General features: G+C 63.8%; 51 protein-coding genes (2 of these 51 cut by a window edge). 24 read left to right on the top strand and 27 right to left on the bottom strand.

What is annotated here, in order from left to right; all coding sequences use genetic code 11:
* Window positions 1-193, top strand: partial view of a type II toxin-antitoxin system HipA family toxin gene (locus AC1DN0_RS10465; RefSeq protein ID WP_477145695.1) — the final stretch only. The gene continues 1,109 nt to the left of window position 1, outside the view; only the last 193 of its 1,302 coding nucleotides appear in the window; its start codon lies beyond the left edge, outside the window; it ends in the stop codon at window positions 191-193.
* A gap of 26 nt (window positions 194-219) precedes the next feature.
* Here AC1DN0_RS10465 and hutG read toward each other — a convergent pair whose 3' ends face one another.
* The 6 genes from hutG to AC1DN0_RS10495 form a co-directional block, all read right to left on the bottom strand.
* Window positions 220-1,161: a formimidoylglutamase gene (hutG, locus tag AC1DN0_RS10470; RefSeq protein ID WP_477102729.1), complete on the bottom strand. Its 942-nt coding sequence runs from the start codon at window positions 1,159-1,161 to the stop codon at window positions 220-222.
* A complete protein-coding gene (locus AC1DN0_RS10475) occupies window positions 1,158-1,919 on the bottom strand; it encodes an amino acid ABC transporter ATP-binding protein (RefSeq protein ID WP_441629467.1) in 762 nt (253 codons plus the stop codon). Before AC1DN0_RS10475 ends, hutG begins: the two co-directional genes overlap by 4 nt.
* Window positions 1,916-2,584 carry an amino acid ABC transporter permease gene (locus tag AC1DN0_RS10480; protein WP_441629468.1) on the bottom strand — a complete coding sequence of 223 codons (669 nt, stop codon included), beginning with the start codon at window positions 2,582-2,584 and terminating at the stop codon, window positions 1,916-1,918. The genes AC1DN0_RS10475 and AC1DN0_RS10480 overlap by 4 nt, the downstream gene beginning before the upstream one ends.
* Window positions 2,585-2,598: 14 nt before the next feature.
* Window positions 2,599-3,348: a glutamine ABC transporter substrate-binding protein gene (locus tag AC1DN0_RS10485; protein WP_441629469.1), complete on the bottom strand. Its 750-nt coding sequence runs from the start codon at window positions 3,346-3,348 to the stop codon at window positions 2,599-2,601.
* Window positions 3,349-3,424: 76 nt separating this feature from the next.
* Window positions 3,425-4,192, bottom strand: a complete 768-nt coding sequence (locus AC1DN0_RS10490; protein WP_441629470.1) for an IclR family transcriptional regulator — start codon at window positions 4,190-4,192, stop codon at window positions 3,425-3,427.
* A 290-nt stretch (window positions 4,193-4,482) separates the two neighbouring features.
* Window positions 4,483-5,199 carry an SDR family NAD(P)-dependent oxidoreductase gene (locus AC1DN0_RS10495; protein ID WP_441629471.1) on the bottom strand — a complete coding sequence of 239 codons (717 nt, stop codon included), beginning with the start codon at window positions 5,197-5,199 and terminating at the stop codon, window positions 4,483-4,485.
* Window positions 5,200-5,486: 287 nt separating this feature from the next.
* Between AC1DN0_RS10495 and AC1DN0_RS10500 the strand changes: the two genes are divergently transcribed.
* Window positions 5,487-7,586, top strand: coding sequence for a TonB-dependent siderophore receptor (locus AC1DN0_RS10500; RefSeq protein WP_441629472.1), 2,100 nt, complete (start codon window positions 5,487-5,489; stop codon window positions 7,584-7,586).
* Window positions 7,587-7,593: 7 nt separating this feature from the next.
* On the opposite strand, the gene AC1DN0_RS10505 is transcribed toward AC1DN0_RS10500, so the two are convergent.
* Window positions 7,594-8,490, bottom strand: a complete 897-nt coding sequence (locus AC1DN0_RS10505; RefSeq protein WP_441629473.1) for a LysR substrate-binding domain-containing protein — start codon at window positions 8,488-8,490, stop codon at window positions 7,594-7,596.
* A gap of 120 nt (window positions 8,491-8,610) precedes the next feature.
* Here AC1DN0_RS10505 and AC1DN0_RS10510 point away from each other — a divergent pair, with 120 nt between their 5' ends.
* Window positions 8,611-9,186 (top strand): NAD(P)H-dependent oxidoreductase, encoded by a 576-nt coding sequence (locus tag AC1DN0_RS10510; protein WP_441629474.1) that lies wholly within the window; start codon window positions 8,611-8,613, stop codon window positions 9,184-9,186.
* A gap of 151 nt (window positions 9,187-9,337) precedes the next feature.
* Window positions 9,338-10,222, top strand: coding sequence for an EamA family transporter (locus AC1DN0_RS10515; RefSeq protein ID WP_477102734.1), 885 nt, complete (start codon window positions 9,338-9,340; stop codon window positions 10,220-10,222).
* A gap of 1 nt (window position 10,223) precedes the next feature.
* Here the strand turns inward: AC1DN0_RS10515 and AC1DN0_RS10520 are convergent, their stop codons facing one another.
* Window positions 10,224-10,835: a GNAT family N-acetyltransferase gene (locus AC1DN0_RS10520; RefSeq protein WP_441629476.1), complete on the bottom strand. Its 612-nt coding sequence runs from the start codon at window positions 10,833-10,835 to the stop codon at window positions 10,224-10,226.
* A gap of 88 nt (window positions 10,836-10,923) precedes the next feature.
* Here AC1DN0_RS10520 and AC1DN0_RS10525 point away from each other — a divergent pair, with 88 nt between their 5' ends.
* Entirely contained in the window at window positions 10,924-11,427 is a 504-nt protein-coding gene (locus AC1DN0_RS10525; protein WP_441629477.1) for a winged helix-turn-helix transcriptional regulator, read from the top strand.
* A gap of 50 nt (window positions 11,428-11,477) precedes the next feature.
* Here the strand turns inward: AC1DN0_RS10525 and AC1DN0_RS10530 are convergent, their stop codons facing one another.
* From AC1DN0_RS10530 to AC1DN0_RS10545, 4 genes are all read right to left on the bottom strand, one after another.
* Window positions 11,478-11,609, bottom strand: coding sequence for a hypothetical protein (locus tag AC1DN0_RS10530; protein WP_441629478.1), 132 nt, complete (start codon window positions 11,607-11,609; stop codon window positions 11,478-11,480).
* A gap of 85 nt (window positions 11,610-11,694) precedes the next feature.
* Window positions 11,695-12,741, bottom strand: a complete 1,047-nt coding sequence (locus tag AC1DN0_RS10535; RefSeq protein WP_441629479.1) for a DUF1254 domain-containing protein — start codon at window positions 12,739-12,741, stop codon at window positions 11,695-11,697.
* A 374-nt stretch (window positions 12,742-13,115) separates the two neighbouring features.
* Window positions 13,116-13,595, bottom strand: coding sequence for an SRPBCC family protein (locus AC1DN0_RS10540; protein WP_441629480.1), 480 nt, complete (start codon window positions 13,593-13,595; stop codon window positions 13,116-13,118).
* Between the two features lie 2 nt (window positions 13,596-13,597).
* On the bottom strand, window positions 13,598-14,704 hold the full coding sequence (locus tag AC1DN0_RS10545; protein ID WP_441629481.1) for a saccharopine dehydrogenase family protein: 1,107 nt from the start codon (window positions 14,702-14,704) through the stop codon (window positions 13,598-13,600).
* A gap of 712 nt (window positions 14,705-15,416) precedes the next feature.
* Between AC1DN0_RS10545 and AC1DN0_RS10550 the strand changes: the two genes are divergently transcribed.
* From AC1DN0_RS10550 to AC1DN0_RS10575, 6 genes are all read left to right on the top strand, one after another.
* Window positions 15,417-15,815, top strand: a complete 399-nt coding sequence (locus AC1DN0_RS10550) for a VOC family protein (RefSeq protein WP_441629482.1) — start codon at window positions 15,417-15,419, stop codon at window positions 15,813-15,815.
* A 452-nt stretch (window positions 15,816-16,267) separates the two neighbouring features.
* A complete protein-coding gene (locus AC1DN0_RS10555; RefSeq protein WP_276287139.1) occupies window positions 16,268-17,587 on the top strand; it encodes an MFS transporter in 1,320 nt (439 codons plus the stop codon).
* Window positions 17,588-17,655: 68 nt separating this feature from the next.
* The gene (gene nirB, locus AC1DN0_RS10560) at window positions 17,656-20,205 is read left to right on the top strand and encodes a nitrite reductase large subunit NirB (protein WP_477145696.1); all 2,550 of its coding nucleotides are present in this window, start codon (window positions 17,656-17,658) and stop codon (window positions 20,203-20,205) included.
* Between the two features lie 45 nt (window positions 20,206-20,250).
* On the top strand, window positions 20,251-20,622 hold the full coding sequence (nirD, locus tag AC1DN0_RS10565; protein ID WP_045236818.1) for a nitrite reductase small subunit NirD: 372 nt from the start codon (window positions 20,251-20,253) through the stop codon (window positions 20,620-20,622).
* A complete protein-coding gene (locus AC1DN0_RS10570) occupies window positions 20,619-21,848 on the top strand; it encodes an NAD(P)/FAD-dependent oxidoreductase (RefSeq protein ID WP_428178847.1) in 1,230 nt (409 codons plus the stop codon). The genes nirD and AC1DN0_RS10570 overlap by 4 nt, the downstream gene beginning before the upstream one ends.
* 73 nt (window positions 21,849-21,921) lie before the next feature.
* Window positions 21,922-24,714 (top strand): molybdopterin-dependent oxidoreductase, encoded by a 2,793-nt coding sequence (locus AC1DN0_RS10575; protein WP_441629484.1) that lies wholly within the window; start codon window positions 21,922-21,924, stop codon window positions 24,712-24,714.
* Between the two features lie 24 nt (window positions 24,715-24,738).
* On the opposite strand, the gene ppk2 is transcribed toward AC1DN0_RS10575, so the two are convergent.
* The 6 genes from ppk2 to AC1DN0_RS10605 form a co-directional block, all read right to left on the bottom strand.
* The gene (gene ppk2, locus AC1DN0_RS10580) at window positions 24,739-25,551 is read right to left on the bottom strand and encodes a polyphosphate kinase 2 (RefSeq protein WP_441629485.1); all 813 of its coding nucleotides are present in this window, start codon (window positions 25,549-25,551) and stop codon (window positions 24,739-24,741) included.
* Window positions 25,548-27,341, bottom strand: a complete 1,794-nt coding sequence (ftsH, locus tag AC1DN0_RS10585; protein ID WP_477145709.1) for an ATP-dependent zinc metalloprotease FtsH — start codon at window positions 27,339-27,341, stop codon at window positions 25,548-25,550. The genes ppk2 and ftsH overlap by 4 nt, the downstream gene beginning before the upstream one ends.
* 486 nt (window positions 27,342-27,827) lie before the next feature.
* Window positions 27,828-28,073: a hypothetical protein gene (locus AC1DN0_RS10590; RefSeq protein ID WP_441629487.1), complete on the bottom strand. Its 246-nt coding sequence runs from the start codon at window positions 28,071-28,073 to the stop codon at window positions 27,828-27,830.
* Window positions 28,074-28,249: 176 nt separating this feature from the next.
* Window positions 28,250-28,813, bottom strand: a complete 564-nt coding sequence (locus tag AC1DN0_RS10595) for a TetR/AcrR family transcriptional regulator (protein ID WP_477145697.1) — start codon at window positions 28,811-28,813, stop codon at window positions 28,250-28,252.
* An 18-nt stretch (window positions 28,814-28,831) separates the two neighbouring features.
* Complete coding sequence (locus AC1DN0_RS10600; protein ID WP_441629489.1) at window positions 28,832-29,233, bottom strand: nuclear transport factor 2 family protein; 402 nt, start codon at window positions 29,231-29,233, stop codon at window positions 28,832-28,834.
* A 94-nt stretch (window positions 29,234-29,327) separates the two neighbouring features.
* On the bottom strand, window positions 29,328-30,176 hold the full coding sequence (locus AC1DN0_RS10605; protein WP_477145698.1) for an alpha/beta fold hydrolase: 849 nt from the start codon (window positions 30,174-30,176) through the stop codon (window positions 29,328-29,330).
* A 150-nt stretch (window positions 30,177-30,326) separates the two neighbouring features.
* Between AC1DN0_RS10605 and AC1DN0_RS10610 the strand changes: the two genes are divergently transcribed.
* A complete protein-coding gene (locus AC1DN0_RS10610) occupies window positions 30,327-31,103 on the top strand; it encodes an SDR family oxidoreductase (protein ID WP_477145699.1) in 777 nt (258 codons plus the stop codon).
* Window positions 31,104-31,119: 16 nt separating this feature from the next.
* Here AC1DN0_RS10610 and AC1DN0_RS10615 read toward each other — a convergent pair whose 3' ends face one another.
* Entirely contained in the window at window positions 31,120-31,986 is an 867-nt protein-coding gene (locus tag AC1DN0_RS10615; RefSeq protein WP_441629492.1) for an SDR family NAD(P)-dependent oxidoreductase, read from the bottom strand.
* Window positions 31,987-32,247: 261 nt separating this feature from the next.
* Between AC1DN0_RS10615 and AC1DN0_RS10620 the strand changes: the two genes are divergently transcribed.
* The 5 genes from AC1DN0_RS10620 to dmpG all read left to right on the top strand — a co-directional run bounded on the left by AC1DN0_RS10620 (window position 32,248) and on the right by dmpG (window position 38,086).
* Window positions 32,248-33,810, top strand: coding sequence for a DUF1302 domain-containing protein (locus AC1DN0_RS10620; protein WP_477145700.1), 1,563 nt, complete (start codon window positions 32,248-32,250; stop codon window positions 33,808-33,810).
* A 55-nt stretch (window positions 33,811-33,865) separates the two neighbouring features.
* Window positions 33,866-35,236, top strand: coding sequence for a DUF1329 domain-containing protein (locus AC1DN0_RS10625; RefSeq protein WP_441629494.1), 1,371 nt, complete (start codon window positions 33,866-33,868; stop codon window positions 35,234-35,236).
* 84 nt (window positions 35,237-35,320) lie between these two features.
* On the top strand, window positions 35,321-36,103 hold the full coding sequence (gene dmpE, locus AC1DN0_RS10630) for a 2-oxopent-4-enoate hydratase (protein WP_441629495.1): 783 nt from the start codon (window positions 35,321-35,323) through the stop codon (window positions 36,101-36,103).
* A 35-nt stretch (window positions 36,104-36,138) separates the two neighbouring features.
* Window positions 36,139-37,050, top strand: a complete 912-nt coding sequence (locus tag AC1DN0_RS10635; protein WP_477145701.1) for an acetaldehyde dehydrogenase (acetylating) — start codon at window positions 36,139-36,141, stop codon at window positions 37,048-37,050.
* A 10-nt stretch (window positions 37,051-37,060) separates the two neighbouring features.
* The gene (gene dmpG, locus AC1DN0_RS10640) at window positions 37,061-38,086 is read left to right on the top strand and encodes a 4-hydroxy-2-oxovalerate aldolase (protein ID WP_441629496.1); all 1,026 of its coding nucleotides are present in this window, start codon (window positions 37,061-37,063) and stop codon (window positions 38,084-38,086) included.
* A gap of 211 nt (window positions 38,087-38,297) precedes the next feature.
* On the opposite strand, the gene AC1DN0_RS10645 is transcribed toward dmpG, so the two are convergent.
* The gene (locus AC1DN0_RS10645; protein WP_441629497.1) at window positions 38,298-39,089 is read right to left on the bottom strand and encodes a TetR/AcrR family transcriptional regulator; all 792 of its coding nucleotides are present in this window, start codon (window positions 39,087-39,089) and stop codon (window positions 38,298-38,300) included.
* 52 nt (window positions 39,090-39,141) lie between these two features.
* A complete protein-coding gene (locus AC1DN0_RS10650; protein ID WP_441629498.1) occupies window positions 39,142-39,912 on the bottom strand; it encodes an SDR family NAD(P)-dependent oxidoreductase in 771 nt (256 codons plus the stop codon).
* A 266-nt stretch (window positions 39,913-40,178) separates the two neighbouring features.
* Between AC1DN0_RS10650 and AC1DN0_RS10655 the strand changes: the two genes are divergently transcribed.
* From AC1DN0_RS10655 to AC1DN0_RS10665, 3 genes are all read left to right on the top strand, one after another.
* Window positions 40,179-42,470 (top strand): arylsulfatase, encoded by a 2,292-nt coding sequence (locus tag AC1DN0_RS10655; protein ID WP_477145702.1) that lies wholly within the window; start codon window positions 40,179-40,181, stop codon window positions 42,468-42,470.
* Window positions 42,471-42,715: 245 nt separating this feature from the next.
* A complete protein-coding gene (locus tag AC1DN0_RS10660) occupies window positions 42,716-44,185 on the top strand; it encodes an acyl-CoA reductase (protein ID WP_477145703.1) in 1,470 nt (489 codons plus the stop codon).
* A 24-nt stretch (window positions 44,186-44,209) separates the two neighbouring features.
* Window positions 44,210-45,628 carry a long-chain-fatty-acid--protein ligase gene (locus tag AC1DN0_RS10665; RefSeq protein ID WP_441629501.1) on the top strand — a complete coding sequence of 473 codons (1,419 nt, stop codon included), beginning with the start codon at window positions 44,210-44,212 and terminating at the stop codon, window positions 45,626-45,628.
* A 135-nt stretch (window positions 45,629-45,763) separates the two neighbouring features.
* Here the strand turns inward: AC1DN0_RS10665 and AC1DN0_RS10670 are convergent, their stop codons facing one another.
* The 4 genes from AC1DN0_RS10670 to AC1DN0_RS10685 form a co-directional block, all read right to left on the bottom strand.
* Window positions 45,764-46,558: an SDR family oxidoreductase gene (locus AC1DN0_RS10670; RefSeq protein WP_441629502.1), complete on the bottom strand. Its 795-nt coding sequence runs from the start codon at window positions 46,556-46,558 to the stop codon at window positions 45,764-45,766.
* Window positions 46,559-46,904: 346 nt separating this feature from the next.
* The gene (locus AC1DN0_RS10675; RefSeq protein ID WP_441629503.1) at window positions 46,905-47,150 is read right to left on the bottom strand and encodes a hypothetical protein; all 246 of its coding nucleotides are present in this window, start codon (window positions 47,148-47,150) and stop codon (window positions 46,905-46,907) included.
* A gap of 289 nt (window positions 47,151-47,439) precedes the next feature.
* Complete coding sequence (locus AC1DN0_RS10680; RefSeq protein WP_477145704.1) at window positions 47,440-49,569, bottom strand: oxidoreductase; 2,130 nt, start codon at window positions 49,567-49,569, stop codon at window positions 47,440-47,442.
* A gap of 152 nt (window positions 49,570-49,721) precedes the next feature.
* Entirely contained in the window at window positions 49,722-50,324 is a 603-nt protein-coding gene (locus AC1DN0_RS10685) for a TetR/AcrR family transcriptional regulator (protein ID WP_441629505.1), read from the bottom strand.
* Window positions 50,325-50,598: 274 nt separating this feature from the next.
* Here AC1DN0_RS10685 and AC1DN0_RS10690 point away from each other — a divergent pair, with 274 nt between their 5' ends.
* The 3 genes from AC1DN0_RS10690 to AC1DN0_RS10700 all read left to right on the top strand — a co-directional run bounded on the left by AC1DN0_RS10690 (window position 50,599) and on the right by AC1DN0_RS10700 (window position 54,640).
* Window positions 50,599-51,216, top strand: a complete 618-nt coding sequence (locus AC1DN0_RS10690; RefSeq protein WP_477145705.1) for an FAD-binding protein — start codon at window positions 50,599-50,601, stop codon at window positions 51,214-51,216.
* Complete coding sequence (locus tag AC1DN0_RS10695) at window positions 51,183-52,196, top strand: FAD-binding protein (RefSeq protein ID WP_477145706.1); 1,014 nt, start codon at window positions 51,183-51,185, stop codon at window positions 52,194-52,196. Before AC1DN0_RS10690 ends, AC1DN0_RS10695 begins: the two co-directional genes overlap by 34 nt.
* Window positions 52,197-53,011: 815 nt before the next feature.
* Window positions 53,012-54,640, top strand: a complete 1,629-nt coding sequence (locus AC1DN0_RS10700; RefSeq protein WP_441629507.1) for a hypothetical protein — start codon at window positions 53,012-53,014, stop codon at window positions 54,638-54,640.
* A gap of 294 nt (window positions 54,641-54,934) precedes the next feature.
* On the opposite strand, the gene AC1DN0_RS10705 is transcribed toward AC1DN0_RS10700, so the two are convergent.
* Complete coding sequence (locus AC1DN0_RS10705; protein ID WP_441629508.1) at window positions 54,935-56,011, bottom strand: 3-ketosteroid-9-alpha-monooxygenase, oxygenase component; 1,077 nt, start codon at window positions 56,009-56,011, stop codon at window positions 54,935-54,937.
* 326 nt (window positions 56,012-56,337) lie between these two features.
* Between AC1DN0_RS10705 and AC1DN0_RS10710 the strand changes: the two genes are divergently transcribed.
* Window positions 56,338-57,468 carry a formylglycine-generating enzyme family protein gene (locus AC1DN0_RS10710; RefSeq protein ID WP_441629509.1) on the top strand — a complete coding sequence of 377 codons (1,131 nt, stop codon included), beginning with the start codon at window positions 56,338-56,340 and terminating at the stop codon, window positions 57,466-57,468.
* 78 nt (window positions 57,469-57,546) lie between these two features.
* Here the strand turns inward: AC1DN0_RS10710 and AC1DN0_RS10715 are convergent, their stop codons facing one another.
* Window positions 57,547-57,671: the final stretch of an NADH:flavin oxidoreductase gene (locus tag AC1DN0_RS10715; RefSeq protein ID WP_441629510.1), read on the bottom strand. It continues 1,126 nt past the right edge of the window; the window shows 125 of its 1,251 coding nt (coding positions 1,127-1,251); the start codon falls outside the window, past its right edge — the gene reads right to left on this strand; its stop codon occupies window positions 57,547-57,549.

The raw sequence follows: 57,671 nt of genomic DNA on the forward strand, positions 1-57,671 counted from the left end.
CCTGCAAACCTACCGCGAGTTCGCGCGCGAGGCGAAAATCGCCGGGCGCATCGCCACCGCCGCCGTCAAAGATGCGGTGGCCATGGCCCACGAGCGATGGCCCGCCTTGCTGGAACAACTACCGGCTCCGGCGGGCATGCGCGCGGTGGTGCTGGAGCGGCTGGCGACGCTACCGCTGGCACGGCGCAAATAGACGGCACTCGAAAAGCGGACCCCGCCTCAGGCCAGCAGCCGGTACGCCAGCCGTGCCGCCACCCGCGCGCCCTGATGATCGCGGTCGTAGTTGGGGTTGTACTCGGCCAGGTCGGCCACGCGCAACTTGCCGCTGCGCCGCACCTCGCCCACCAGCGCCTCGACTACCGCCAGCGGCACGCCAAAGGCAGCAGGCGCCGAGACGCCTGGCATGACGGCGGCCGGCAGCGCATCCAGATCGATGGTGAGATAGACATGCCCGGCCAGGGCCATGCGCTCCCTCAACGCGGCCAGGCGAGCATCGAGATGCCGTTCCTGCAAGTCGACATCCTCGACGTAAGACACGCCCAGTTCGTCGGCCCGGGCAAACAGGGCCGGGGTATTGGCGAGACGGCTCACGCCCAGGCAGACATAGTCGAACGGCTGCCCGCGGCGCGCACTCTCGCACGCGATCTGGTCGAACGGCGTTCCGGAACTTGCTGGCCGGCTGGTACGCAAGTCGAAGTGTGCGTCGATATTCACGATCAGCAGGCGGCCGTCGTCGCCGGCGGCATCCAGATGCGCCCGCAACCCCTGCCAGCTGCCCCAGGCGACTTCGTGGCCGCCGCCCAGCACCAGCGGCAAGCCGCCGCCATCCAGCACGGCACGGACCGCCCCCGCCAGGCGTTCCTGGGCGGCTTCCAGTGCATCGTCTTCGCAGATCACGTTGCCGGCATCGTACAAGGCCGGCAGTCCGTGCGCCGGCACATTGGCCAGGGCGCGGCGGATTGCATCCGGCCCCTGCGCCGCGCCGGCGCGGCCTTGGTTGCGCAGCACGCCGGCATCGCAGGCGAACCCAACCAGCACCGGCGATCCGGCCGGCAGCGGCGCGCCCGCGGCGCGCACAACATGGAACAAGCGCCTGGTATCGCCACGCTCGCCGGCGTCGGTACGGCCCTGCCAAAGAGACTCTGTCATTGCCATGCTCATTGCCGCGTCAGCACGGCTTGCAGGAAACCGCGCGTGCGCTCCTGCGTGGGCGCGGAGAAGATGACGGACGGCGGACCGGCTTCGATGATGCCGCCGCCGTCCATCACCACCACGACATCGGCGACCTCGCGGGCAAAGCCCATCTCGTGCGTGACCACCACCATCGTCATGCCTTCGGCGGCCAACACCTTCATCACTTGCAGGACCTCGCCCACCAGTTCGGGATCGAGCGCGGAGGTGGGCTCGTCGAACAGCATCACACGCGGCGCCATGGCGAGCGCGCGCGCAATGGCCACGCGCTGTTTCTGCCCGCCCGAGAGGCTGGCCGGCATGGCGTGCGCTTTATGTGCCAGGCCCACTTTCTCCAGCAGCGCCATCGCCTTGCGCTCGGCGTCGTCGCGCGAGGCGCCGCGCAGCATGCGAGGACCGAGCGTGACATTGTGCAGCACGGACAGGTGGGGAAACAGATTGAAGGACTGGAACACCATCCCGACTTCCGTGCGCAAGCGGTTCAGTTCAGGGTCGGCGATCAGCTGCCCCTGATCGAGCAGCCTGGTGCCACAGATCTCGATGGTGCCGCTCTCAGCCTGCTCCAGGCCGTTGCAGCAGCGCAGGAACGTGCTTTTGCCCGAGCCGCTGGGCCCGATCACAACCACCACTTGCGACGGCTCCACATCGAAATCGATGCCCCTCAGTACCGTATGGTCGCCGAAGGATTTGCCCAGATTGCGGATCCGGATGATTGCGGAATCGCTCATTGCACCATGCCTCCCATACGCAGCCGTTGCTCCATGTGCCGCAGGAACAATCCCGCGGCGCTAGTCAGCAGCAGATAGACCAACGCGATCGCCAGGTACACCTCCAGCGAGCGGTAGGACACACTGATGATCTTCTGCCCTTCGTGCATCACGTCGTGAATGGTCAGCAGCGATACCAGTGCGGAGTTCTTGATCAATGCGATGAACTCATTGCCTAGCGGCGGAATCATGCGCACGATCGCTTGCGGCAGGATCACCGCGCGCATCGCCTGGCCTGACGACATGCCGATGGAACGCGCGGCTTCCATCTGACCCTTGTCGACAGACTGGATCGCGCCCCGCACAATCTCGGAGACATAGGCGCCGGAATAGATGCCCAGGCCGATCACGCCGCAAACGAATGCCGGTAGCAGGATGTCAAATTGCGGCAGCCCGAAGAACAGCAAGAACAGTTGCACCAGCAAGGGCGTGCCACGAATCGCGGTCACGTAGGCGGTACAGATGCCATACACGACGCGGCGCCGCGGATCGAGCCGGCCGATGCCAACCAGCAAGCCCATCACGCACCCGAGCACCAGCGCGCAGGCTGTCACCTCGACCGTGACCACGGCGCCGCGCACCAGGTCGGGCCAGCCGGCCCAGACCGGCGAGAAGTCCAGTTCCATGATGTCTTCCCGCCTTACTTATGCGCGGCGCCGAACCATTTCTGGATCAACTGCGCATAGGTGCCATCGGCCTTGAGCTTGGCCAGGGCGGCATTCACCGCGCGCGTCAGCTCCGGCGTATCCTTGCGCACCGCCATGCCGTACTCCTCGGTGGTCAGGGCTTTCTCGACCACGCGCATACCGCCGCGCGCCTTGACATATTGCATTGCGGCGGGCTTGCCGGTCACTGCCGCATCCGCGCGGCCAATCTCGACCAGGTTGAACATTTCCTGGTTCTTTTCGACTTCCACGCGCTGGACCTGCGGATAGTTCTCGCGCAGGAAATTGACTGACTTGGTACCGACCTGCACGCTTACCTTCTTGCCATTGAGATCCGCCGGGGTATTGATGGCGGTATTGCCAGTTTTAACCAGCGCGACCAGGCCTCCGGTGTAGTAGGGATCGGTGAAATCCACCACCTTGCGGCGTTCCTCGGTGATGTAGATGCCGGACACCGCCATATCGAAGCGGCGCGAGATCAGGCCGGGGATCAGCCCCTTGAAATCGATGTCGGTCCATTCGACGCGCTTGCCCATCGTCTTGGCGAGCGCTTCGACCAACTCGACATCGAAGCCCGTGCGCTTGCCGTTCTCGACGAATTCCATTGGCGGGAAGGTGGCATCAGTGGCCACCCGCAGGACTGCATTGTCCTGGGCTCGCGCCAGGCCGGTGGCCAGGCTGAGGCCCATCAGGCCAATAAGCAGGCATTTGCGTCGAAGATTCATCAGTCGCTCCTCTCGTAGGTATTGGATTTCGTACTGGTTATTGCGTATTCGGTACCGGGCGCCAGGGTGCCGGGTACTAGAAGGCCTGGAGTCCGGCCGAGACTCTTCCTGCGGCCGACCTCGTCATCTCGATCAGGAGCGGCTCGCGCCCCTGCGTGCGGGTGGCCGGCGCCATCAGCGTGATGGAGCCGACCGCCGCTGTCTTCTCGCGCCGGCGGAACACCGGCACGCTGACGCCCCATACGCCGGCATCCACCTCGCCCTGGCTGACTGCATAGCCGGCCCGCTCGATGCCAGCAAGTTCGTCCAGCAATTGCTCTGCCTGCATGGCGTCCATATCGGGCAGGCCAAGCACGATGCGCCGGCGTGCGTCCTCGTGCATGAACGCAAGCAGGGACTTTGCCGACGCCCCCGCTCGCAATGGCACGCCGCGCCCCTTTTCAAATGAGCAACGCAGCGACTGCCGGCTCTCAATCATTTCCAGGCAAACCGCCTGATCCTTGGCCGCCACCACCAGCCCTACGCTCTCGCCGGTTTGCTGTGCCAGCCATTGCATTTCCGGCTGCGCTTCGCGCGCGAGGTGCGAGGCCATGTCAAAGCCAAGCGCCAGCTGCAGGCTGATCGGACCGGGCGCATATCGTCCGTCCGACTCCAGCACGAAGCCCCATTTCTTGAGCAGCACCAGTTGGCGATACAGCGTGCTCTTGGGCAAGCCGGTGGCAGCGCCCAGTTCGCGCACGGTCATCGGCTTGCCCTGCTGGGCCAAGGCGGCGAGCACGAACAGCACGCGATCCGCGCCAGCGGCGGGGTAGTTGGTTTCGGGGGCGTCGGTTTCGATCTGCATGGGACGAGAGCATGCGCGCGTTTTCCCGAATATCAAAACTGCGATTCCCAGCTCTTGGGAAAACGTGCCTAGGATTTACCCTAGCATCGAAATGGTTCTCCGCTTGCGTCCTCACCGGGGTTCTCCCGGATCCACTTCCCATGCCATGTACACGTCAAGCGCCAATCGCGGCGAAGAACGACTACCTGCGCGACATGGACGCAATGTCCCGGGCAGGCCTTGCGCCTGCCGGGTCAAGGGAACCCCTGTGGCAAGCCTCGCACCGCGCCGGCCCACGTGCCGGCCGCGGATCAACTCAACCCGTCCAGCACCAGGTGCTGTCCATGGATAGCCTGCGCGGCGTCCGAGGCGAGGAAGGCAATGGCGCGCGCCGCCGCCGCGGTCGAGACCCAGTCGCTCGGGTCGGCGGCCGGCATGGCCGCGCGGTTGGCATGGGTGTCGAGGATGCTCGGCGCGATGCTGTTGACGTTGACGCCGCCCCTGCGCACCTCGTGCGACAGGCTTTCCACCAGACGCTGCAGCGCGCTCTTGGACGCGCAATAGGCCCCCATCGCGGCGGCCCCGCTGGCCGCGCCGCGCGCCGTGACCGCCACCACCTTGCCTGCGCCCTGGGCAAGCATGGCGGGCACCAGGTGCTGCGTGACGGCAACCAGCGACCAGGCGTTGAGATCCATCATCCGCATCCAGGACTCCCGGCTGAGCGCATGGACGGACTCTCCCATCTCGAAGCCGCCAGCCACGTGCACCAGTACGTCGATACCCCCAAACGCATCGAGGATGGTGCGTGCCGCCACCGCCATGCTGTCCGGCGAGGTCACGTCGGCCGCCAGCAGCAAATGCCAGTCGGCGGCCTCGGGCACCGGTGGTTGTGCCCGCAGGGCGTCCACGCCCCGGTCGATCAGGGCTAACCGGGCCCCCTCGTCCGCGAACGCCTGGGTGACGGCCCGGCCTAGCGCACCGGCTGCGCCCGTGATCACGATGCGGCGCGGGGATGCTGACGAATCCATGGTGTTCTCCTGTGTCGTCGGGTAACGGATAGAGACAGACAGAGAGCGAGATGCCAAGGGCAGGCCCTGGCCGGACCGGCACCGGCTCCGCGCGCCCTCTCCAGCCTCCTAGTCACCATAGACCGCCGGCCTTCGCCTGGAAACCCGGCCCTGCACATTCGGGATGCCCACCCCCTGGCAGGCGGGCCGGACGCCACTGGACAACCCTGTCCGGAAACGTTGCAGAATCTTACAAACGATAATCATTATCATTTACAATTCGCCGCTTTAGCCACTCCCGCAGTACGATGCTCTCTCGCCAACTGATTGCCCCCGTTACCCTGGGTTGCCTGCTCTCCCCCGCCATGGCGCAGACCGCCACGGACGCCGTGCCCACCTTGCCATCCGTCACCGTCAGCGCCGCCGAAGATCCGCGCACCGATACCGGTTTTGCCACGCGCAGGGCGGCGAGCGTGACGAAGTCCGGCACCTCGGCGGCAGACAGCGCGCAATCGATCACCATCATCACGCGCGACCTGATGGACAGCCAGCAGGCGCAAACCCTGGGCGACGCACTGGGCAATTCCGCCGGCGTGGTCACCAACGTCTACGGCCGGCGCGGCTGGGACGACTTCATCATCCGTGGCCAGCGCGCGTCGGAATCCGTGTTCGTCGATGGCCTGCTGGTCGAGAGCAACAACCGCGTGGCGCAGGAACTGTTTGGCGCCGAGCGCGTGGAAGTGCTGAAAGGCCCTGCCTCGGTGCTGTTCGGCAAGGTGCAGCCGGGCGGCATGGTCAACATCGTCAGCAAGCGCCCCAGGCCCGAACTGTTCGGCGAACTGGGGCTCACGGTCGGCAACTACGGCCTGCGCCAGGTCACGGCGGACGTCGGCACGCCCTTGTCGGAAAACGGCAAGGCCGCGCTGCGCGTAAACGCCCTGGCGATGAACAGCGACGACCCGACCGACTACGTGTACTACCGCAACCGCTATATCGCGCCGTCGCTGTCGCTGGACCTTGGCGCGCGCACCGACCTGACCCTGCTGGCGAGCCATAACGAGCGGCAATACGTGCGCCAGCAAGGCTTGCCCGTGAACGGCACGCTGACCGCCAACCGCAACGGCACCCTGCCCAACAGCCGCTTTATCGGCGAGCCCGGACTGGCCCCGTACGACGGTGAACAGAACCGGCTGGGCTATGCGCTGACCCACCGCTTCGATTCCGGCTGGACGCTGAACCAGAATTTCCGCTGGCAGACGCTGTCGCTGACCGGCACGCTGGTCTCGGCCGGGACCATGGCTGTCAACAGCCAGTTGCTGAACCGCAGCGGCACGCAGCAGGACTTCTCCGGCACCACCATCGGCGTGGATACCAACCTGCAGCGGCGCTTCGACCTGACCGGCACGCAACACGAGATCACGCTGGGCGTGGACTACAACCGCAGCACCGAGAGCCGACTGCAGCGCACCTGCAAGGTCGCGGCGCTGAACGTCTACCGGCCGGTCTATGGCGCGGCCGTCAATTGCCCCAGCGCCTATAGCCTGAGCGCTGAAGACAACGTCAGCGCGCTCGGATTCTACGTGCGCGACCAGATGCGGTTTGCCGGGCGCTGGCTGCTGACGGCCGGCCTGCGCCACGACACGGCCCGCACCGGCAGTACCGACCGCCTGCTCGGCGCACGCACGGAAGACACCGCGCGCGCTGTCACCGGCAACGCTGGCCTGATGTTCGACCTGACCACCTGGGCGCGCCCCTATATCAGCTACGCCACCTCCTTCCTGCCGAACAGCGGCACCGACGTCAACGGCGGCACCTTCAAGCCCGAGACCGGCCGGCAGGCCGAGCTTGGCATCAAGTTCGACCTGCCCAACAAGAGCGGACTGCTGACGCTGGCGGCATTCGACCTGACACGGCGCAACGTACTGAGCTCCGACCCGGTCAACACCGGCTTCAGCATTGCCACGGGCGGGCAGCGCACGCGCGGGCTGGAGGCCGAGCTGACCGCCGATCTCGGCGGCGGCTGGAGCCTGGCCGGCGCCTATGCCTATATCGCCAGCGAGGTGACGGAAGACACGGTCGCGGCCAATGTGGGCCAACCGCTCAACAATGTGCCGCGGCATAGCGTTTCCCTGTGGGGCACCAAGCATTTCCGCGGGGCGCTGGCGGGCTGGTATGCCGGCGCCGGCATGCGCGCCGAGAGCGCCAAGCGCGGCTACAGCTTCAACTACACGGTGCCCGGCTATGCGGTGGCGGACCTTGCCGTGGGCTACGCGGCATCGCACTGGAAGGCCGCGCTCAACGTCAAGAACGTATTCGACAAGGCGTACTACGCCGGCGGTCTCAACAACAATGTGCTGCCGGTGGGCAATCCCCGCACGGTCATGCTCAACATCGGGCTCAACTACTAAGCGAGCGCTACGCCGCCAGCAGGTTTTCGATCAGGACCGCCACATGCCGCACGGCCACATCGTCGTCGCGGCGGATATGCCAGGCCAGGTGGAGGGCAAACCCCTCCACCGCCACAGGCGGCGCGAAGGTTGCCAGCGCTTGTGCGGGACCCGCCGGCAGGCAGCGGCTGGGCAGCATGGCGATCAGGTCGGAATCCGCCAGCAGCGGCGGCACCATCATGAAACTCGGCACCACCATGCCGACGCGCCGCGACAGGCCCAGCGCGGCCAGCGCATCGTCCAGCGGCGTGCGGCTCTCGCCACGGCCGGATACCAGCACGTGCGGAAAGTCCAGCCAGCGAGCCAGGCTGAAGCCGGCGGCGGCCGGATGGCCGGCGCGCATGGCTACCACATAGTGCTCGCGCAATAACGGGCGACACCGGAAATCCGTGCCCGGCGCGGGAAACACCGATACGGCCAGGTCGCTGTCGCCCCGCGCCAGGGATTCAAGCGCGGCGTCCGCGCCCTGCCAGGGCTGGAGCACCAGGTTCAGGCCCGGCGCGCTCGCGGCCAGCTGACGATGCAACTGCCTCGCCACCAGCACGGCGGGATGGTCCGCCATGCGCACGCGCACGGTCTGCGACAAGCTCGCCAGATCCACCTCCGGCGCGCCGATCACCGCGGCCACCGACGCCAGCGCCTGCTTCAGCGGCGCCCGCAAGGCCTGCGCCCTGGGCGTCAGTTGCATGCCGCCGGGAGCACGCTCCAGCAAACGGTCCTTGAACAGGTGGCGGCAACGCTCCAATGCGCTGGAGGCAGCTGGCTGGGACAGGCCAACGCGCTGGGCGGCCCGCGAGACGTGAGCCTCGTCGAGCAACGCATCCAGCACCGTCAGCAGGTTGAGATCGATCGCGCGTAAATTCATGAAACGGATAATAAAACATACAAACTATCCATTGGAGTAATTTCACTCCGGGCGCCATTCTTGCGGCATGGCCACTGCATCGCCACTGCATCGCCACGGCAGGACCAACCGGAGCCAACCATGCCCAAGACCCTGATTCTCCTGTTCCACCCCCGCTTTGCCCATTCCAAGGCCAATCGCGCCTTATGCGCTGCCGCCGCCACGGTCCCCGGCGTGGAAATCGCCGACCTCTACGCCTGCTACCCGGACGGCGCCATCGACGTGGACGCCGAGGTGCGCCGGCTGCGCAACGCGGACCGCATCGTGTTCCAGTTCCCGGTCCAGTGGTACGCCACGCCCTCGCTGCTCAAGGCCTGGCAGGATGCCGTGCTGACCCGCATGTTCTATCTCGCCTACGACACCGAAGGCCGCGCGCTCGAAGGCAAGCCCCTGCTGGTGGCGGCTACCGCCGGCAATGTGCCGCACGCTTATACGCCTGCCGGCGTGAACCTCTTCCCGCTTGCGGAACTGTTGCGTCCCTTGCAGGCAACCGCGCATCGCTGCGGCCTGCCGTGGACGGAGCCCTTCCTGCTGTTCGAGGCCGGCAAGCTGGGCAGCGATGCGCTGGCGGCCGCGGGCGAACGCTACGCGGCACGATTGGAGCAGTGGGATTTCGGGTGCGGGACGGATGCCCCGTCCCGGTGCAGAGCCGCCTAGCCAGCGGGCCCAAGATCGTTCAAGATGCGGGCTCGCCGCCCGCCGTAGCGTACGGGCGGCCATTCCCCCCAACCCCAACGACGCGGGCCGGCGGCAGGGATCGCCCTCGCCCGCCCGCTCGTTGGCACGCTTGAACGCCTGAGAGTCGCAATTGCCGCTGAACCGCCTGAAACAGAGTGCCACCCTGATCGCCGTGCTGGCGCTGATCGGGTCGATGGCTTCGCTTTGCATCGGCACGTCGTTTGCCAAGAGCCTGTTCACCGCCGTGGGCGCGCAGGGCACCACGGCGCTGCGGGTCAGCTTTTCGGCGTTGATCCTGCTGTGCGTGTGGCGGCCCTGGCGAATGCCGCTGAGCCTGGCCAATGCGCGCGTGATCGCGCTATACGGCGCCGCGCTGGGCGCCACCAACCTGCTGTTCTATATGTCGCTGCGCACCGTCCCGCTCGGGCTGGCGATCGCCATCGAGTTCACCGGGCCGCTGGCGGTCGCGGTATCGTCGTCGCGGCGGGCCATCGACTTCCTCTGGATCGCCTTCGCCGTGGCGGGCCTGCTGCTGCTGTTGCCGCTCGGGCAGAACGTGGCCAACCTGGACCCCGTCGGCATTGGCTACGCGCTGGCAGCGGGCGTGGGCTGGGCGCTGTACATCATCTTCGGGCAGATGGCCGGCAACGCGCACGGCGGGCAGGCCACTTCGCTGGGGCTGACCATGGCATCGCTGGTGGTGCTGCCCTTCGGGCTGGCGCATGCCGGCACCGCCATGTTCAGCCCCTCGCTGCTGCTGGCCGGACTGGCCGTGGGCCTGCTCTCCAGCGCCATCCCCTATTCGCTGGAGATGGTGGCGCTCAAGCGGTTGCCGCGCCGGACTTTCGGCATCCTGCTCAGCATGGAACCGGCCATGGGCGCGCTCGCCGGGCTGGCGTTCCTGCATGAGACCTTGAACGCGCAGCAATGGCTGGCCATTGCCAGCATCATCACAGCTTCGATCGGCTGCACACTGACGGCGGGCTCGCGCAAGCGCGCCACCGCCGAGGCCTAGATCAGGCCACCGCCGCCCGCGGCTCGCCGACAGCCTGCCCGCTTAGCGCCAGGCGCACCTCATAGAGCAGGACGTCCTCCGGATTGCGCCGGGCGGAGAAACCGAACTCGCGCATCAGCGCCAGCATGCGGCGGTTTTCGCTCAGCACGTCGCCGCGCAGCAGGCGCAGCCCGGCGCCAATGGCGGCATCCCGCAGGCGCTGGATCAGCCGGCGGCCGATGCCCTTGCCCTGCCAGTCGTCGGCCACCGCCACGGCGAACTCGCCAACCGCGTCACCCGTCACCACGTAGTTGCCATTGGCGACGATCACCGGCACCCCGTCCGCTTCCGCCGTGACCACCAGCGCCAGGCCGGCTTCATTGTCGAGGAACAGGTCGATCACCTCGTCCGACACGCGTCCGCCGGTCAGGAAGCGGTAGTACCTGCTCTCGCGCGACAAGGCCTGGACAAAGGCCCGCTCCCGCTCCGCATCGCCTGCGCGCACCGCGCGAACCACCACCCGTTCACCGCCGCTCAGCAGCCAGGTTTCCGCGCATTCCGGGCACGCTGCGTGCGGGCCGCTCACRGACGGGCGGGCTTGGCCGGCCAGGCTGAGGTGGTGGATGGGTTGCATGTACGGCTCCTAACTTCATATTTCATAGCCAGGAGTATAGGCAATACCCTGACTATTGCAAATGAAGTTAGCCTGCTATGCTGAATCCATGGATCTCACTGCCCAAGAACTCCGCAACTGCTCGATTGCCGCGACCCTTTCGCTGATTGGAGAGAAGTGGACGATCCTGATCTTGCGCGACGTCTTCCACGGCGTCCGGCGCTTCGACGAATTCCTGGAGCGCCTGCAATGCTCCCCCGCCGTGCTGTCCGCAAGGCTTAAGACGCTGACCGAGGCAGGCATCCTGCGCAAGGTGAGCTATCGGGAACCCGGCGAGCGCGAACGATTTGAATACCGGCCCACGCGCGCTGCGGTGGAGTTGCTGCCGGTGATCATTGGACTGATGCAGTGGGGCGATCGTCACATGGCCGCCAGCGGCAAGGGGCCGGTGGAGTTGCACACCCGCCCGGAGCGGCGTCAGGTGCGTGCCGCGCTGGTGGATGACGCGGACCAGCTGGTGCGGCCCAACGATATCGAGATTTCGCGCGCCAGCCGGCAGGCAGAGTCTGCGGCTGACGTCAAATCCCTGGAAACGCCAGCAGCGCGGGCATAGGCCTTGGCACCGGGCGCGGGGGAAAGCGGCCCGGTCAGCAGCGCCGGCCGTCAATCCTTCAGCCACCAGTCCAACAGCGTTTCGTCCTCGGGATTGTCGAGATTCCTGTAGATGTTCGCGTAGTACCACTGAATCCCGGTCTGCTCGCAAAACCGGTCAAAGACATCGCCGATTCGATTCATTCCGCTTTAGCTGCACGGATCAAGCGGCTGCCCAGGTCGACGAGCCGCTGTCGCCTTCGGTAGAGCCGATAGTCAAGCTGCCAGCTCAGTTGACCGGCCGGGGCTCGGGGAAGGTCCAGGCACCCGAGAGAATCTCCGCGCGAGGCCGGTACAGGCGCACCGTGTAGTTCCAGCCAGCGACAATCGGCACGCAGTTGGGCACCTGCGTGTCGCAGCCGCCGAACTGGATCGGGATCGAACCATCGCTGCCTTTCTTCGCCGTGAGGTTGTTGATCGTATAGGCGCTGGCGGGATTCTTCTGGAAGTAGCCCTCGGCGTTGTAGACGCTCACTGACCAGAACGCATCCACTGGGACATCCTTGACATTGAGCTGATAGACGGTCCCGCCGTCATTCCTGGCGGGGGTGATGTTGAGATAGGTGGCGTCCTTGTCGGGATTGCCGCCCCAGGCTGCCGCTGTGCCGATCAGGCGCCGTACCGGATCGACCTCCTCCTTCGTGCCGAACGCCTTCTTGAAGTCCGGCATCGTCGAAGACAGTACCAGGAGGGCATCGCGGACTTTCTTCTGGCTGACCGGATCCCAGTTGGGCGTTTCGAGCTTGCCAGGCGCTTTCTGGCTGACCTTGATAGCGTCCTGCAGGGCGTGGACTTGCTTGATGTCGTTCGGGCTGCTGGGGTCGACGAGTGTGCGGATCGCGGTGACCACGTAGCGCGTGCCGACGTTCTCGCGAGTCAGGGTATGGGTGCCCGCGCCGTAAAACACGTTCGGCACGTAGTGGTCCTCATTGATGACCTGCATGGACATGAAGCGCTTGCCCGGGTCCGGCAGGGTGATGGTCACAGGGCCGGCGTCAAGGTCAAAGACGCCGGACGAATAGAGGGTGTCGCGATTGAGGCGGATCACCGTCTGATGGTCGATCGACGCAGGCTCCCGGCGATGAAGCAGCTTGCCCACACCGCCCTGCCTGGCAAGTCCCCCGACATACATATCGGTCTCCGCACGGATGAAGTTGTCGACCGTAACGGGAACAGGGGCGCCACCGGGGTGCGTCGCCGCAGGCTGCGATTGCGCGGTGCCAAGCGTGGCGAGGGTGGCGCATATGGCGCAGGCGGAGGTTAGTGTTGCTCTCATGAAAGATTCCATTCGTTTGTTCGCGATCGTACATTTACTTAACGGCAGCGCCACTATCGAACCTGGTCACGCCTCATCAATCGACCCGCTTCAATTGTCGTCCTGAAGCGCTTCCTGGCTGCCGTCTCCGTGCCGCAAGACCTCACAGAAGAAGCCCCATCTTCGGTGGATACCCCATAGGTATGCCGACCAAGTGGACTCGCGCCGCTGTCGGCGGAGCGAACTGGCAATCATCCATGAGCGTACCGGAAGACGAAGTCGCCCGTAGTCAGCGTTTTCGCGGACCGAATTAGATTTTCTTGCAGGCAGCGGAATGCTGGCCCGAACAAAGAAAGTCCAACCTGCGGCCATCTGCACAGTCGAATTTGCTTCGCTCAACATGCTCCGTCATCTGGTTTGCGTTGTCGCCGCAAGTAACTAGCCATTGCCGCAAAACGACGGCGCGTTTCCAGTTCGAATATCCGCGCGGCGACAGGATCCAGAACCCGACCAAGAAATTGAGGCCGTAGCCTGATATTGAATGTGTAAGTGAGCTCCGACATGCCATCCGCAAGATCGCGGTGCCGCATCGACGCAGCCCAAAACGCGAAAGGACCAGTGGGAGCAACGATGACCGCTGCTGCAATGCTGGGCGGAGCATAGCTGACAAATCGCGTTCGCATTCCAAGGAGTCTCTTCCAGCCGCAGCCAAGGTTCGTCGTTACCGCTCCGACGTAGGGATGGGTGCCTCCGCCTTCCACATATGCCACCGACAACAAGGTGTCCCATAACAGCCGCTTCTCGTGATTGTGAAAAGCCTCGAATGCTGCGGCGGCCGATGCCGGCATCGTCAGCACCATGCGACGCTGAGCCATTTTCAGGACTCCTCGATTGTCGTTCGGATTCCCCACCGCTGAAACAGCGGTCCAAATTCCGAGAGGTGAAGAAACCCGGTGCAAGCGAAGGCACCGCGCGCAGTGAGTTTCCCTGCAAGGATTTTTCGCGCGACAAGGATAGCTGCCATGCAGGGTATTTCCGGACCGCTTCTGTCCGGCGCGCACAAATGCCACTCAGACTCGCCCGCGGTGCCATCGAGGCGGGTTCCGGTGACCCTTACCAGCATGCCGCCGTTTTCGCTGCCGAATCGATCAAGGAGGCTGATGGAAACCCGATTGAGCCAGGGCGCACTCCGCTCCAGTGGAATCCGCATCCCGCGCCTGCGCATTGCAGCCGCCAGCCACAACGCCATATGCTGGATTCGCAGCTCAAGCGCGGCGTGAAACTCCACAGTGCGGACACTGGGGTAGCGTAGCGGGAACAGTTCGAGGTCCGGGACATCGCATGCCGCCGCCCAACGGGTTCCCAGTCCGGGAAATCTGAGCACGCGTAGGTCTTGCCAGCCGTGCGCGGCTTGCCAAACGCCTTCCTTCAGGCGACCGATCGGCGAGCCAGCATAGCTGAAGACGGCCTTGAGCGTCGCCGTGCCCCTGGGCGCCTGCTGACCTGGCGCGATTGCCATGCTGATGCTGTCGACGCGGGAGTAGCGCGCGGCAAGCATGTCTGTGACCGCGGAGGACAGGGCAGGCACGCTGCTGGCACCGCTAATCGCACAGACTTCTGCTGCGCGCGCTCTGGTATCAAGGCATTGTGCGAAGTTCGCGACGAAACGCCTGCCGTCGGAGAGGTCCACATAATGCGCGCCGACGGCACAAGCCGATTCGGCAACGCGGTAGTCCTGCCCCTGGAACGGTCCGGCGCAATGTATCACGAGCTCTGGTTGCAGCTTCGCAAGCTTGTCCGGAAAGTCGTCGGCCTGGATGTCGATTTGCGCGGTACGGACAGACGCACAGTTCACTGTGATCGTGCTTGCGGATTGGGTGGCATGCCGTCCGGCAGCAATAATCTCATGACTTTCGTCTTCTGACAGGCTTCTGCAGATTCGCGCGCCAAAGTTGCCTAGCCCACCTAATACAACGACCCGCATGATGTCGCTCCTGGCTCTTACCCGGCGTCAGCCCATTTCGTCCTCCAATGGAGGATGCATCGTTCGGCAATTGATGTCAGGTCCATGCCTGATAGGTTAGTTATGCCAGTAATTTCTGTCAATAGAGAAACAAATGGCAGGAAATGGTCAGTCAACGCCCGGCCATGAGGATGCACTTCATTTGCACCGAATCCAGCTAGCCAACGGCGGATTGTTCGGTTTATCTCACCTTCGCTAGATGAAAGGTTAGCGGCCGGTTGAATCCACAGCCGGTTGCAGCCGTCCGATCCAGCGGCAGTTCACTGAGCGGCGGGTAGCAGTTGCGAATGTTGAATCGACGTAGACGGTATCGTCGGGCTCGGAGAGGCATTTTTTGGTCCACGTAGACTTTCCCGCCCCCTGCACGCCAAAGACCATGACGATTCGTCGCGGGCGGCCTTTGATCGCCGTGGACAAATCTATATACAACCGCTCCCAGGCCGCGGCGTTGCGCTCGGCTGTAAACCCCGGCCAGCATCGGTCTGCAAGTAGTGGTCGGGATTGAGGTGCATGGCACGCCTCCATTCTCGGCATTGAAACTTCCTGATCTGCTCACGGGCACCAGGATAACCGAGGAGGATTCGTGACTGGCGACGCCTCAAAAAACGATTGCCAGCAATTCACGGGGGGGTGGCTAAAATAACCGCCCGAGGACTGACTGGAGCAAACATCAATGCAACTTCTCGATCATGCTTCGATAGGCGTGCCCGACCTGGCCGCAGCGCGTCCGTTCTACGACTCGGTCATGCGAGCGTTGGGGGCAAGGAAGGTCTATGACCGCCCTGATGCGCTTGGCTACGGCGAGCGCTGCACGTCCGGCGATACGGTATCGACGTGCGTTGCGGTCTCTCTGGACCCGGGCAGGATCGAAGCAAACAAGCGGCACTGGTGCTTCAAGGCCGCGTCCCGCCGACAAGTGGACGAATTCTTCGCGGCAGGCATCGCCGCCGGGGCACGTTCGGATGGCGATCCGGGCCTCCGGCCTGACTACCATAGCGAATACTACGCAGCATTTCTCTTCGATCCGGCGGGCAATCGCGTGGAGGCGGTGTGTCATTCGGCCTCGGATTGACAGCGGTGCCTGCAAAAGCGGGGAGTGAGGGCCAAACATCACATGATGTAAAACACCGTCGGGCGACTGGAACATCATTTGGCGCACCGCGCAGGGGCCGCATCGCCCTGCTCCAGCGCTGAAATGAGCCTGGACGGCCTCAAGCCGCCCATCCCCTGCACCATCCCCACGCACCGCCCCGCCCATTGCACTGCACCATGACCGTGCCGCCCCGCCCCACCTCGGCGCATCCGGTACCCGCCTGACGCGCCCTCGCAGCGCAAAACCCCCTGCATCCATCACAAACCGCCCTGGCACACCGCTTGCGTAACAAGACCCGAGCGGACCAACGGCGGCCCGCTCACCCCACACAGGGTAGCAGCGGTCTTCACCGCTGCCACCAGGACAACGGCGTCCCCTGACCCGGTCTTATGACCGGCTCGCGGGACGCCATTTGTTTTTATGGAGCCATGATGACCGGCAAAGCCACCCGCATCGAACTGCTAAGCCTGCGCACCCCGCAGATGCGTGCCTTCCACCTGACGTGGATGGCGTTCTTCGTATGCTTCTTCGCGTGGTTCGCTTGCGCGCCGCTGATGCCCGTCCTCAAGGGCGAGTTCGGCCTGACCCCCGACCAGATTGCCAATATCAATATCGCCGCAGTCGCGGTGACCATCCTCGTGCGCCTGGCCATCGGCCCGCTGTGCGACCGCTTCGGCCCCCGCCGCGCCTATACCGGCCTGCTCGCGCTGGGCGCGATTCCCGTGCTGGGCGTGGCGATGGCGCAGAGCTACGAGGCCTTCCTGTTCTTCCGCCTGCTGATCGGCGCGGTGGGTGCCAGCTTCGTCATCACGCAGTACCACACCTCCGTCATGTTCGCCCCCAACGTGGTGGGCACCGCAAACGCGGCTGCGGCTGGCTGGGGCAATGCCGGCGGCGGCGCCGCGCAGGCGCTGATGCCGCTGCTGCTGGGCGGCGTCCTGATGCTGGGCGTGAGCCACACCATGGGCTGGCGCCTGGCGTTGCTGGTGCCGGGCGTGCTGATGCTGATCATGGCGGTGGTCTACTGGCGCTTCACGCAAGACTGCCCGCAAGGCGACTTCAAGGACCTGCGCGCTCGCGGCATCGCCATCGACAGCGGCAAGAAAGGCGGCTGGGCCAGCTTTGTCGCCGCTGCCGCCAACTACCGTGTGTGGATGCTGTTCATCACCTACGGCGCCTGCTTCGGCGTGGAGATCTTCATCCACAACGTGGCCGCCACCTATTACGTGGATCGCTTCGGCCTGTCGCTCAGCAGCGCCGGCCTGGCCGCCGCCAGCTTCGGCCTGCTCGCCCTGTTCGCCCGCGCCCTTGGCGGCTGGCTGTCGGACAAGGCAGCGCTGCGCCGCGGCCTGGACGCACGCTCCACGCTGCTGTTCGCGCTGATCCTGGGCGAAGGCCTGGGCCTGCTGTGGTTCGCCCAGGCGCATAGCGTCGCGGCGGCCATCGTTGCCATGCTGGCCTTCGGCCTGTTCACCCACATGGCCTGCGGCGCCACCTACGCGCTGGTGCCCTTTATCGATCGCAAGGCGCTCGGCGGCGTGGCCGGGATCATCGGTGCCGGCGGCAATGTGGGCGCGGTGGCGGCCGGCTTCCTGATGAAAGGCCTGGGCAACCTGCAGCAAACGCTGACCGTGCTGGGCGCGGTGGCCATCGTCTCGGCCCTGTGCGCCATCGCCGTGCGTTTCTCGGCCGAGCACAAGGCCAGCGAGCAGGCGCTGTTCGACAACGCCCTCGCCGGCTCCGGCTCCTGAGCCGTACCGACGCAACGATTCTCCTAAAAAGTACAAGCACAGCGGCCTCACAGAACAAGGAAATCATCATGAAACTGATCATCATCGGCCACGGCATGGTCGGCCACAAATTCCTGGAATGCCTGGCCGAGGCAGGCTCGCAAGATATCGAAGTCACCGTGCTGTGCGAGGAAGCGCGCCCGGCCTATGACCGCGTGCATCTATCCGAATTCTTCGCCGGCAAGTCCGCCGAGGAACTCTCGCTGGTGGAAGCCGGCTTCTTCGAGCGCAGCAACATGCTGCTGCGCCTGAACGCCCGCGCCACCGGCATTGACCGCGCCGCCAGGACGGTGACGGTTTCCACCGGCGAGACGCTGTCCTACGACAAGCTGATCATCGCCACCGGCTCCTACCCCTTCGTGCCGCCGCTGCCGGGCAAGGACCGCAAGGATTGCTTCGTCTACCGCACCATCGAAGACCTGGAAGCCATGCAGGAGTGCGGTGCGCGCTCGAAGACCGGGGTGGTCATCGGCGGCGGCCTGCTGGGCCTGGAATGCGCCAAGGCGCTGCGCGACATGGGCCTGCAAACCCATGTGGTGGAATTCGCCCCGCGCCTGATGGCGGTACAGGTGGACGACGGCGGCGGCGCCATGCTGCGCCGGAAGATCGAAGAACTCGGCGTCACCGCGCACACCCGCAAGAACACCGTGGAAATCGTCGACGGCGAAGACGGCACCCACCGCATGAACTTTGCCGATGGCAGCCACCTCGACACCGACATGATCGTGTTCTCCGCCGGCATCCGCCCGCGCGACGAACTGGCCCGCGCCAGCGGTCTGGCCATTGGCGAGCGCGGCGGCATCACGGTGGACAACCAGTGCCTGACCTCGGACCCCGACGTTTACGCCATCGGCGAATGCGCGCTGTGGGACGGCAAGATCTACGGTCTGGTCGCCCCCGGCTATGAAATGGCCCGCGTGGCCGCCAAGCACCTGCTGGGCCACCAGGCCGAGTTCTCCGGCGCCGACATGAGCACCAAGCTCAAGCTGATGGGCGTGGACGTGGCCAGCCTGGGCGATCCGCACGGCAACGCACCCGGCAGCCGTTCCTACCAGTTCACCGACGAGCGCAAGCAGGTCTACAAGAAGCTGGTGGTTTCCGAMTGCGGCAAGTACCTGCTSGGCGGCGTGCTGRTGGGCGATGCCGAGGAATACGGCACCCTGCTGCAGATGATGCTTAACAAGATCGAGTTGCCCGAGTCGCCGGAATTCCTGATCCTGCCGTCCTCCGATGGTCAGGCCAAGCCAGGTCTGGGCGCCGACGCGTTGCCGGAGTCCGCGCAGATCTGCTCGTGCAACAACGTTTCCAAGGGTGATATCTGCGCTGCCGTCTGCGATGGCGCCACCACCATCGGCGAGCTGAAGCGCTGCACCAAGGCCGGCAGCACCTGCGGCGGCTGCGTACCGCTGGTCACGCAGGTGATGAAGGCCGAGATGAAGAAGCAAGGCCTGGCGGTCAACAACCACCTGTGCGAACACTTCGCCTACTCGCGCCAGGAGCTTTACCACCTGGTCCGCGTGGGCGGCTTCAAGACCTTCGGCGATCTGCTGGCGGCGCATGGCAAGGGCCTGGGCTGCGACGTCTGCAAGCCGACCGTGGCGAGCATCCTCGCCTCCTGCTGGAACGAGTTCGTGCTCAAGGAAGAGCACGCCAGCCTGCAGGACTCGAACGATTACTTCCTGGGCAATATCCAGAAGGACGGCACCTACTCCGTGGTGCCGCGCATGCCGGGCGGCGAAGTCACGCCCGACGGCCTGATCGCGGTGGGCCAGGTAGCCAAGAAGTACGGCCTCTACACCAAGATCACGGGCGGCGCCCGGGTCGACATGTTCGGCGCCCGCGTGGAAGAGCTGCCGATGATCTGGGAAGAACTGATCGCCGCCGGCTTCGAGTCCGGCCATGCCTACGGCAAGTCCCTGCGCACCGTGAAATCGTGCGTGGGCTCCACCTGGTGCCGTTACGGCGTGGACGACTCGGTCGGCCTGGCCGTCGAGATCGAAAACCGCTACAAGGGCCTGCGCGCGCCGCACAAGATCAAGTTTGGTGTTTCCGGCTGCACCCGCGAGTGCGCCGAAGCCCAGGGCAAGGACGTGGGCATCATCGCCACGGAACGCGGCTGGAACCTGTACGTGTGCGGCAACGGCGGCATGAAGCCCCGCCACGCCGAACTGCTGGCCAGCGACCTGGACCGCGAAACCCTGCTGCGCTACGTGGACCGCTTCCTGATGTTCTACGTGCGTACCGCCGACCGCCTGCAACGCACCAGCGTGTGGCGCGACAACCTCGAAGGCGGCCTGGACTACCTCAAGGCCGTGGTGCTGGAAGACAGCCTGGGCATCGGCGCCGAACTGGAAGCGCAGATGCAGCATGTGGTGGACACCTACGAAGACGAATGGAAGGCCGCCGTGACCAACCCGGAAACCCGCAAGCGATTCCGCCACTTCGTCAACAGCGACRTGCGCGACGACAACCTGGTCTTTATGGAAGAGCGCGGCCAGATCCGCCCGGCCACGCCGGAGGAACGGAACTTGCATAAATCCCGGCTTGAGCAGATCCCCGTGATCGTCAAGGCAGCCTGAACCGTCCCGACCCAACATCTCGCGCCAACGCCCAAGGAAGACATCATGAGCCACACTCACCATACCGAAGCCTGGACCGCCGTTTGCAGCCTGCGCGACATCGTGCCCAATACCGGCGTGTGCGCACTGGTGGACAAGGCGCAGATCGCCGTGTTCCGGGTCGGCCCCGGCCACAGCGACGATCAGGGCGGCAACGGCGACCAGGTGTTCGCCATCTCCAATTACGATCCCAATTCCAACGCCGCCGTGCTGTCGCGCGGCCTGGTGGGCAGCCTGGGCGAGCGCATCGTGGTGGCGTCGCCGATCTACAAGCATCACTTCGACCTGCAGACCGGCGAATGCCTGGAAGCGCCCGAGCACTCCATCGCGGCGTATCCGGCCCGCGTCTATGACGGCAAAGTCTGGGTGGCCGCATGACCACGCCCCCCAAACCCCGCCTGGTGGTGGTCGGCAACGGCATGGCCGGCATGCGTACGGTCGAGGAGTTGCTCAAGCTCGCGCCCGACCTCTATGACATCACCGTGTTCGGCGCCGAGCCGCACGGCAATTACAACCGCATCCTGCTCTCGCCGGTGCTGGCGGGCGAGAAGACGGTCGCGGACATCATGCTCAACACCCGCGACTGGTACAAGCAGAACGGCATCGAACTGCTGGCCGGCGATCCGGTGGTGGCGATCGACCGCCGCCGCCGGCTGGTGCGCTCGCAGTCCGGGCGGGAAGTGGGTTACGACCGCCTGCTGCTGGCGACCGGCTCCAAGCCGTTCATCATCCCCGTGCCGGGCCACCAGCTTGATGGCGTGATCGCCTTTCGCGACATCCAGGACGTGGAAACCATGCTGGCAGCGGCCCGCAACCATCGCCACGCCGTGGTGATCGGCGGGGGCCTGCTCGGCCTGGAAGCCGCCAACGGCCTGATGCGCCAGGGCATGGAGGTCAGCGTAGTGCACGTGGCCGACAGCCTGATGGAGCGCCAGCTCGACAAGCCCGCCGCCGCGTTGCTCAAGCAGGCGCTGGAGCGCAAGGGCCTGCGCTTCCTGCTCAATGCCAATACCAGCGGCATCCTTGGGGAAGACCGCGTGACCGGCGTATGCTTTAAAGACGGTACCCGGATCCCCGCCGACCTGGTGGTGATGACCGCCGGCGTACGCCCCAATATCGAACTGGCCCAGCAGGCCGGGTTGCGCTGCGAGCGCGCCATCGTGGTGGACGACACCTTGCAGACCTTCGATCCGCGCGTGTACGCCGTGGGCGAATGCGTGCAGCACCGGCAGGCCACCTTCGGGCTGGTCGCGCCGATCTGGGAACAGGCGCGCGTGGCCGCCGCGCACCTGGCCGGCGCCGGGCATCGCCGCTATGTGCAGCAGGCCACGGCCACCAAGCTCAAAGTGACTGGCGTGGATCTTTACTCCGCCGGCGACTTCATCGGCGGCGAAGGCAGCGAGGATCTCGTCATGCGCGATCCGCGCCGCGGCATGTACAAGCGGCTGGTGCTGCAAGGCGGGCGGCTGGTCGGGGCGGTACTGTACGGCGACGTGCAGGACGGCCCCTGGTACTTCGACCTGATCCAGAGCGGCGCCCCGGTGGGCGCCATGCGCCAGCGGCTGCTGTTCGGCAAGGCGCAGTGCGAGGCCATGGCAGCCTGACCGATCTAACGCTTGAACGATTCAACGCTTGAACGATCCAGTCCCCGATTGACCGCCAGCAACGAGCGCTAACGTGAACCTGTCCGATATCCCCGTCATCCTCTCCACCGGTTCGCCCACCCTGCTGTCCGCCGACGCCGCAGTCACCGTCACCGATACCACCTGCCCGTATTGTGGCGTGGGCTGCGGCGTGCGCGCCACCCGCCATGCCGACGGCAGCGTGGAGGTGGCCGGCGACGCCAGCCACGGCTCCAACCAGGGCCGCCTGTGCGTGAAGGGCTCGGCCCTGGCCGAAACCGTTGGCCTGGAAGGCCGCCTGCTGCACCCGCAAGTACGCGGGGCCGACGGCGACTTGCAGCAAGTGTCCTGGGAGCACGCGCTGGACAAGGTCGCCCGGGGCTTCAAGGACATCATCGCCGAGCACGGCCCCGATGCCGTGGCGCTCTACGTCTCCGGCCAGTTGCTGACCGAGGACTACTACGTCGCCAACAAGCTGATGAAGGGCTTTATCGGCAGCGCCAATATCGACACCAATTCGCGGCTGTGCATGTCGTCGGCGGTGGCCGGGCACAAGCGCGCCTTTGGCGAGGACCTGGTGCCGGGCAACTACGAAGACCTGGAACTGGCCGACCTGGTGGTGCTGGTCGGCTCCAATACCGCCTGGTGCCACCCGATCCTGTTCCAGCGGCTGTTGAAAGCCAAGGAAGCCCGGCCCGATATGAAGCTGGTGGTGATCGACCCGCGCCGCACCGCAACGTGCGAGCTGGCCGACCTGCACCTGCCGGTCAAGCCGGGCACCGATGTGTGGCTGTTCAATGGCCTGCTGCACTACCTGGCGCAGCATGGCGCGCTGGACCAGTCGTTCATCGATGCCCATACCAGCGGCCTGGATGCCGCGCTGGCCGCGGCTGGCCCGGACTGCACCGATGTCGCCAAGGTGGCCAAAGCCTGCAAGCTGGACCCCGAAGCCCTGCGTGGTTTCTATGCGCTGTTCGCTGCCACGCCGAAGGTGGTGACCGGCTTCTCCCAGGGCGTGAACCAATCGTCGGCAGGCACCGACAAGGTCAACAGCATCATCAACTGCCACCTGGCCACTGGCCGGCTGGGCAAGCCGGGCATGGGCCCCTTCTCGCTGACGGGGCAGCCTAACGCGATGGGCGGCCGGGAAGTCGGCGGCCTGGCCAACATGCTGGCCGCGCACATGGAACTGGCCGACCCGCTGCACCGCGAGATCGTGCAAGCGTTCTGGGGCTCGCCCGCTATCGCGGACAAGCCAGGCCTGAAGGCGGTGGAGCTGTTCGAGGCCATCGAGCAAGGCCGGGTCAAGGCCGTGTGGGTGATCGCCACCAACCCGGTCGTCAGCCTGCCCGATGCCGACCAGGCCCGCCGCGCGCTGGCCAGATGCCAATTGGTGGTCAGCTCCGACATCATGCTGCGCACGGATACCAACGACGCGGCGCACGTCCTGCTGCCGGCGCTTGGCTGGGGCGAGAAGGACGGCACCGTCACCAGTTCCGAGCGCCGCATCTCGCGCCAGCGCGCCTTCCTGCGGGCGCCCGGCGAAGCCCGCGCCGACTGGCGGATCCTGTGCGACGTTGCCACGCGCATGGGCTTTGAGGGATTCCGCTTTGCCGGACCGCACGAGATCTTCGACGAGCACGCACGGCTGAGCGCGTACCGGAACGCGGGCAGCGGCGATCAGGCCCACGCGCCACGCCTGTTTGACCTCGCCGGGCTGGCTGGCATGAACCAGCAGCAATTCGACGCGCTCGCGCCGGTGCAATGGCCGGTGATGGCCGTGCCATCCGGGAGCCTCGCCAACGCGTCCGGCGGCACTGCGCGGCTGTTCGCCGACGGCCATTTCGCCCATCCCGATGGCCGCGCCCGCTTTATCGCCACCGCGCCGCGCGCGCCGTTCCACGCCACCGACGACGAGTTCCCCCTGGTGCTCAACACGGGCCGCGTGCGCGACCAGTGGCACACCATGACCCGCACCGGCAAATCGCCAAAGCTGGCCGACCACATCGCCGAGCCCTTCGTCGACATGCACCCGCAGGACGCCCTGCTTTGCGGCGTCAGCGAAGGCAAGCTGGCTCGCGTGACCACGCGCTGGGGCGCCATGGTGGCGCGGGTGCAGCACAGCGGCGGCATTGCGCGCGGCAGCGTATTCGTGCCGATCCACTGGAACAGCCAGTTCAGCTCCGATGCGCGCGTTGGCGCGCTGGTCAACCCGGTGGTGGACCCGGTCTCGGGCGAGCCCGAGTTCAAGCACACGCCGGTGCGCGTGGAAGAGTTCCGCGTGTCGTGGCATGGCTTCGTGTTGAGCCGCGAGGACCTCCGGGCGGACGCACTGACCTACTGGACGCGCATCCAGGGCCGCCATTTCCAGCGCTACGAATTCGCCGGCCGCGAGACGATCACCGACCGCGCCGCGTGGGCCCGCCAGTTGCTCGGCATCGATGACCCCAGTGCGGACTGGATCGAGTACGAAGACCGCACCGCCGGCGTCTACCATGCCGGCCATGTGGTCGACGACCGCCTCCAGGCCTGCATCTATGTGTGCACGCGCCCCGAACTGCCCTCGCGCGCGTGGCTGTCCACGCTGTTCGCCAAGGAGCGCCTGGAAGACGCCGATCGCATCGGGCTGCTGCTGGGCCAGCCGATGGAAAAAGGCGCCGACGCCGGCCCCACCGTGTGCTCCTGCTTCGGCGTGGGGCGCAACACCATCTGCGACGCGGTGCGCAAGCACGACCTGAAGACGCCGGCCGAAGTCACCGCCTGCGTGAAGGCGGGCGGCAATTGCGGGTCTTGCGTGCCGGAGTTGAAGAAGCTGCTGGCGGAGATACGGGTGGCGGAAGTGGCTTGATGGCGGCTTCATGGCGCCCGACAATCAAGCCGCGATAGCACCGTTCTCCAGACATGGCGCGTCATAGGTGAATACGACCTCCCGACTGGGGCGTATCAGCATGTCGTCCTTGTCGGCATAGTGCAGGCGCGTCAGCAAGTCCTTGATCAGGTTAAGGCGCGCCAGGCGCTTATCGTCGGCGCGCACCACGGTCCATGGCACCGCGGCGCTCGTGCGAGCAAACATCTCGTTGCGGGCCTCGCTGTATTTCTTCCACAAGCGCACCGCCTGCTGGTCGATCGGGCTGACCTTCCATTGCTTCAGCGGATCGCGCCGCCGCTCCGCAAGGCGCTTCCTCTGTTCCTCCTTGCTGATATCGAGGTAGTACTTGATCAAGCGGATTCCCGAGCGAACCAGCATGCTTTCAAACTCCGTGACGCTCGACATGAACTCCTCACGCTCTGCGTCGGTACAAAAACCCATGACGTGTTCAACGCCCGCGCGGTTGTACCAGCTACGATTGAACAGCGCGAATTCCCCGGCAGCCGGCAGGTACGCCACATAGCGTTGGAAGTACCACGAACCACGGTCCCGGTCGGAGGGTCTTCCCAGCGCCACCACCCGTGTCTCGCGCGGGCTGAGATACTCGACGATGCGCTTGATGGTGCCATCCTTGCCGGCTGCGTCGCGGCCTTCAAGGATCACCAGGATCTTGTCCTGGCAACCAATGAAGTGTTTCTGCAGCTTCACCAACTCTATCTGCAGCAGGCGTAGATCTTCCTCATAGCCATCGTGCCCATCGTGCGACGGGACGCCGTTCTCGTCTCCCGACAGATATCCATGCCGCCTCTTACTCATGATTCCGCTCCTACCGGCCGTCCGCTGCCCGGCATTTCGCCAGGCTGGGCGCTCTCCGGCACCAGCGCCTTACCCGACAGCAACTGATCCAGCGTTGCGCGATCCACAACTTCCTTCTTGAGCAGCAGTTTCGCCAGTCCTTTCAGCGTCTCCCGATGCTCCAGCAAGGTTTGCTGCACGCGCAGGCTCGCCTCCTTCAGCAATTGCCTGACCTCGTCGTCGATCATTTGCGCCGTGCGCTCGCTGTACTCTTTTCGATCGTGCGGGAGCATGGCGGCGCCCGCGAACATGGGATTGGGCATGGCCTCGTAGGTAGCCAGCCCGAGTTGCTCGCTCATGCCGTATTGGGTAATCATCTGCCGGGCGATGTCGGTGGCGCGCTGCAAGTCATTCTGCGCGCCGGTGGAAACATCGGAAAAAATGATCTGTTCGGCAACGCGCCCGCCCAGCAATACGTCGAGCCGGTCGAGCAACTCGCTTTTCTTGAGAAGATATCTATCCTCGGTCGGTGTCTGCTGCGTATAACCCAGCGCCGCGACGCCACGCGGAATAATGGAGATCTTCGAGACCCGGTCGGCATTGGGGCGATGTTCCGCAACCAGCGCGTGACCCGCTTCGTGAAACGCGATGGTTTCCTTCTCCCGGGGATTCATGACGCGGTTCTTCTTCTCCAGTCCACCGACGATCCGGTCTAATGCCTCGTCAAAATCTCCCACCTCGACGGCATCCTTGCCTTTGCGGGCCGCCAGCAGCGCCGCTTCATTGACCAGGTTAGCCAGATCCGCGCCGGCAAATCCCGGCGTACGCCCGGCCAGCCTGGCGAGATCCACGGTGGGGGCCAGGGTCACGTTCCTGGCATGCACCCTGAGAATCTGCTCTCGCCCTTTCAGGTCCGGACGGTCCAGCGCAACATGACGGTCGAATCGCCCGGGTCGCAGCAGCGCGGGATCGAGAATCTCGGGACGATTGGTGGCAGCCATGATGATGACCCCCTTATTGGTATCGAACCCGTCCATCTCCACCAGCAGTTGATTCAGGGTCTGCTCCCGCTCGTCCTGACCGCCGACGGCGTTGAAGCCGCGCGTCTTGCCAAGGGCATCCAGCTCGTCGATGAAGATAATGCAGGGCGCCTTCTGCTCAGCCTGCATAAAGAGGTCGCGCACCCGTGCAGCGCCCACGCCGACAAACATCTCGACGAAGCCGGAGCCACTCATGCTGAAAAAAGGCACCGCTGCTTCCCCTGCGACTGCCTTGGCGAGAAGCGTCTTGCCAGTCCCCGGCGCGCCAAGCAACAACACCCCTTTGGGGATCTTTCCACCAAGGCGCCGGTAGCGCTCGGGACTCCTGAGGAACTCCACGATTTCCATCAGTTCCGCCTTGGCCTCGTCGATGCCGGCAACGTCGGCAAAGGTGACACCGGTCTCCTTCTGCATATAGACCTTGGCCTTGCTCTTGCCGATCTCCATCATCCCGCCAGCCGCGCCACCCATGCGCTTGATCATAAAGCTCCAGAACGCAAAGAACAGCAGCGCGGGCACGACCCAGGACAGCAGTGTGGCAATCCACTTGTTGTCGACCTTCCCCAGGAAGCGCACCTTGGCGGCTTCGAGGTCCTGGACCAGATTGGGGTCATTGACCCGGACAGTGGCGAACTGATGATCGCCCTTCCCCTGGCCCAGCAGCGCATCCACCTCCGTTTTGGGCAACAGGCCTTCCAGTCCCTGCGTATTGAGGGTGCCGGTGACCACGTCATCCGTCTGACCAGCCTCGTCCGACAGTGTGCTGTGCAGCCATGCAAAAGAGTGACCGTGCCGCAAGAACCGGGCCGCCAACAGGATGGGCACCCGAATTGCCTGGCACTCCGCCACCCCGACGTACCGATTCAAGCACTCGCAGCCGCGCCAGGCATCACTACGCCTCTATCTAGTGTGTGCGTAGCCGGCGCCAAGAGATTGATGCCAATCAAGAAGGAACGATTCGTTGTGCCAGGTCGAGGTACCGCGCCCGGGCGGCGACGCCCGATGGCGGAGCGCATGCAGGGCATGCACGGCATGGACGGTCCATGATGATGGATAGGATGGACGGCAGGGGGGATGTTCGGCGGCAAGGGGTGCGGGGCCGGCGGTCCCCGCATGAGTCAGGACCAGCGCATGAACCTCATCGAGGACAACATGGGCCTGATGCCGATGATGATGGAACAGAGGCTGGACCGGCATGACCGGCCGATGCCGGCACCCGGAGAAGATCCCGCCATGTTCCCTGACAGGACCAGGTGGCTACCGAGGCGGCCAATTACCCAGTAGCGTCACGGCCGAGACGCCCCGGTTCTGCCAGCAGGCATAGTCACAGTCAGTCGGCACGGCATCCACCGCCACCCGGATATCCGTCGCGGCGGCGGATGCGCGTTCGTTCGTGCCGTCCTCCCTGGCGGGAGCCGCTGCCGTGATCAGGCCGGCAGCGAAGCCAAGCACCAGCACTGCGGCGGCGCCCAACAAACATCCGATGCGATTTCCAGCTTTCACGACAGTCTCCTCCCTGCTTGTATCTTCTTTCCCTTCTGCCCTGCTCCTGCATCGCCGGGGCTGGCACGGTCTGATGCCCCAAAGGTAGCCACTGGAACGAATAACTTCCTCGTCCAGGCAGACTAGGGGCAATCCCGTACGCCCGTGCGTGCGCCGGGAAGCAGGCGAAGCGCCAGCTAGTCCCCATAGAGCCGCAGCAGCGGCCCGACGCATTYCGCCAGGTCTACCGGCGCCAGTCGCAGCGAACGGGCGCATAGCAGGCCCCAGAGATGCGCCGCCAGCAGCATGGCCTTGTCTTGCTCGCCCAGCAGCCTGCCAAGGTCGTCGCACAGCACCTTGGCACGGGCACGGATGCGGACTGTCAGGTGGCATAGCTCGCACGCAGGCGTGCAAGCGTGGTGCAGCAAGCCGAGGACGATGCCCGCATAGCGCGGCACTGCCTCGTCCTGCAACATCGTCGCAAGCACGCGCTCCAGATCCGGACGGGCCAGGCCCCCGCCGTTACCGGCGAAGGCTGCGAGCCAGCCGGCCAGATGCGCCTCCGCCCGCCCCATGATGGCTGCCAGCAGGTCGGCGCGGCTACGGAAGTGCCCGTAGACCGCACCGCGTGTCATGGCGATTGCACCGGCCACCTGTTCCAGCGTGACGCATTGCACGCCCTGGCGTTCGAACAGCCGCTCAGCGCTGGCGAGGATGCGCTCTCTCGTGACGGCCGCATCACACGCCCGACGTCTCACCATGGCCGCGCGGCACACGCCTTACTGCGGATGCACGTCATCCGGCCCCCAGAAGGCGCGCATGCCTGTAATGCGCCCGTCTGCACCAAAGGTCATCACATCGGTCACGTCGATGCGTACCGGCTGCCCCTGCATCTGCACGTACACCGCGAAACACAAGGCCGCCGCATTGCCGTGCGAACCCCGGGGCGCCGCCACCACTTCCAGGCGCGCATCGAGCGACGTCGCGTACCGGTAGAAGGCGAGGATGCTGTCCCGCCCGGCTATCACCGGGCCGCCAACGGGGTCCTCGACGGTCGCGTCGTCGGCAAACAGCGCCGCCACGCGCCCGGCGTCCGCCGCATTGAAAGCGGCCACGTAATCGAGCAAGGTGGCCTTCATGCCGGCGCTCTTGTTCGCGGCCATGGTCATGTCGATGGTCATTCCATTCCTCGCTGGAACAGGTTGAACGGGTATTCCATGTTGTCTCATGCGTTTATTTACCTTGCGCTGCCGGCGCGCCGGCCGGACAGCCACGCTAAACGGCGGCTTCGCCCGTGTCCGCGAGGAAGCCCAGGCATTCGCGGTTGAAGTAATCGCTGTGCTCGACCATCACCCAGTGGCCGCAGCGATTGATCAGCACGAAGCGCGCATCGCGGCAACCCTGCAGGAACTTGAGAGCGCCGCCTGCCGGGTTGAAGCGGTCTTCCGTGCCCCAGAAACCGAGCACGGGGCACGCGATCTCACCCAGGCGTTCAGTCAGGTTGGGCACCTTCATGGTGGCCAGCACCYCGCGCGGCTGCTCCTTGCAGACGGCCATGCGCTCGTCCACCAGCGCATCGGTGACCAGCGTGGCGTCATGCACCAGCAACTTCAGCAGCTGGCGCATGGTGTCATGGTTCATTTGCCCGCCGGTGAACAGCGACACCATCTTCTCGATGCCTTCCATGCGGAAATAGGTCTCGCGGTCTTCGACGCCACCCGGCGCCATCATCACCAGGCGGCTGACATGTTCCGGGTAGTCCAGCGCGTACTTCAGCGCGATGGCGCCGCCCAGCGAGTTGCCCACCAGTACGCAGCGCGGCAGTGCCAGCGCCAGCAATTGCGCGCGCAGCGCGGCGACGAAGAAGTCCAGCGTGTATTCCACATCCGCCGGCTTCGACGACTGCCCGTAGCCCGGCAGGTCGACCACCACGGCGCGGAAGCCGGCCGCGGTAAAAGCTGGCACGTTGTGCTTGAAGTTGCTGTGGCCGCTGGCGCCCGGGCCGCTGCCGTGGATGAACACCACGGGTTCGCCGGCGCCTGCATCGAGGCAGTGCAGGCGCAGGCCGTCTGGCGTGGTGATGGTTTGGCCGGCCGGAAATGGTGCAGGCGACGTACTGGACATGTCGGTGTCTCCGCTGTTGTCATGACGAACCCGGCCAATCATGCGCATGCGCCACGGGGCAGGCATCGTCCTTTCAGACTACGAAGCGTCCCGTGGATTTCCCTAAGATCGCACTGACCAGCAAGGCAACGAGATCAAGGGAAAACAGAGATGACGGGAATCGACTTCAGCGGGAAGACGGTGTTGGTGACAGGTGGCGCGCGCGGCATTGGCCGCGCCATTGCCGAAGGTTTCCTCGCGGCAGGTGCCCGCGTGTTCACCTGCGGGCGCACGCCGCCGGCGCATGGCGGGACGCAGCACCGCCAGGCGGAATTCATGGCAGCCGACATCCGCGACACCGAGCAGGTAGAGGCCCTGCTGACCCGGATCGTCGACAGCGCCGGCTCGCTCGATGTCGTGATCCACAATGCCGGCGGCGCACCCTTCGCGCTCGCCGCGGACGCCTCGCCGCGCCTGATGGAATCGATCATCCGCCTGAACCTGGTGGCGCCGCTGCAACTGGCGCAGCGCGCCAACGCGCGCATGCAGGCCCAGGCCAGCGGCGGCGCGCAGATCTTCATCGGCAGCGTCAGCGCGCTGCGGCCCTCCCCCGGCACCGCCGCCTACGGCGCGGCCAAGGCGGGCATCCTGAACGCAGTCCRCTCGCTGGCGGTGGAATGGGCCCCACGCGTGCGGGTCACGGCCGTCAGTCCGGGCCTGGTGCTGACCGAGGCCGCGCAGCAGCAACACTACGGCGATCCGGCCACGCTCCAGCGGGTGGCCGATACCGTGCCGCTCGGACGCCTTGCCGCTCCGCGCGACATTGCCGACGCCTGCCTCTTCCTGGCCTCGCCGCATGCCGCCTACGTATCGGGCGCCAACCTGGTCATCGACGGTGGCGGCGAGCGTCCGGCCTTCCTCGACGCGGCAGTCCACCAGGCCAGCTGAGCCGCCCGGTGCGCGCCTACTCGACCTTGGCCGGATGCGCCTGCACCGGCCCGCCCAGCACCGAGCGATAGGAAACGGGCTGCTTGCCGTCGATATCGCATATGCCGTACTCCTGCGCAATCTCGGCGCTGATCAGCACCTGGCCGGATTTCTCCATGACGGCGGCGTCGCCATGCAAGGCGAGTATGACCTTGCCGGTGAATTCCGGGCTTTCCGCGCTTGGCGCAAAGGCGGCGTATTTGTCGGGCTCGCGCTCCCAGACCCGCATGGTGCGCTCGGTGCGCAGCGGGCCCATCCAGACCGATACCGCCGCCACGCCGTACGGGCGCAGGTCAACCGCCATGTCCTTGGCGAACTTGTCCACGCCGGTCTTCTGCGCGCCATAGGCCGGACCGTGCATATAGCAGCTCGCGCCGAAAGACGACGTGAACGCCATCAAGCCGCGCCCGCCAGCCACCATCATGGGCGCCGCATGCCAGCTCGCCACATAGGCCGAGCGCAGGCCCACGTCGAGGATGTCCACCAGGGCCAGCGGCTTCTCCCAGAAGCCGCCCGGCTCGATCAGTTCGTCATGCAGGAAGGTGGCGTTGTTCACCAGGATATCCAGCCGCCCCGATTCGTCGCCCACCTGCTCGAACAGCCTGCGCACCTGCGCATCGTCGCGATGGTCGCAGGCCACCGCGATGCCCTTGCCGCCGCGCGCATCGATCTCGCGCGCGGTCTCGTGGATGGTGCCGGGCAACGGCGCCTCGCCGTCGCGCTCGGTGCGCCCGGTGACGTACACCGTCGCGCCAGCTTGCGCCAGCGCCAGCGCGATGCCCTTGCCCGCGCCACGCGAGCCGCCCGTGACTACCGCAACGATGGATTCCTTTGCACTGCGCATCGCATTCCTCCTCAGTGATTCCCGCGCCGCGACCTCACCGCGCGGGGCGATGCCCGACGCTATCGCGCATGCCGCCGCGCTTCATCCTCCGTTCGGACTAGCGGCGTGCCTGCGAGTGCGGCCGTTCGCCATCGCATAGGGGAAACCGTCTAGTCCGTTCTGACGATTCCGCGCCCACCGTCGCTCATTACGCTTCTCATCAAAGAAGAAGCCACAAGACGTGCTCGGTCAATGCATCACCAACACCATAGGGGGAGACAAGTGCAAGTGTCACAAACGGGTTCACCACATCGCACACGCAGGCTACGGCCAGCCGCCATCGTTTCGGCCATCGCCGCGGCGATCACGCCGTCCGCCTGGGCCGGCAACACCATCGATCTCGGCAACGATACGTCGCTTAGCTATTCCTTCAACACCACCTATGCCGCGGCCGTGCGGGTGCAGGGACAAAGCGGTGCGCTGCTGGCACCCGCCAATATCAACGGCGACGACGGCGACCGCAACTTCAAGCGCGGCGACATGACCGCCAACCGTGCCACCGTGCTGGGCGAGGCCAACCTCCAGCGCGGCGAGTTTGGTGCCTTCCTGCGCGGCAGTGCGTTCTACGACCGGGCCTATCGCACTTCCAATTCCAACGATGCGCCCGCCACCGTCAACCACTCCGGCCCCTTCAATGAGTTTACGGATTCCGCGCGCTACTACAACGGCCAGCGGGCCCAGTTGCTGGATGCCTACGCTTATGGCACCTTCAACATCGACAGCACGCGTTTGAGCRTCAAGCTCGGCAATCAGGTAGTGGCATGGGGCGAGAGTCTGTTCTTCCCCAACATCGCCGGAGCGCAGGGGCCGGCGGACGCCACCAAGTCGTTTGTGCCGGGGGCCGAAGTCAAGGACATCCTGCTGCCGGTGCCACAGGCTTCGTTGCAGTGGGAAGCGAATCCCAATTTCAGCCTGCTTGGCTATTACCAGTTCACCTACAAGTCCAACCAACTCAACCCCGCTGGCGCCTACTTCAGTACCTCCGACGTCGTTGGGCCGGGTGCCGAATTCATCATCGGCCCCGGTGGCAGACACATCCCGCGCGGTTCGGATATCAACCCACCAAACTCCGGCCAGTGGGGCGTAGGTACTCGCTTTCGCGCGTTCGACGCCGAGTTTGGCTTGTACCAATTGCGCTACCACGACAAAAATCCGAATGTCGTGACAACCCTGTTCCCGACGCTGCAGTACCAGCAGAAGTTCTTCAGCGGCATCAATCTGACCGGCGCGAGCTTCTCAACGCAATTTCTCGGCGCCAACGTGGCGGGCGAAGTCAGCTACAAAGACGGCGTGCCAATCCTGGTGAATGTCAACGGTGCCGCCACCGCAACACCGGGCAAGGCCGTCCAGGGCCAGATGTCGGCCATTTACTCCATCGGACCGACATTCCTCGCCAGCTCCCAGAGCCTGGTGGGCGAAATCGCCTACCTGCATGTGCTCAGCGTCACGCCGGTCAATGGCTTCAGCACACTCACCAACACCAGGAACTCGGCGGCCCTGCAGCTTGGCTGGTCGCTCTCCTATCTCAACATCTTTAACGGCTGGGACATGACGGTGCCGCTGACGTATGCGCACGAATTCAGCGGAAAGTCGGCAGTGGCCGGCGGCTTCGGTTCACTGACCGGATATGGTGACCGCCGCGCGAGCGTCGGCGTGACTTTCAGATATTTGAACAACCTCGAACTGAACCTGACTTACGCGATGTTCCTGGGCAAGGCGAACATTGTTAATCGACCGTTGGCCGACCGCGACTATGTGGCATTCAATGCGAAGTATTCGTTTTGACCTGGCAGCGATATCACGCGCAATTGCCAGATTTATCTAAAGGAGTGAGACTGTGATGCGACAGCATAAAAATCTTTTGATCCGTAGCACGTTGCTGGCCAGCAGCATGCTGCTGGCGGCAGCCTCGTACGCCTCGGTGACGCCGGACGAACTCAAGCAACTCGATGGCGACCTGACCCCGATGGGCGCCGAGCGCGCCGCCAGCAAGGACGGGCAGATCCCCGCCTGGGGCGGGAAATGGCTGGGCGCCCCCCCCGGAGTGCAGTGGAAGCGGGGAGACCGCTACCCCGACCCTTACGCCAGCGAAAAGCCGGTCGTGGTGATCACCGCGCAGAACATGGATAAGTACGCCGATCACTTGACCGACGGCGAGAAGGCACTGTTCAAGAAGTATCCGGATACCTTCAAGATGCCGGTATATCCGACCCATCGCGACTTCCGCTACAACGATGCGACCTACAAGAACATCCGCACCTACGCGCCCGGCACCAGAATGACGGCCGACGGTAACGGATTGAAGGACGCCCCCCCTATCGTCCCCTTCCCGATCCCGAAGAGCGGCCTCGAACTGATGTGGAACCTGCGCTACTCCCCGTCGATGAATACCGAATCCGCCACCTACGACCAGGCAGCCGTATACGGCGACGGCAACATTGCCTGGGGCCGTGTGCGTTATTCGATCCTATCGCCGCGGAATGGCGCCAACTTCGACCTCAAGAGCGACACCAGGGGCTTTTTCCGCACCGCGACCGATCTGCCCCTGCGCGACCGGGGCATGCTGTCTGTCGGCCACGAATTTTATGACAAGGAAGGCTCCGATACCCGCCGCGCGTGGCAGTACAACCCCGGTACGCGGCGCGTACGGCAGGCCCCGGAATTTGGCTTCGATCAGCCCTCCGGCGCAGGCGGAATCCGCACCCTCGACGACGACCGCCTGTTCAACGGCTCGGGTGAACGCTACAACTGGAAGATTGTCGGCAAGAAGCAAATCTATGTGCCGTACAACAACTACAAGCTGATGAGCCCGGCCAAGTACCAGGACATCCTGGGCAAAGGCCACCTCAACCCGGACTATATGCGCTATGAAATGCATCGCGTATGGGTCCTGGAAGCCACCCTCAAGGAGGGCTTCCGGCATCAGTACGCCAAGCGGGTGCTTTACCTGGACGAGGACAGCTGGACCGCTCTCGCCGCCGACAACTATGATGCGCGCGGCCAGCTGTGGCGAACCAACCTGGCGGCAACCGTCTATGCCTATGACGCACGAAACCTCTACCCGACCACAACCACATATCATGACTTGATTTCGGGTGCCTATCTCGCCGACCGCCTGACCAACGAGGGGCCGATGCCGGTGCTCAACAACAGCCCCGAGTTCAACGAGACCTACTTCTCGCCCGACGCGGCGCGAGGTGCCGGTCACTGACCGCACGCCTTCAATCGCCCCCTTCCCGCAAAGGCCAAGGGGGCGAATTTCATCGCATTGCCCCGCCTGACATCGAGTCTGACCATGGATCCCGAACTGATCGCCGCATTCGGCGATGACCTTCATCGAGCCCTGACCGCCCGCGTACCAGTCGCCCCATTGAGCGGACGTGGCCACCCGCTCACGGTGCGCGACGCCTATCACATCCAGCAGCATTTCGTTGCACGGCGGCTGGCGCAAGGCGACCGCGTCACCGGCAAGAAAATCGGCGTTACCAGTTTGCCCGTGCAGCAGATGCTGGACGTGCACCAGCCCGACTTCGGCATGCTGCTGGCCAGCATGGAATACCCGGACGGCAAGGCCATTGCCGCAAACACGCTGATCCAGCCACGCGCCGAAGGCGAGATTGCCTTCTTCCTCAAACGAGACCTGCGCGGCCCCGGTGTGACCCGCGCGGATGTGCTGGCCGCCACCGAGGCGGTCTCGGCCTGCTTCGAGATCGTAGACTCACGCATCACCGACTGGCGCATCCGTATTCAGGACACGGTGGCCGACAACGCCTCTTGTGGGGTCTACGTGCTTGGCGAGGAGCGCGTGAGCCCGGCCGGCCTCGACCTTGCCGCCTGCACCATGGCGCTTGAAAAAAACGGCGCCGTTGTCGCTACAGGCCAGGGCAGCGCCGCCCTCGGTCATCCCGCCGAGGCGGTGGCCTGGTTGGCCAACACGCTCGGCGAACTCGGCATTCCACTGCTTGCCGGCGAGACCATTCTTTCCGGCTCCCTTGCGGCGCTGATTCCGGTCGCTGCCGGAGACCGCCTGCGACTGCGCATCGACGGGATCGGCACGTGCAGCACCGAATTCGTCTGAACTCACCCACAACTCCAAACCAGGCAAGAAGCCCCATGGCAAAAATCAAGTGCGCCCTGATCGGCCCCGGCAATATTGGCACTGACCTGCTTTACAAGCTGCGCCGCAGCACCGTCCTGGAACCCGTCTGGATGGTTGGCGTCGACCCGAATTCGGATGGCCTCGCCCGGGCCCGCGAACTGGGCCTGAAGACAACCGACCAGGGCCTCGACGGCCTGCTGCCGCACCTGGCCGCAGACGACATCCGCATCGCTTTCGATGCGACCTCGGCCTACGTGCACCGCCAGCACTCCGACCAGCTCACCGCGCGCGGCGTGCGCGTGATCGACCTCACGCCGGCGGCCATCGGGCCCTTCTGCGTGCCGCCGGTCAACCTGGACGAACATCTCGGCAGCAATGCGATGAACGTCAATATGGTCACCTGCGGCGGGCAGGCCACCATTCCCATGGTGTACGCCGTGTCGCGCGTGCAGGCGGTGGCCTATGGTGAGATCGTCGCCACCGTTTCCTCGCGCTCGGTCGGGCCCGGCACGCGTCGGAACATCGACGAGTTCACCCGCACCACCGCAGGCGCCATCGAACAGGTGGGCGGCGCGCGGCAGGGCAAGGCCATCATCGTCATCAACCCGGCCGAGCCTCCGCTCATCATGCGCGACACCATCCACTGCCTGACCGAGGACGAGCCGGACGTGGAAGCCATCACGGCGTCGGTCCACGACATGATTGCCGAGGTGCGGCAATACGTGCCCGGCTACACGCTCAAGAACGGCCCTGTCTTCGACGGCAAGCGCGTCTCCATCTTCATGGAAGTCGAGGGCCTGGGCGACTACCTGCCCAAGTACGCCGGCAATCTCRACATCATGACCGCCGCCGCCGCGCGCACCGCCGAGCGCATCGGCGCCGCCATGYTGCGCGGCGCGCTGCCCGCCGTGGCCACTACCGCATAAGGAGCCCGATATGAACCAACGCATTACCGTGCACGACATGACCCTGCGCGACGGCATGCACCCGAAGCGCCACCAGATCTCGCTCGACCAGATGAAGACGATCGCCCGCGGGCTGGACGACGCCGGCGTGCCGCTGATCGAAGTGACCCATGGCGACGGCCTGGGGGGCGCCTCGGTCAACTACGGCTTTCCCGCGCATAGCGACGAGGAATACCTGCAAGCCGTGCTGGGCGAACTGAAGCAAGCCAAGGTCTCCGCCCTGCTGCTGCCCGGCATCGGCACCATCGACCACCTGCGCATGGCGCATGAACTGGGCGTGCACACCATCCGCGTAGCCACTCACTGCACCGAGGCCGATGTCTCCGAGCAGCATATCGGCATGGCGCGCAAGCTCGGCATGGACACTGTGGGCTTCCTGATGATGGCGCACATGGCGCCGGAAGCGACGCTGGTGGAACAGGCGCTGCTGATGGAGTCCTATGGCGCAAACTGCCTCTACATTACCGATTCGGCGGGGCATATGCTGCCGCACGACGTCACCGCCAAGCTGACGGCCGTGCGCCAGGCGCTCAAGCCGGAAACCGAACTGGGCTTCCACGGCCACCACAACCTGGCCATGGGGATTGCCAACTCGCTGGCGGCCGTGGCCTGCGGCGCCACGCGCATCGACGCGGCAGCCGCCGGGCTGGGCGCCGGCGCCGGCAATACGCCGATGGAAGTCTTCGTGGCGGTCTGCGAGCGCATGGGCATCGAGACCGGCGTGGACGTGTTCCGCATCGCCGACGTCGCCGAAGACCTGGTGGTACCCATCATGGACCAGCCGATCCGCATCGACCGCGATGCGCTTACGCTGGGCTACGCCGGCGTGTACTCGTCCTTCCTGCTGTTCGCCAAGCGCGCCCAGGCCAAGTACGGCATTCCGGCGCGCGAGATCCTGGTCGAGCTGGGGCGTCAACGGCTGGTCGGAGGTCAGGAAGACATGATTGAAGACACCGCAATGACCTTGGCACGCTCGCGCGGCCTGCCATTAGGCTGACCAGTCTGAAACGCACGCCCTTGCCGGCGGCACGCTCGCATACGGTACTACCGTATTTGGCCGCCGCCGCCGTTGCCTGCCATGTCGGACGGAACCCTGCGTGCCGCCTTAACTCGTAAGGCAGGATGCCCTGCGTTGGCTACGCCATTTCCCTAGTCGCCGAACCCACAATCCTTGCGCCGCCGACAGGCTATCGAACAGTTCGCCCGTTCTATGTCTCGCAGTCGCCGAATCGACTGTGCAAGTTGGTTGGAGCCGCCATCCCGCCACAAAGAAACTCGATCAGAATCTCCACGTGGTCCCACAGTACCTGTTCCCGCGAAGCGTTCCCCGGAGCTATCGGCAATTGGGGACGAGCGGATATGTCGGCGAGACTCTGGAGCATCGCATGGGAACAGACGATCAGCCGCAGCCCGAGCACTCGCATAGGAATTTCGGGCAGGATGCGCTGAAGCATTGCAATCAAGGCGGAGGAATTCTCCCCAAACGACTGCTCGAATATCCGGGCGATCTTCGGGTTGCGGTCCGTATGGAGGCGCGCCAGGAATTGAACATAGCGCGCACCCGCGCTGCCTTCTTCAATGATCTTCCTGGCAAGCGGGATGACAAGTATTTCCACGACGGCGCGGAGCGTGACCTGTGGCTGCGCCTGAAGGGAATCGTACATGGCACGGCGTTGCGCCATCAACGGCATCATATGGCGCTCCAGCAGCGCGTCCACTACCTTATCCAGGCCGCCGAAGTGATAGTGGAGAATACCGGCGCTAACGCCGGCCGCCGCGTTGATGCTGCGCGCAGATACGCCGTCCACGCCGTACTTGGCCATCAGTTCTTCGGCCGCCAGCAGAATGCGTTCCCGGGCCTCGCCTTTTACAGTGGGTAATGTCATCGAATACAGATAGGACGGGTGCCGCCTCCCCCTCTGAGGCAATTGGCCAATGACGCCAATAACCCCATATTCCGTGCGGTCGTTGAGACAGTGCGACAGGGCATTGGGCAGCAATGCGGCTCAATGCCCTGTCGCGCCCGGCTATGCGTTCGGCACTACTGCCGACTCACATACGCTGCGATGAGATGTTGCCGCCATCAACAACAATCTCCGCGGCAGTAATGTAACTCGCCTCGTCCGACAAAAGGAAGCGCGCAACACGGCCAATTTCCTCCGGTTGACCCAGTCGGCCGAGGAGAATACGGCGCTCGAAGGTGCCTGCCGGCAAACTGTCCACGGCGGGCTGGAGCATTGGCGTCAGGATCTGGCCCGGGGAAATCGCGTTGATACGGATGTTATCGCGCCCAAGGCCGTCCGCCAGCGACCGGATCAGTGACAACATGCCGCCTTTCGCTGCGCTGTAGATGGGGTTGATATGATTGCCCAGGGTAGCGTTGATTGACGCAATGCCGACCACCGCAGAGCCCGGATTGGCGCGGAGATCCGGCAACAGCGCCTGCACCAGGAGTGCGAATGAGCGGAGGTGGACATTGATGCCAGCATCCCATTTTTCCGGAGTGATGCCCTCGAGCGACTCGGTATCGACCGTACCCGCAGCATGGAGCAAGCCACCAATTCTGGGCAATGCCGCGCGGGTTGCGCTCAGCGCAGTCCGCAGCGCGCCGGGATCGCACAGGTCGACGCCAACGCCGAGTGCCGCAACGCCAAATTCCTTGGCAATCTCCGCTGCCCGGCTTTGCGCCTTCTCAGCCTGGATGTCCCACAGCGCGACATCGCGACCTACGGCGGCTAGTGCGCGCGCCGAGGCAAGCCCGAGCCCTGAAGCCCCACCAGTGACGATCACGGCTGTATTGGGCGACGCGAGTAACGATTTCATTTGAGGTCTCCTGTCAAGATGGTTTGAGTGATCGAATGAACCTGGCAACGAGGACGCCTGTGCGCAAGGCTACGACAGGCTCCGGGCAGCGTGCAACCGATAGCGGTCGCCGGTGAAATATTGTCTTGACGACGATCCATGGCGCTTGCTACATTCCATTCGAACATTTGATTCAATCGAATGCTTAGACATTCTGGCACACGCCCACGCGAAAGCGCAATAAGCATCGGTCAGAACGAAAACAACAGGAGACGCGAGAGACCATCATGAACAGACTACGCAAGCGTTTGGCCACGGCGTTGTGCCTGGCCCTGAGTTGCGCCGCGACCGGCTTCGGCTGGGCCGCCAGCAACGAGGTGCAGCCTGGCGATACACCGCCGGTAGTGCAGCTGCTGCGCGCGCCGGTCGGTGCGCCAAATGTGGTAGTGGTCTTGCTGGACGATGTAGGTTTCGGTGCGGCCGGCACCTTCGGCGGACCGGTCACGACACCTGCGATGGATGGCCTGGCCAGTGCGGGCTTGCGGTATAACCGGTTTCATACCACTGCAGTGTGTTCGCCGACACGCGCCTCGCTACTCACAGGCCGCAATCCACACGCAGCAGGTGTCGGCGCAGTGCTGAACTCGCCAAGCAGTTATCCGGGTTACCGGGGGATGCTGCAAAAGGACTCCGCCACAATTGCCGAACTGTTGCGTCAACAGGGCTATAGCACTGCGGCCTTTGGCAAGTGGCATCTGACACCGGATTGGGAAGCGTCGCAGATCGGTCCTTTTGACCGCTGGCCGACCGGCCAGGGCTTTGAAAAATTCTATGGGTTTATCGGCGCCGAAACCGATCAGTTCAATCCTTCGCTATACGATGGCACCACGCCAGTGCTAAAGACGGCCTCGAAGGACTACACCCTGAACGAAGATCTGTCGACACGCGCCGTCAAYTGGATGCGCGCGCAACACTCGATCGCACCTGACAAGCCGTTCTTCGTGTACTTCGCCCCGGGCGGCACCCACGCTCCGCTCCAGGCACCCAAGGCATGGATCGAGAAGTACCGTGGCAGGTTTGACAAGGGCTGGGACGATATGCGGCTAGAAATCCTGGCCCGACAAAAATCCCTTGGCGTCGTGCCTCAGGATACAAAGCTGACACCGCGGCCGGATGAACTCCCCGCCTGGGACAGCCTTAGTACAGACCAGAAACGGGTTGCCGCACGGTTAATGGAAATCTACGCGGGGTTCCTCGCGCATACCGACGCGCAAATTGGCCGCCTGGTGCAATCATTGAAGGAGAGCGGCCAATTTGACAACACACTGTTTATCTACGTGATGGGCGACAACGGGGGCAGCCTTGAAGGCGGCATCCACGGCGCGGATAGCTACATGGGCAATTTGCAAGGCATGCCTGAGAAACCGGCTGCCGATCTGGTGAAACGCCTGGACAGCCTGGGCGGCCCGAACAGCTATGTGCAGTATCCAGCCGGCTGGGCCTGGGCCATGAGTTCTCCCCTGCCATGGGCCAAGACGGTTGCTTCGCACCTGGGCGGAATTCGCAACGGCATGGTGGTTTCCTGGCCTGCACGAATCCGGGATCATGGTGGTCTGCGCAGGCAGTTCTCTCATGTGAACGATCTGGCGCCAACCATCCTAGAGGCGGCGGGACTGAAAGCCCCCGCAGATGTCAACGGCGTAAAGCAACGTCCGATGGACGGGACAAGCCTGATCTATAGCTTCGCTGACAAGGACGCACCGGAGAAGCACACCACGCAGTACTTCGAAGTTTTCGGCAACCGTTCGATCTATCACGAAGGCTGGTTGGCCTCGGCCCGGCACAAGGACCGAGACCCCTGGGCAAGCATATGCCAGGGAAAACGGCTCGCCGACRACACCTGGGCCCTCTTCAACCTGAATGAGGACTTCAGCCAGTCCACCGATCTGGCAGCCAAATTGCCGGAGAAACTCAAGGAGATGCAGGCGCTGTTCCTGGCGGAGGCGGCAAAGAATCAAGTATTGCCAATGCAGGACACGGCCTGCTCCCGCACGCCTCTCCCCAACCTGACTGGCAAGCGCACAGAGTTCAGCTACTTCGCGGGAGCGGTGGCCATCCCCGAGGCTGAAGCGCCAGCGATCAAGAACCGCTCGTACAGCATCGTGGCTACGGTGGATATTCCCAAGGGCGGCGCCCATGGTGTCATTGCCACCATGGGTGGCACTACCGCGGGCTGGTCCCTTTACCTTGACGATGAGGGCAAGCCGGTCTACGTGCAGAAAGTGTTCAATGCGGCGCGCATGGAGATTACGGGCAGCAAGCCGCTACAACCGGGCAGGAACGTGTTGCAGTTTGACTTCGCCTACGAGGGAACAGGTTATGCCAAGGGCGGCACCGGCACGCTTCAGGTGAACGGCAAGGCGATAGGCAGTGGCCATCTGCCGGTCACCACGCCAGGCTTCTTCTCCGCTGACGAGACCTTTGACGTTGGCATGGATACCGGCTCACCGGCCGGACATTACACCGCGGGTTATCCGTTTAGCGGCGTCATCGAGCGAGTGGATATCCGTCTGCGCTGAGCATCCCCGCCACCCCGGTCTCGCCGACCCCGTCATGGGTAAGGCGAGGCCCGCCACCGTTCCGTGGACGCATGCGAAGACGCCTGCCCTCCTGGACGGGCAATGGCGGAGGCGAACCACGCAACGACGCGCAAGCCATTGTCGAGGCAGCGTCTTGCGCCCCACGAGCGTCCGCATTGCCCCACCCGCTATACCAGTAGTTATTCTCCTTTCTTCCTAATGCCTCGACGGCAGGAGAGTTGCCCATGCGATCCCCACTACAGATACCATTCATTATCCGCGGTGAACTGATTGACAACTGCACACTGGAATTTGGCGGGCGCGGCGGAAATATCGCATTCTCCACGCCGAATCTAAAGAATTATCTGGACAGGCTCACACTAAACGCGCCATCGAAGATGGCGGACCTCTATGCGTTGACCTTCGACGATATCGTGGACTTCCTGGCGCAAGTGGGAAAGAAACTGGTCCTTTCGGAAAACCCTCACCTGCAGGCCGCCTACGATCTCTCCTGCCAGACATCGGGAATTTCCGATTCCATTCTGCGGCATCTCTATGAGGCAATACCGGAGATGTTCTCGCCCGCCGTTGTGCGCGAAACGGCGGAACGCCTGGTAGGCATTGACTATCTTGAAAAATGGGTCGAGCAGCCCTCCCGTGTGCATACGGGAAAACCCAGCCGCATTCGCGCCTTCGGTGCTCGCTGCGTCCATGTCATTGCAGGAAATGTGCCGATGGTGGGCGTTGGTACGGTTATCCGCAACGCCTTTACACGCTCGGATGCCATCATCAAGACGCCCTCGAACGACCCGCTTACCGCTACAGCCATCGCCCGCACCATGCTCGAACTGGACCCTGACCACCCTCTGACAAGGCACCTGAGCGTGGTGTATTGGAAAGGTGGCGACGAGTCCATCGAAAGACATATCTATGACCCGCGCCTGGTGGAAAAGGTCGTCGCCTGGGGTGGCTTCGCCAGCATCCGGCACATCACCCAATACTTGCAGCCAGGCTTGGATCTGATCACCCTTGACCCGAAACACAGCGCCACCAYCATTGGCCCGGAAGCCTTTGCAGATGCAGATACCATGCGCTCGGTCGCACGCAGGCTCGCACTCGACATCGGCGTGATGAACCAGGAAGGCTGCGTAAACGCGAGGGTTGTCTATGTGGCGTGCGGCACTGACGAGGCCGGTCTTGAACATGCCAATCAATTGGGCAAGCTGACCTTCGATGCCTTGCAGAAGCTGCCGACCACATTGAGTACACCTCACAAATCCTTCAGTCGCGAGCTCAAGGATGAAATCGACGGGCTGCGGCTTGCCGGTGACGAATACCGGGTGTACGGGGGTAGATCCAATGAGGGCGCAATCCTTGTTTCGCAAAACGACACCCCTGTGGATTTCGCCCGGCAGCTCGCCTGCCGGGTCGCCAATATCGTGCCGATCGATTCCATGGATACCGCAGTGATGTCCGTCAGCGCCTATACCCAGACGATCGGCCTCTACCCGGAATCGCTTAAGGATAGCCTGCGCGACCGGCTCGCGTACCAAGGTGGACAACGTCTCGTTTCGCTCGGCGCCGCGGCGCTTTTCGAGGATGCGGCAATTCCACAGGACGGCATCGAGCCGGTACGGCGGATGTGCAAGTGGATTGTGGAGCAAACCTCGGATGGCAACGCCCTGGAAGCGCTGGCCGCAGGCGCGTCGCATTGATCGTGATCTTCAAGGAGCAGTTCGATGTCCCGTATCCATGAACAGTTACTCGATGACGCATCGAGCTATGTCAACGCTCGCTACGACGAAGGATTTCGCCTGTCGCGAGAACAACTCGAACAGGTTCACCTGCGTGGCGTGCAGCGGAGGTTTGACACCATGCGCGATGAGATACCAGTGCTCAGAAGGCTGGCGGACGAACAGGGCATAGAGAAGATCGAACGGTTGAATGATGTAGTGCCCCTGCTCTTTCCCCACACAACCTACAAATCCTACCCGCTGTCGCTACTGGAGCGGGGTCAGTTCGATCGCCTGACGCGTTGGCTGAACGGATTGACAAGACAGGATCTCAGCAAACTGGATACCCAAGACATCAATACCATTGATGCATGGGTGAAACGGCTTGATGACGCCAGCGAATTGCGGATACTGCATACGTTTGGCACGAGCGGCAAGCTATCGTTCATGCCGCGCACTGCGAGAGAGTGGGCAATATCGAATACGCTCACCGCGCACTGCGTGCGTGACTGGCACGGCGCCGGCAGCGGGCCAGACCTGCTGCGCGCACGAATGCCAATGGTGCAACCGGGCTACCGCTTCGGCGCCGGCGCAACGTACCGGGGCGTGGAAGAGATGGTCAGGCGGTGGGCTGGAGGCGATGAGAATGCGCTGTTTCTCTATCCGGATGATTATTTCAGTGCTGATATCGCCTCCCTGGCAGGTCGCTTGCGTGCCGCCGAAGCGCGGGGCGAACAGGGTACGCTGGAGATATCGCCAGCGCTGCTGTCCCGCCGTGAGGAGTTCGCCGCACGGGAACGGCAGCGCCCGGAACAGATGAAGCGGTTCCTGGAAACGGCAGTCCAGCGATTCGGGAAGCAGGATATTTGCCTGTTCGCGGTATGGCCAATCCTGTACGAATGGGCCGAGGAAGCTCTGGCCAATGGTACGCGCAACGCCTTTGGCGCCGGCAGCGTGCTGATGAGTGGCGGCGGCAACAAAGGGCGCGCGCTGGCGGACAACTATCGCGAGAGAATATTCGAATTTCTGGGCTTCGACCGGGTATTCGAGTTCTACGGCATGAGCGAGCTGATGGTAAGCCTTCCTCGCTGCAGCCAAGGGCACTTTCATGTGCCACCGGTGTTGGTACCTTTTGTCCTCGACCCCGAGAACGGCCATCCGTTTCCGCGAGAAGGTACTCACACGGGCCGATTCGCCTTTGTGGATCTGCTGCCCGATTCCTACTGGGGAGGCTTGATCACCGGCGACGAAGTTACCTTGAGCGGCTGGGATGCCCCTTGCGAATGCGGGCGCAGCGGGCCCTACCTGCACGCTACCATTCAGCGCTACAGTGAAAAGCAAGGCGGGGATGACAAGATAAATTGTGCCGGCGCGCCGGAGGCCCATGACAAGGCGGTGGAATTTTTGTTGTCTGCAGTGCGATGATTGACTTCGGCTTGCCGAGTGCGCCGTCATCACGCCGCGGATAAGCTGTGCCACCCGCCAACTCGACTGACTTTTCCGAAATCCGGCCGGGCCGCCCCCCACAATTTGGATGCCGGCCCGGCGCGACCGTGCGGATCAGAACGCCAGCGGCCTTTGCGCAGCGTCGACGCCACCGTCGATGAAAACGACATTGCCGTGCAGATATGCTGCCTCGGGGCGGCACAGGAACGCGATCAGCGCGGCTACCTCATCGGGCTGCGCGCGCCGCCCAAGGGGAGGCAGAAAGTCGCGGATGGCATCGCCATAGCGCGGATCCCGCAGGCCAGCCTGCAGCATAGGCGTTTCCACCGCGCCGGGCGCCACCACATTCAGGCGCACCCCGGCCCGCCCCCAGCTGGCGGCACGTTGCCGTGCCGCTGCCGCGACGGCGTTCTTCGCGCTTGCATACGCCAGATAGCCCGCCTGGGCGGCCTGCTCACCACCCGCCTCCTGCGCCGCGCGCACCAGGGCGTGCACGCCGTCCTCATCGCCCGCCAGGTAGGCGTCGCGCAGCGGGCTGCCTGCCCAGGACTGCAGCGTGGCCGAATTGGACGACACCACCACGGCGCACGGCGCCTTGCCTTGCCGCAATGCCTCGAACAAGCCGTCCAGCAGGGTTACCACGCCGAAGTAGTTGACCGAAGCAACCAGCGTCGCAGGATCGACATGCGGGCCCAAACCAGCGCAACAGATCAGCTTGTCGATCCTGCCGCCGGACTGCGACAGCGCGCCATCGATAGCGGCCTCCCGGCCGTGCCGGGTGGAGAGGTCGGCGTGGATCTCGGCATCGCGCAGGTCGATGCCGATGACCCTTTCGCCGTCGGCCAGCAGGCGCCGGCGTACGGCCGCGCCCATGCCGGAGGCCGAGCCGGTGATGATAGTAGTAGTCATGGTGTTCGTTCTGTGTGTGAAAAGAGGAAAAAGAAGAAGGGCTTCGGACGTTCGCGTGGGTACTGCATGTGGGTGCGAGTGGCCAGAAGTAAAACGCTGGGTTGCTCCCCTCTCCCATGAAATGGGAGAGCAAGCCCGGGGAGATGGCGAGCGCTCGCTCAACGCGATGCGCCTCACTCTTGCGCAGGCCTGCCCACTCCCCCAACCTCACCCGCCATGCGCGGGTGAGGGGGAGCTACGGCAGTGCTGGAATTAGCCCAGCAATGAATCGACCCACACGAAAGTCGGATGAACCAAAGAAAAAGGCGAAGGCGGAAAGGAGAGAATCGAGACAAACCAGACGGCGTCAGCGTAACGGCCGCTGGCTGAGCTCCATCAGCACCGCCGCGCCGCGGCTACGCAGGCAATCATCGTCGCAGACAGGCCACTCTCGCGCCGCGTTGGCGGAAACGACGATGCCGGTGCCGGCATCGTCGTCGCCACCGTGGCCGGCAAGCGCGGTGGCGGCGCCCGTTGCCAGGGTCAGCAACACTCCGGCCACCACACCCGCGGCGACCAGTCCCGTCGCCCACAACCACCGAGTCCGCTTCATCGCTGTCTCCCGACCGTTTTTTTGGCTTCTGACTGGATGTTAGTCACCGGTCCGGCAAGCCGCTTCGTCTGAGCGGACTAAGGGGAATCCCGCGAATGGCGATATTCATGATGGACCTCCGTGCGGGAGGGTGGTAAGCCCCTCAGCGTCGCCGACCGGTGGGTGCGTCGGGTCCGTCTCGGTAAATCAGCATCCAGCATTCAAGGGCGGCAACGCCGRCGACCGGCCGATCCACTGGCTGGTCGCCGGGAAACCGCGCCCGGCCGGGGCACCTCCCTGAGGCGGGGAGTCATATTTGCGAGATTTCCTTCGCCGCTCTCGCCGCACCGCGCATAGCACCTTCGATATAGCCGATGCCGGTGCAATCGCCAACTTCATGGACCTTAAAGCCTTCGGTCTCCAACTGCCTGGCAAGCGTCAAGTCACCTGCCGCACCTTTGGCCACGATGACGCTATTCGCATCGACCGCCTGCGCATTGCCTGCCTGGTCGGTGAAGCAAACCCTGTCAGGTTCGATCCGGATGTCCGAGGCCCCCGGAAAGAGACCAAGGCCGTGCTCCTTAAGCTCCGCAAGCAGCCGCATCCGGCGGACTATCGTCAGTCCCGCGCCGAACCGCGGCGCCTCATCGACGACTGTCACCAATCGTCCGCGCTCGGACAGGAACTCGGCCAGTTCGAGACCGACCAGTTCGCCACCGATGATCACGAYGTGCTTGCCCAACGGCATCCATTGCCGGGTCGCCTGGCGAACGAAATCGAGATTCGAGGTCAGGCCGCTCGCCGCACCGATTTTTGATGCCATGCGTGTCGCCCACCCGACCTTGCGCGCCAGTTCCTGTGAGCCTTCACCGAGCATCAGGCGGCGCATGTCGTCCCCGCTCATGACGTGCGGCAGGTCGTTTCCTGGTATCGGCGGCAATCCGCGCACCGCGCCGGTTGCAACGACAACGACGTCCGGGGATAGCGTGCGCAGCAGCTCGGGCGTCGCTCGTGTGCGCAGGCGCACGTCGATTTGTGACGATTCAACCTGGTGCCTGAGCCAGTCGAGCAGTGGCTCGTTGGCCTCATAGGCGAGCGCGGCAATGCGCAGCGTGCCGCCCAGTTGGTTGGCCTGCTCCAGCAACGTTACTTGATGCCCGTCCGCCCGTAGCCGGCGCGCCGACTCCATGCCACCGGGGCCTCCGCCGATAACCACGACTCGCTTGCCACTCTTCGGTAATTGACGATGCAAATACTCGAAACCGATTTCGGGGTTGACCGCGCAGCGCAGCGGCTTGCCAACGTAGATTGCGCTAATGCATGTGTAGCAATAGATGCAGGGCAGCACGTCATTGGGCCGCCCTTCGGTGAGCTTTCGCGGCAGATACGGGTCGGCTAGCAACTTCCTCCCCATTGAGACGAAATCGATCGAGCCATCGGCAATCCTTTCGTCGCCGAGCGCGGGCTCGATCCGGCCCGATGCGATGATCGGAATGCTGACCGCGGCCTTGATCCGCGCCGCAAACGGAAGATTGAGCCCGGGCTCATGCGGGGTATGCGATGCCGAATGCAACTTTGGCTTGCCCGCGTCATGATAGGCGCTCACGGTGATCGCGTTGGCCCCCTCCTCCTCGACGATCTGCGCGGTGCGCACCGCCTCGTCAATCGTGATGCCGCCCGGAATGCCTTCCTCGCGCGAGTCGAGTTTGCACCACACAGGAAAATCGGGACCAACCGCCGTACGCACGGCCCGAATCACCTCGACCAGGAGACGGACGCGATTTTCCAGCGGGCCTCCATATTCATCGGTACGCCGGTTCGTCGTGGGCGAGACGAACGACGACAGGAGATAGCCGTGCCCGCCATGGATCTCGACGCCGTCAAAGCCGGCCCGCCGCGCCCGGCTCGCAGCCGCGGCAAATTGCGCGATCAGCGTGTCGATGTCGGCCTTCGTCATGACCTGAATCGTCACGCCGGTGATGCGGCCGAACGGCGCCTCGGCCAACTCTTCGAGCAAGAACGCCTCGGTGAAATCGCCAGTGGGAGGTTCAGGCAGGGAGGGCGCCCACACCGGCCGCCCCGCAAGCATATCCTCCACGCCGACCAATCCTCCATGGTGAAGTTGCGCGGCGATCTTTGCGCCGTGCGCGTGGACGGCTTCGGTCAGCGCGGTCAGGCCGGGAAGAAAGCGATCGTCCGAAATGGCGATCTGGTTCACCTGATTGGCACCGGTCGGCCAAGCCACGCCGGCAACGCCGGTGATGATCAGGCCCGCCCCCCCTTTGGCCTGCGATTCGTGATAGCGGACGATGCGCTCACCGCATTGGCCATCTGGCTCCGCAAGGCTCGCACCCATCGCGGTGACGACGATGCGGTTGCGTAGTGTCATCGTGCCGATTCGGCCGGGTGCAAGCAGGTGGCGATACGATGTGCGGCTCATTGACTGGCTCCTGTGATTGCGTCTTGATAGAAATGCCGGCGGCACGGCGGCGCAAGGCGTGTCATTTGTCTCTCCGCATCGATCATCCGATTTTGGGGAGTGTCATTCGTTCATATGCGGATCTGTCATGCGCGGCGGAATGCCACGCAAGATCACGCAGACGTGCCATGCCGGACGCCACGGAGAATCCGCATCTGCCGGCGAATCGCACCCTCGTCCGCAGGAACCAGGCTATAGGCAAGCCCGATGCGGCTAGCCAGCGCAATGATGTCGTCCAGCGAAGCGGGCGTCGCGCCTGACTTCTCTACGTAATCGCGGTAGCGGTCAGCCAGCACCTTGTGCCACATGGGCTTGATGTTCTCGAGGATGTAGGGAAACACCTCCGCCGTAACGCTTCTGGCCAGGTAGTCCTGACGAAGCCCGGCGAGGCGTTGCCGGTACTTCACGGCGAAACACACGCACTCTTCGAGATACCCCTCGAAATCCCCCTCGTAGCCCGACAAGCTACGCTGCATCTCCTCGAAAAAGACGCCGTTTTCCGCGTCAATCGCGGCTTGGATCAGATCATTCCGGGTGCTGTAGTAGCGGTAAAGGGTTCTGCGTGAAATGTTGGCGCGCTTGGCCACATCATCCACGGTGAAACCCTCGATACCCATCTCGGCCATGCAGTCGAGCGTGGACCTCAGAATCAGGACGCGCCCTTGCTCGGGACTGTCTATTCGGCTGGCGTCTCCCCAGCGAAGTTGTCTATTCATTCGGAACCTTGCCTCTTGCGGAGTGATGCGCTCTTGATCGCAGTGTGATCCCGGCATTGCCGTGGCGCCTTCACCCAGTATTGCACAAAGAATATTTTTTGTGCCATTGTTTTGACTCATTTATGTATTTATGTGCCATAGTGGCCGCACCCGATGCGCTTTGCCGCGCTCGGAAACGGGCAACTTGTTGACCTCTGAACCGGCGTACTTCGGCCCGCCTAACCACTGACTGGTACAGGTCGCCTGGAAAACACTTAACGTTGGAGGCAAGCCAATGAACAACAGCAATCCGGCCGTGAATTGGAATACATCGTACGACGTGGTCGTCGTCGGTTCCGGGGCAGGCGCGATGACGGCCGCGCTGCGCGCATACGATCTCGGCTTGACCGTGCTCCTCGTCGAGAAAAGCCCGCACTATGGGGGCACGACGGCTATTTCCGGCGGCGGAATCTGGATCCCTTGCAATGGTCAGATCCAATCTCTAGGCGGCAACGACTCCTATGAGGAAGCGGTGGCGTATCTCCGGGATGTCATAGGGGAAGATTTCGATCTGAACAGAATCAATGCCTATCTCAAAAACGGGCCGGAGATGGTCCAATATCTCGCCACGCAGGCGCAGACGCATTTCCACGCGGTGCCCCGCTATCCCGACTACTATCCGGACCGCACGGGAGGAAAACCGGGTTACCGCACCATGGAGCCAGCGGCATTCGACGCGCGCCGGCTCGGCGATGCATTTGACGAACTCCGCGCCCCATCGCCCGCCACCCTGGTCGGCGGGCGCATTTCGCTGACGCAGATCGAAGCCCACACCATCGTAGCGAAGGAGTCCGGCTGGCTCGGCCGCTCGACACCCCGATGCGCACGCTCCACGCGCACGATGCCCGCGTGACCGGCGTGGCGGTGGAGCGACGGGGACGCGAGTACAACGTACGCGCGCGATGCGCGGTGGTGCTCGCCTGCGGAGGCTTCGAATCCAGCCAGGAAATGCGCGACCAATACCTGCCGAAGCCCACGCAAGCCGAATGGACAGCCGCCCCGCCCATCAATACCGGAGATGGAATTCGGGCTGGTCTCAAGCTCGGCGCGAACGTTTCGCTGATGGGATACACATGGGGTGTGCCGAYGGTACGGGTTCCCGGGGAGGAAAAACAACGCGGGCTTTTCGTGGAGCGCTCATTGCCGCGATGCGTGCTGGTCAATCGGCTCGGTCGACGCTTCGTCAACGAAGCAGCGCCGTACCCGGACATCATCCACGCCATGTATGCCGACCACGCGCAAACAAATGCGAATGTGCCGGCATGGCTCGTGTTCGATGCAGAGTATAGAAAACGCTATCCGTGCGGCGTGCTGCTTCCCGGCAGCATACAGCCTGACTCCCGGATTCCGCATGGCTGGCTGGACCATGTCATCTATCGCGCCGGAACGCTGGCCGAACTGGCCACAAAAATCGGCGTCGATCCACGCGGCCTTGCCACGACTGTCGCGCAAATGAACGCCTATGCGTCAGATGGTACCGACCTCGAATTCGGCAAGGGAAGCAATATCTTCGACCGCTACTATGGCGACATCTCCTCCAAGCCGAACCCGTGCCTGGGCCCAATCGACCGCGCCCCTTTCTACGCGCTGCGGATCGATCCCGGCGAGATCGGCACCAAGGGCGGATTGAGCACTGACGCCTGCGCCCGCGTCCTCCGTCCCGATGGCAGCGTAATCGAGGGATGCTATGCGATCGGGAATACCTCGGCCGCGGTCATGGGAAAAACCTATCCCGGACCAGGTTCGACTATCGGGCCGGCGATGACCTTTGGCTACATCGCCGCGAATCAGATCGCGGCAGAGAAAATCGGCGGAGGCAATCCCCGCCCATAAGCAGATTGAGACGGGCTGGAAACCGTGAAGTCCGACGTTGCCCAGAGCTTAACGACCAGAGGGAAGCTGGAACGTTTACCCCCGCGGGATCTATACGCAATCCGGGCTAACCCTCCTCTTGCTGCCACAAAAAAACACTTCCGAGCCGCGGTTGGCTGAACGGCTTTGCAGAGCCTCCTCAAAGCCACCTATGACGCACATATGTGTGTAGTCCGATTGGACGATGCTGACGCCAGATTCCACAAATATGCTTCGATCAAGAGACCGGCCCTAACGGTACAACAGGAATCGGCATCTGCCCGTGGTGGGCAGTAGCAAGAGGAGACAGCGATGAGAGCATGGTTGCGGGCGGGTAGTCTGTTTGGGGCCGGTGCGGCCGTGGCCCTGGGTCTTGCGTTTGCTGAGGGCCTGCCGTCTGCCCGGCCTGGCTTTGATCCGGAGAGCGCGATCAGACACGACGGACACCTGGCCGGCACAGAAACCAATGGCGCGGCTATCATGCAGGCGTCTTGCGACGACACCTGCCGGCAGAGCATTGGGGTTGCCGCGGTTGCCCTCCTGAATCGCCGCAGCGTCCCATAGTGTACGTTCCATGCCGACGGGCCTGGTCAGATCCGTGCCGCAATGCCGGCAAGATGCTGCGCCCAGATGTCCCCGCCACCTTCACATTAGCGTTGTTGGCCACAGCAAGCCGCCGGGCGGCACGCCCGCGTGAGCGCATCGTGCATTCCGCCGATTGAATGGCTCCGCCGAACAACCTCAATTCGTCAGCCTCACCTCACAATCACAGCCATACTTATCCACGGAGTTACCCAATGAGAGCATTGCTCTTCGCGTCGACCGCGGTCGCGCTTGCGACAGCAAGCCTTACGTGCGCGCAAGCCGCCCAGCAAGAGAACGCCACCTTCCCGGGCCGCAACCCCTGGCTGACCGACAGCGTCTATCCCATTTCGCACGACAATCCGGCCGCGACCGATTCCGTCCCGCATGCCGGCCCAACCAAGGGCCGCAGGCTGTCGACAGATGATGTGAAGTCCGTTCCAACCGTCTTTACCTCGAATCCCACAGTGAAGAAGATCGGCGACAAGACGATCATCTTCGCTGCCGGCGTCGAGGGCATCAGCAAGATCGACGCGACCGGTGAGGCCTATGACCTGGTCTCACTCCTGCCCTACCCTGGAATGGAGAAACTGGCCACGAATGCCAATCGCGAGAAGATCCGGGCGGCACTGGAGGAAGTCGATGCCGCTCGGCGCGCGAATGATGACGCCAAGCTGCTGGCACTGTCGGGGAAGATGGAGGAACTGGGCTTCAAGCGCCAGTCGCTGGCCAACGGCGCCTACAACATGATTGACAAGGATGGCGTTCACTATGCGGCCTTTGGTGGCCTGAAGATCCTCAAGTCCACCGACGACAATGATCCGAAGAAGCCACTGCGCGTCGTCAAATTCCGGGACTTCTCGGAGGCATTGCCTGAGGACATGCGCAAATCTGCCATCATCGGCATGGGCATGACCTATGCTGGCGATGTCGTTGCCGCGGCGCATGGCGCAGTGCTCCTGCTGGACCGCGACCTCAATCTCAAGAGCACGATGCTGCTGCCGGGCGAGGCGATCGAAAACAGCATCTGCATCGACGAGAATAGCGGCATCTATGTGGTCACCTCCAAGCGCATGCTGAAGATCGTCTGGACTGGCAACAAGCTGTCCTATGATGAAGCCGATGGTGGCTGGCAGTCCGACTACAACACCATGAGCAGGGCGCAGGCCGTCGCTGCCGGCGCTCTGACGACTTCTGGCGGATCCGGCACCACGCCGACGCTGATGGGCTTCGGCAACGACCCCGACAAGCTGGTTGTGATTGCCGACGGTGATGAAAAGGGAGCCAACCTCGTGGCCTTCTGGCGCGACCGGATTCCGCCCGGATTCAAGCAGAAGCCGGGCACCAAGTCCGCACGCATCGCTGATCAGATTCCACTGGAAATATCCAAGGCCACGGTCGAGCCGTCGCCGGAGGTGCTGGGCTATGGCGTCGCCCTGCTGAATAACTCCTACCCGAAGCCCGCGCCAGATATATGGGGCAACGCGATAACGCCCGGCCTGACCCGGCCCGCCCCGCGTGGGGTAGCCAAGTTCAACTGGAACACTCGGACGAAGTCATTCGAGAAGGCCTGGGTCAACAAGGAAATCGACAATACGGATGTGATGGTCCCTGTCATTTCCGCCAAGAGCAACATGATCTACCTCGCCAACAAGGAAAACGGCAACTACGAGTATGTAGGCCTTGACTGGGATACCGGCGCCATCAAGGCCCGCTGGCCGTTCCCGGACGACAGCCGCAAATGGAACGCCTGGGGCGGCATTACCGCATTGCTCGAGGATGGGGATCTGCTGATCGGCGGCATCTTCTCCACGAAGCGGGTGAACGTCGGAGACGGGAAGTAGCGGCAACGTGAGCGCGGCGCCAAAGACTCTGCATAGAGTCGTGCGCCGCTCCACACCAGTCGCTGCAAAGGAGAATCCCGAGAGAGGCCTTCATAGGCTCGCAGCGACTGTAGTGCTGACCTGCCTGCGCTCGGATGTCGCCTGCGGCCGATGCGCCGCAGCGTGACAGTACCTTCTGAAAGGTTAGAAACGGCATCTTAAGTCATCGGCGTACGCAACATGCCTCTGTGCGACGCCCGGCGTCAAGAACTCTGCTGCCGCCTCCGGACCGGAGGCGGCAGCACTCCCTTCTTCCTACCCCTCAAATACATGATGCAGCTTTGGCGCATCAATTCCCGCTATGTTCATCTCGATCACCTTGCGCCCGACACTGGCTGGCCGTACCTCCTCCGCGTCTACATAGAACTGGCTATACCAGTCCCGCATCTGGTAGATGGGCCCATCTCCCTCGCATAAAAGCGGATTGTCGGTGCGGATCTTGGAATCCCAGATCACCACATCCTCGTAAAAGGCATTGCGCGCCTGTTCCACATAGGCTTGCGCAATCGCCTCATTCTGCTCGTCGGAAAGGCCGGGAACCTTCTTTACCAATACGCCATAGCGCAGTTCGAAACTGTTCATGTCGATGGGCACATGGCAGTTGAGCAGAATCGAATGGATCGGCTGACCGTCCATCTGGCCACGCATTTCCGTAATGTGGTACGCCGGGCCGAAATAGGTGGATAGCGCGGTCAGGCAATCTCCGGCGGAGAGTCGGGCGCTGCGGCCGACCAGCACTTGCGTGGCCTTGTGGCCCTCGAACAGATTGGCGAAGTAGTCGATCGGCGCACCGTGCACGGTATCGAAGTGAGCCATATCGGAGATGTTGTCGACCAATTCCCGGCAATTCGTTTGAATCACCATCTTGTCGATTGCCCACGCGGACCATTGCTCCGAGTAGCATGCCTCGATGCGCGGGATCGCCACCTCGGGTGGAGGTGCGTTGCCCTGGGGATCGTGCCAGATGAAGAGCAGATTGTTCTGCTCGCATGTATCCCAGCTGCCGATGCGCGCCTTCGGCGGCACTCGCTTGCAGTAAGGGATCGACTTGCAAGCGCCATCGCCACCCCACTGCCAACCATGGAAGGGGCACACCAACTGGTCGCCTTGCACGGTACCGGTACTAAGGTCCGCGCCCATATGCGGACAATAGCTATCAATGATGCGAATGGTGCCGGCGGAATCGGCAAAGGCGGCAAGGCGGCGGCCGAAGATGTTCAGTGTGTGCGGCTTCCCGTCGCGGTAATCCGCGGCCGGCCCGAGGCAATGCCAGCCGCGCGCATACCGCGATTCCAGCGGCCGGGATTCAATTTTGTAGCCAGTTGCAGGCATGTCCCCTCCTTTTGATTTAGCACGTTCCACAGTACATAGCCCAGGGCCGTGCCTCATCGTCTCTTCAGACTAGACAGCGAAAGACGCACGCGGTGGGCGTAGCCGATCAAAGCGGGCCCGGAGATGGCACACATAAATGCTTCGGTAGTCCGGGAAGACGATGCCAGGCAGTTGTATCATCGCGATCATCGGATAATCGGCGGCTCCTCCTCTATCGCCCCAACGTGGACGACATCGATGAGCCAGGCCAGGAATCAACCCAGTAAATTCATCGCACGCCCAGACAGACCGCGGGACGCTGCGACAAAAAAGGATTAGGAAATACCATGAAACGCCGAGCGCTTATCTCGGGATTACTGGCAACCGGAGTTGCCGGCGCGGCTGGACTGCTGAGCGCGAAATACCTCAGGGGTTCTTCCAAGACAGGCCAGTTCAAGGAGCCCGTGATCGGCGATGGGGTGACAGGTCCCAAAGGCATGGTCTGGGTCCCTGGGGGGACATTCTTGATGGGCAGTTCATCCAAGCGGGCCCTTCCCAGCGAAGGACCGGCCCACCGCGTGCAAGTCAGCGGGTTCTGGATGGACAGTTTCGATGTGACAAACGCCGATTTCAGACGCTTCACCGAAGCCACTCGGTACGTCACGACAGCTGAGCAGAAACCAAAGTGGGAAGACATACGCCCGCAACTGCCGCCCGGCACGCCAGAGCCCGATCCCGGGACGCTTGTCCCCGGCAGCATGGTATTTGTCGGCACGAGCGAACCCGTCGACCTGGGCGATTGGTCGCGCTGGTGGAGGTATGTGCCTGGGGCGAATTGGCAGCATCCGCTCGGCCCCCATAGCAATCTGGCCGATAGGGAGAATCATCCTGTGGTGCAGGTGTCGTACGTTGACGCGCTGAACTACGCCCGTTGGGCTGGAAAGCGCCTGCCGACCGAAGTGCAGTGGGAATTCGCCGCGCGCGGCGGCCTCGAACAAGCGGACTACGCCTGGGGAGACGAACTCACTCCCAACGGCAAGAAGATGGCCAATACGTGGGACGACCGGGCGCGTCAATTTCCGGTCGTCAGCCGCAACGAAAAGATCCAGGTCGGCACATTGCCGGTTGGCAATTTCGCGCCGAACGGCTATGGCATCTACGATATGGCCGGCAATGTCTGGCAATGGACGGCTGACTGGTATCGCTCCGACGCGTTCGCCATCGCGGCCCGCAAAGGACAGGCCTCCGACCCCCAAGGCCCCGTCGACTCATATGACCCCGACGATGCAGGGGCACCCGTCGACGCCCCCAAGCGAGTCATACGGGGCGGCTCTTTTTTGTGCAGCGAGACTTATTGCACCAGCTACCGGGTCAGCGCAAGGAGAGGGTCGGACCCGTTCAGCGCCATGTCGCATCTGGGCTTCCGCACGATCATGACCCAACAGGACTGGCTTGCCAGGAAATCAAGTACCGACTGACAGCGCGTCGGTCCGGGCATGGCGTCGAGAAGCCGGGCGAAATCTGCCCGGCATCGGTGGGCAGAAGTCCCGCAAGTCTCAATCCGCCTGCCCGGCCGCCAGTATCGTGGTCAGCCTGGGATCGGCCGGTGGCCCGTAAACGCAGGAAACGCCGGCGGGATCATAGATTTTTGCAACGCAAGCATTACAGCTGTCGCATGCCG

Source organism: Cupriavidus sp. 05N39 (genome assembly GCF_056397325.1).

Bases quoted from the DNA above. Each gene is read 5' to 3' on its own strand.
- hutG (WP_477102729.1), bottom strand. From the start codon at position 1,161: ATGAGCATGGCAATGACAGAGTCTCTTTGGCAGGGCCGTACCGACGCC.
- AC1DN0_RS10475 (WP_441629467.1), bottom strand. From the start codon at position 1,919: ATGAGCGATTCCGCAATCATCCGGATCCGCAATCTGGGCAAATCCTTC.
- AC1DN0_RS10480 (WP_441629468.1), bottom strand. From the start codon at position 2,584: ATGGAACTGGACTTCTCGCCGGTCTGGGCCGGCTGGCCCGACCTGGTG.
- AC1DN0_RS10485 (WP_441629469.1), bottom strand. From the start codon at position 3,348: ATGAATCTTCGACGCAAATGCCTGCTTATTGGCCTGATGGGCCTCAGC.
- AC1DN0_RS10490 (WP_441629470.1), bottom strand. From the start codon at position 4,192: ATGCAGATCGAAACCGACGCCCCCGAAACCAACTACCCCGCCGCTGGC.
- AC1DN0_RS10495 (WP_441629471.1), bottom strand. From the start codon at position 5,199: ATGGATTCGTCAGCATCCCCGCGCCGCATCGTGATCACGGGCGCAGCC.
- AC1DN0_RS10500 (WP_441629472.1), top strand. From the start codon at position 5,487: ATGCTCTCTCGCCAACTGATTGCCCCCGTTACCCTGGGTTGCCTGCTC.
- AC1DN0_RS10505 (WP_441629473.1), bottom strand. From the start codon at position 8,490: ATGAATTTACGCGCGATCGATCTCAACCTGCTGACGGTGCTGGATGCG.
- AC1DN0_RS10510 (WP_441629474.1), top strand. From the start codon at position 8,611: ATGCCCAAGACCCTGATTCTCCTGTTCCACCCCCGCTTTGCCCATTCC.
- AC1DN0_RS10525 (WP_441629477.1), top strand. From the start codon at position 10,924: ATGGATCTCACTGCCCAAGAACTCCGCAACTGCTCGATTGCCGCGACC.
- AC1DN0_RS10530 (WP_441629478.1), bottom strand. From the start codon at position 11,609: ATGAATCGAATCGGCGATGTCTTTGACCGGTTTTGCGAGCAGACCGGG.
- AC1DN0_RS10535 (WP_441629479.1), bottom strand. From the start codon at position 12,741: ATGAGAGCAACACTAACCTCCGCCTGCGCCATATGCGCCACCCTCGCC.
- AC1DN0_RS10540 (WP_441629480.1), bottom strand. From the start codon at position 13,595: ATGGCTCAGCGTCGCATGGTGCTGACGATGCCGGCATCGGCCGCCGCA.
- AC1DN0_RS10545 (WP_441629481.1), bottom strand. From the start codon at position 14,704: ATGCGGGTCGTTGTATTAGGTGGGCTAGGCAACTTTGGCGCGCGAATC.
- AC1DN0_RS10550 (WP_441629482.1), top strand. From the start codon at position 15,417: ATGCAACTTCTCGATCATGCTTCGATAGGCGTGCCCGACCTGGCCGCA.
- AC1DN0_RS10555 (WP_276287139.1), top strand. From the start codon at position 16,268: ATGACCGGCAAAGCCACCCGCATCGAACTGCTAAGCCTGCGCACCCCG.
- nirD (WP_045236818.1), top strand. From the start codon at position 20,251: ATGAGCCACACTCACCATACCGAAGCCTGGACCGCCGTTTGCAGCCTG.
- AC1DN0_RS10570 (WP_428178847.1), top strand. From the start codon at position 20,619: ATGACCACGCCCCCCAAACCCCGCCTGGTGGTGGTCGGCAACGGCATG.
- ppk2 (WP_441629485.1), bottom strand. From the start codon at position 25,551: ATGAGTAAGAGGCGGCATGGATATCTGTCGGGAGACGAGAACGGCGTC.
- AC1DN0_RS10600 (WP_441629489.1), bottom strand. From the start codon at position 29,233: ATGACCATCGACATGACCATGGCCGCGAACAAGAGCGCCGGCATGAAG.
- AC1DN0_RS10615 (WP_441629492.1), bottom strand. From the start codon at position 31,986: ATGCGCAGTGCAAAGGAATCCATCGTTGCGGTAGTCACGGGCGGCTCG.
- AC1DN0_RS10625 (WP_441629494.1), top strand. From the start codon at position 33,866: ATGCGACAGCATAAAAATCTTTTGATCCGTAGCACGTTGCTGGCCAGC.
- dmpE (WP_441629495.1), top strand. From the start codon at position 35,321: ATGGATCCCGAACTGATCGCCGCATTCGGCGATGACCTTCATCGAGCC.
- dmpG (WP_441629496.1), top strand. From the start codon at position 37,061: ATGAACCAACGCATTACCGTGCACGACATGACCCTGCGCGACGGCATG.
- AC1DN0_RS10650 (WP_441629498.1), bottom strand. From the start codon at position 39,912: ATGAAATCGTTACTCGCGTCGCCCAATACAGCCGTGATCGTCACTGGT.
- AC1DN0_RS10665 (WP_441629501.1), top strand. From the start codon at position 44,210: ATGTCCCGTATCCATGAACAGTTACTCGATGACGCATCGAGCTATGTC.
- AC1DN0_RS10670 (WP_441629502.1), bottom strand. From the start codon at position 46,558: ATGACTACTACTATCATCACCGGCTCGGCCTCCGGCATGGGCGCGGCC.
- AC1DN0_RS10675 (WP_441629503.1), bottom strand. From the start codon at position 47,150: ATGAAGCGGACTCGGTGGTTGTGGGCGACGGGACTGGTCGCCGCGGGT.
- AC1DN0_RS10685 (WP_441629505.1), bottom strand. From the start codon at position 50,324: ATGAATAGACAACTTCGCTGGGGAGACGCCAGCCGAATAGACAGTCCC.
- AC1DN0_RS10690 (WP_477145705.1), top strand. From the start codon at position 50,599: ATGAACAACAGCAATCCGGCCGTGAATTGGAATACATCGTACGACGTG.
- AC1DN0_RS10700 (WP_441629507.1), top strand. From the start codon at position 53,012: ATGAGAGCATTGCTCTTCGCGTCGACCGCGGTCGCGCTTGCGACAGCA.
- AC1DN0_RS10705 (WP_441629508.1), bottom strand. From the start codon at position 56,011: ATGCCTGCAACTGGCTACAAAATTGAATCCCGGCCGCTGGAATCGCGG.
- AC1DN0_RS10710 (WP_441629509.1), top strand. From the start codon at position 56,338: ATGAAACGCCGAGCGCTTATCTCGGGATTACTGGCAACCGGAGTTGCC.